At 42.5% G+C, this 57,671-nt stretch carries 62 protein-coding genes and 2 pseudogenes (1 of these 64 cut by a window edge); 62 read left to right on the top strand and 2 right to left on the bottom strand.

Translation table 11 applies throughout. From position 1 onward, the window contains the following. Positions 1 to 87 precede the first annotated feature (87 nt). From FYJ53_RS21150 to FYJ53_RS11005, 53 genes and pseudogenes are all read left to right on the top strand, one after another. Positions 88 to 237 (top strand): hypothetical protein, encoded by a 150-nt coding sequence (locus tag FYJ53_RS21150; protein WP_165475739.1) that lies wholly within the window; start codon positions 88 to 90, stop codon positions 235 to 237. Positions 238 to 406: 169 nt separating this feature from the next. Further along, complete coding sequence (locus FYJ53_RS11255) at positions 407 to 901, top strand: RNA polymerase sigma factor (RefSeq protein ID WP_033860819.1); 495 nt, start codon at positions 407 to 409, stop codon at positions 899 to 901. Between the two features lie 117 nt (positions 902 to 1,018). Further along, positions 1,019 to 1,228, top strand: coding sequence for a hypothetical protein (locus tag FYJ53_RS11250; RefSeq protein WP_032507254.1), 210 nt, complete (start codon positions 1,019 to 1,021; stop codon positions 1,226 to 1,228). Continuing rightward, positions 1,221 to 1,538 carry a hypothetical protein gene (locus tag FYJ53_RS11245; RefSeq protein WP_058085658.1) on the top strand — a complete coding sequence of 106 codons (318 nt, stop codon included), beginning with the start codon at positions 1,221 to 1,223 and terminating at the stop codon, positions 1,536 to 1,538. Before FYJ53_RS11250 ends, FYJ53_RS11245 begins: the two co-directional genes overlap by 8 nt. Further along, positions 1,535 to 2,662 carry a DUF2800 domain-containing protein gene (locus FYJ53_RS11240; RefSeq protein ID WP_154557343.1) on the top strand — a complete coding sequence of 376 codons (1,128 nt, stop codon included), beginning with the start codon at positions 1,535 to 1,537 and terminating at the stop codon, positions 2,660 to 2,662. The genes FYJ53_RS11245 and FYJ53_RS11240 overlap by 4 nt, the downstream gene beginning before the upstream one ends. Positions 2,663 to 2,666: 4 nt before the next feature. After that, on the top strand, positions 2,667 to 3,227 hold the full coding sequence (locus FYJ53_RS11235) for a DUF2815 family protein (RefSeq protein ID WP_154557342.1): 561 nt from the start codon (positions 2,667 to 2,669) through the stop codon (positions 3,225 to 3,227). Further along, positions 3,224 to 5,158, top strand: coding sequence for a DNA polymerase (locus FYJ53_RS11230; protein WP_154557341.1), 1,935 nt, complete (start codon positions 3,224 to 3,226; stop codon positions 5,156 to 5,158). The genes FYJ53_RS11235 and FYJ53_RS11230 overlap by 4 nt, the downstream gene beginning before the upstream one ends. An 86-nt stretch (positions 5,159 to 5,244) precedes the next feature. Beyond that, positions 5,245 to 6,036: a phage antirepressor gene (locus FYJ53_RS11225; protein WP_009052905.1), complete on the top strand. Its 792-nt coding sequence runs from the start codon at positions 5,245 to 5,247 to the stop codon at positions 6,034 to 6,036. A gap of 3 nt (positions 6,037 to 6,039) precedes the next feature. Beyond that, positions 6,040 to 6,459 carry a DUF4406 domain-containing protein gene (locus tag FYJ53_RS11220; RefSeq protein ID WP_009052904.1) on the top strand — a complete coding sequence of 140 codons (420 nt, stop codon included), beginning with the start codon at positions 6,040 to 6,042 and terminating at the stop codon, positions 6,457 to 6,459. Further along, positions 6,456 to 8,801 carry a virulence-associated E family protein gene (locus tag FYJ53_RS11215; RefSeq protein ID WP_154557340.1) on the top strand — a complete coding sequence of 782 codons (2,346 nt, stop codon included), beginning with the start codon at positions 6,456 to 6,458 and terminating at the stop codon, positions 8,799 to 8,801. The genes FYJ53_RS11220 and FYJ53_RS11215 overlap by 4 nt, the downstream gene beginning before the upstream one ends. Before the next feature lie 257 nt (positions 8,802 to 9,058). After that, on the top strand, positions 9,059 to 9,340 hold the full coding sequence (locus FYJ53_RS11210) for a VRR-NUC domain-containing protein (protein ID WP_058085652.1): 282 nt from the start codon (positions 9,059 to 9,061) through the stop codon (positions 9,338 to 9,340). Beyond that, positions 9,321 to 10,670, top strand: coding sequence for a DEAD/DEAH box helicase (locus FYJ53_RS11205; RefSeq protein WP_058085651.1), 1,350 nt, complete (start codon positions 9,321 to 9,323; stop codon positions 10,668 to 10,670). The genes FYJ53_RS11210 and FYJ53_RS11205 overlap by 20 nt, the downstream gene beginning before the upstream one ends. 4 nt (positions 10,671 to 10,674) lie before the next feature. After that, on the top strand, positions 10,675 to 11,133 hold the full coding sequence (locus FYJ53_RS11200) for a hypothetical protein (RefSeq protein WP_058085650.1): 459 nt from the start codon (positions 10,675 to 10,677) through the stop codon (positions 11,131 to 11,133). 120 nt (positions 11,134 to 11,253) lie between these two features. Then, positions 11,254 to 11,613 (top strand): annotated as a pseudogene (locus tag FYJ53_RS11195) (HNH endonuclease). A 110-nt stretch (positions 11,614 to 11,723) separates the two neighbouring features. Next, positions 11,724 to 12,275: a P27 family phage terminase small subunit gene (locus FYJ53_RS11190; protein WP_046058023.1), complete on the top strand. Its 552-nt coding sequence runs from the start codon at positions 11,724 to 11,726 to the stop codon at positions 12,273 to 12,275. A 17-nt stretch (positions 12,276 to 12,292) separates the two neighbouring features. Beyond that, positions 12,293 to 13,468 carry a methionine adenosyltransferase gene (gene metK, locus FYJ53_RS11185; protein ID WP_074097860.1) on the top strand — a complete coding sequence of 392 codons (1,176 nt, stop codon included), beginning with the start codon at positions 12,293 to 12,295 and terminating at the stop codon, positions 13,466 to 13,468. Then, positions 13,449 to 14,690 (top strand): site-specific DNA-methyltransferase, encoded by a 1,242-nt coding sequence (locus FYJ53_RS11180; protein WP_046058025.1) that lies wholly within the window; start codon positions 13,449 to 13,451, stop codon positions 14,688 to 14,690. Before metK ends, FYJ53_RS11180 begins: the two co-directional genes overlap by 20 nt. Next, positions 14,683 to 16,842: a DNA cytosine methyltransferase gene (locus FYJ53_RS11175; RefSeq protein ID WP_046058026.1), complete on the top strand. Its 2,160-nt coding sequence runs from the start codon at positions 14,683 to 14,685 to the stop codon at positions 16,840 to 16,842. Before FYJ53_RS11180 ends, FYJ53_RS11175 begins: the two co-directional genes overlap by 8 nt. Positions 16,843 to 16,943: 101 nt before the next feature. Then, positions 16,944 to 17,729, top strand: coding sequence for a virulence protein (locus FYJ53_RS11170; RefSeq protein ID WP_074097859.1), 786 nt, complete (start codon positions 16,944 to 16,946; stop codon positions 17,727 to 17,729). Continuing rightward, positions 17,729 to 17,956: a DUF4314 domain-containing protein gene (locus tag FYJ53_RS11165; protein ID WP_046058028.1), complete on the top strand. Its 228-nt coding sequence runs from the start codon at positions 17,729 to 17,731 to the stop codon at positions 17,954 to 17,956. Before FYJ53_RS11170 ends, FYJ53_RS11165 begins: the two co-directional genes overlap by 1 nt. 135 nt (positions 17,957 to 18,091) lie before the next feature. Next, entirely contained in the window at positions 18,092 to 18,991 is a 900-nt protein-coding gene (locus FYJ53_RS11160) for an amidoligase family protein (protein WP_046058029.1), read from the top strand. A gap of 38 nt (positions 18,992 to 19,029) precedes the next feature. Next, positions 19,030 to 19,488 (top strand): gamma-glutamylcyclotransferase family protein, encoded by a 459-nt coding sequence (locus FYJ53_RS11155; protein WP_046058030.1) that lies wholly within the window; start codon positions 19,030 to 19,032, stop codon positions 19,486 to 19,488. Beyond that, positions 19,481 to 19,666 carry a DUF5049 domain-containing protein gene (locus tag FYJ53_RS11150; RefSeq protein ID WP_046058031.1) on the top strand — a complete coding sequence of 62 codons (186 nt, stop codon included), beginning with the start codon at positions 19,481 to 19,483 and terminating at the stop codon, positions 19,664 to 19,666. Before FYJ53_RS11155 ends, FYJ53_RS11150 begins: the two co-directional genes overlap by 8 nt. Before the next feature lie 65 nt (positions 19,667 to 19,731). Beyond that, a complete protein-coding gene (locus FYJ53_RS11145) occupies positions 19,732 to 21,330 on the top strand; it encodes a terminase large subunit (protein ID WP_046058050.1) in 1,599 nt (532 codons plus the stop codon). Positions 21,331 to 21,348: 18 nt separating this feature from the next. Beyond that, the gene (locus FYJ53_RS11140; protein WP_046058032.1) at positions 21,349 to 22,605 is read left to right on the top strand and encodes a phage portal protein; all 1,257 of its coding nucleotides are present in this window, start codon (positions 21,349 to 21,351) and stop codon (positions 22,603 to 22,605) included. After that, positions 22,602 to 23,282, top strand: coding sequence for a head maturation protease, ClpP-related (locus FYJ53_RS11135; RefSeq protein ID WP_046058033.1), 681 nt, complete (start codon positions 22,602 to 22,604; stop codon positions 23,280 to 23,282). Before FYJ53_RS11140 ends, FYJ53_RS11135 begins: the two co-directional genes overlap by 4 nt. Positions 23,283 to 23,294: 12 nt before the next feature. Beyond that, on the top strand, positions 23,295 to 24,494 hold the full coding sequence (locus tag FYJ53_RS11130; RefSeq protein WP_046058034.1) for a phage major capsid protein: 1,200 nt from the start codon (positions 23,295 to 23,297) through the stop codon (positions 24,492 to 24,494). A 15-nt stretch (positions 24,495 to 24,509) separates the two neighbouring features. Then, on the top strand, positions 24,510 to 24,728 hold the full coding sequence (locus FYJ53_RS11125; RefSeq protein WP_024400894.1) for a Head fiber protein: 219 nt from the start codon (positions 24,510 to 24,512) through the stop codon (positions 24,726 to 24,728). Between the two features lie 17 nt (positions 24,729 to 24,745). Further along, positions 24,746 to 25,054, top strand: a complete 309-nt coding sequence (locus FYJ53_RS11120; RefSeq protein WP_154557337.1) for a head-tail connector protein — start codon at positions 24,746 to 24,748, stop codon at positions 25,052 to 25,054. Between the two features lie 3 nt (positions 25,055 to 25,057). Further along, complete coding sequence (locus FYJ53_RS11115; protein WP_046058035.1) at positions 25,058 to 25,393, top strand: head-tail adaptor protein; 336 nt, start codon at positions 25,058 to 25,060, stop codon at positions 25,391 to 25,393. Beyond that, complete coding sequence (locus FYJ53_RS11110; RefSeq protein WP_046058036.1) at positions 25,386 to 25,817, top strand: HK97-gp10 family putative phage morphogenesis protein; 432 nt, start codon at positions 25,386 to 25,388, stop codon at positions 25,815 to 25,817. The genes FYJ53_RS11115 and FYJ53_RS11110 overlap by 8 nt, the downstream gene beginning before the upstream one ends. Next, positions 25,814 to 26,167 (top strand): hypothetical protein, encoded by a 354-nt coding sequence (locus tag FYJ53_RS11105; RefSeq protein WP_024400890.1) that lies wholly within the window; start codon positions 25,814 to 25,816, stop codon positions 26,165 to 26,167. Before FYJ53_RS11110 ends, FYJ53_RS11105 begins: the two co-directional genes overlap by 4 nt. 3 nt (positions 26,168 to 26,170) lie before the next feature. Further along, positions 26,171 to 26,773 (top strand): major tail protein, encoded by a 603-nt coding sequence (locus tag FYJ53_RS11100; protein WP_024400889.1) that lies wholly within the window; start codon positions 26,171 to 26,173, stop codon positions 26,771 to 26,773. 12 nt (positions 26,774 to 26,785) lie between these two features. Then, entirely contained in the window at positions 26,786 to 27,160 is a 375-nt protein-coding gene (locus FYJ53_RS11095; RefSeq protein ID WP_029749750.1) for a hypothetical protein, read from the top strand. A gap of 5 nt (positions 27,161 to 27,165) precedes the next feature. Continuing rightward, positions 27,166 to 27,357, top strand: a pseudogene (locus tag FYJ53_RS21855) (hypothetical protein); the annotation flags it as partial. Between the two features lie 27 nt (positions 27,358 to 27,384). Then, positions 27,385 to 29,943 (top strand): tape measure protein, encoded by a 2,559-nt coding sequence (locus FYJ53_RS11090; protein WP_154557335.1) that lies wholly within the window; start codon positions 27,385 to 27,387, stop codon positions 29,941 to 29,943. A 13-nt stretch (positions 29,944 to 29,956) separates the two neighbouring features. After that, positions 29,957 to 30,730: a distal tail protein Dit gene (locus FYJ53_RS11085; protein WP_021401045.1), complete on the top strand. Its 774-nt coding sequence runs from the start codon at positions 29,957 to 29,959 to the stop codon at positions 30,728 to 30,730. 4 nt (positions 30,731 to 30,734) lie between these two features. Next, the gene (locus FYJ53_RS11080) at positions 30,735 to 33,257 is read left to right on the top strand and encodes a phage tail spike protein (RefSeq protein ID WP_033860803.1); all 2,523 of its coding nucleotides are present in this window, start codon (positions 30,735 to 30,737) and stop codon (positions 33,255 to 33,257) included. A gap of 15 nt (positions 33,258 to 33,272) precedes the next feature. After that, positions 33,273 to 33,467 carry a hypothetical protein gene (locus FYJ53_RS11075; RefSeq protein ID WP_021401116.1) on the top strand — a complete coding sequence of 65 codons (195 nt, stop codon included), beginning with the start codon at positions 33,273 to 33,275 and terminating at the stop codon, positions 33,465 to 33,467. A gap of 9 nt (positions 33,468 to 33,476) precedes the next feature. Then, positions 33,477 to 34,058, top strand: coding sequence for a hypothetical protein (locus FYJ53_RS11070; RefSeq protein WP_033860800.1), 582 nt, complete (start codon positions 33,477 to 33,479; stop codon positions 34,056 to 34,058). Beyond that, on the top strand, positions 34,055 to 36,526 hold the full coding sequence (locus FYJ53_RS11065) for a glycosyl hydrolase family 18 protein (protein WP_046058040.1): 2,472 nt from the start codon (positions 34,055 to 34,057) through the stop codon (positions 36,524 to 36,526). Before FYJ53_RS11070 ends, FYJ53_RS11065 begins: the two co-directional genes overlap by 4 nt. Positions 36,527 to 36,604: 78 nt before the next feature. Beyond that, complete coding sequence (locus FYJ53_RS11060) at positions 36,605 to 37,012, top strand: holin family protein (protein WP_033860798.1); 408 nt, start codon at positions 36,605 to 36,607, stop codon at positions 37,010 to 37,012. Further along, positions 37,012 to 37,713, top strand: coding sequence for an N-acetylmuramoyl-L-alanine amidase (locus FYJ53_RS11055; protein ID WP_033860797.1), 702 nt, complete (start codon positions 37,012 to 37,014; stop codon positions 37,711 to 37,713). Before FYJ53_RS11060 ends, FYJ53_RS11055 begins: the two co-directional genes overlap by 1 nt. Positions 37,714 to 37,848: 135 nt before the next feature. Beyond that, positions 37,849 to 38,079 (top strand): SHOCT domain-containing protein, encoded by a 231-nt coding sequence (locus FYJ53_RS11050; RefSeq protein ID WP_024400884.1) that lies wholly within the window; start codon positions 37,849 to 37,851, stop codon positions 38,077 to 38,079. Between the two features lie 52 nt (positions 38,080 to 38,131). Continuing rightward, positions 38,132 to 39,697 carry a recombinase family protein gene (locus FYJ53_RS11045; protein WP_024400883.1) on the top strand — a complete coding sequence of 522 codons (1,566 nt, stop codon included), beginning with the start codon at positions 38,132 to 38,134 and terminating at the stop codon, positions 39,695 to 39,697. Beyond that, a complete protein-coding gene (locus FYJ53_RS11040; protein WP_000510187.1) occupies positions 39,698 to 40,111 on the top strand; it encodes a recombinase family protein in 414 nt (137 codons plus the stop codon). A 3-nt stretch (positions 40,112 to 40,114) separates the two neighbouring features. Next, entirely contained in the window at positions 40,115 to 41,686 is a 1,572-nt protein-coding gene (locus FYJ53_RS11035; RefSeq protein WP_003417792.1) for a recombinase family protein, read from the top strand. Positions 41,687 to 41,829: 143 nt separating this feature from the next. Next, positions 41,830 to 42,075: a single-stranded DNA-binding protein gene (locus FYJ53_RS11030; RefSeq protein ID WP_000567889.1), complete on the top strand. Its 246-nt coding sequence runs from the start codon at positions 41,830 to 41,832 to the stop codon at positions 42,073 to 42,075. A gap of 102 nt (positions 42,076 to 42,177) precedes the next feature. Then, a complete protein-coding gene (locus FYJ53_RS11025; protein ID WP_000228166.1) occupies positions 42,178 to 43,047 on the top strand; it encodes a nucleotidyltransferase domain-containing protein in 870 nt (289 codons plus the stop codon). Further along, entirely contained in the window at positions 43,028 to 43,762 is a 735-nt protein-coding gene (locus tag FYJ53_RS11020; RefSeq protein ID WP_000662263.1) for a bifunctional 2-polyprenyl-6-hydroxyphenol methylase/3-demethylubiquinol 3-O-methyltransferase UbiG, read from the top strand. The genes FYJ53_RS11025 and FYJ53_RS11020 overlap by 20 nt, the downstream gene beginning before the upstream one ends. A 32-nt stretch (positions 43,763 to 43,794) precedes the next feature. Continuing rightward, on the top strand, positions 43,795 to 44,658 hold the full coding sequence (locus FYJ53_RS11015; protein WP_002294505.1) for an aminoglycoside nucleotidyltransferase ANT(6)-Ia: 864 nt from the start codon (positions 43,795 to 43,797) through the stop codon (positions 44,656 to 44,658). 43 nt (positions 44,659 to 44,701) lie between these two features. After that, positions 44,702 to 45,229, top strand: coding sequence for a phosphoribosyltransferase family protein (locus FYJ53_RS11010; protein WP_002294507.1), 528 nt, complete (start codon positions 44,702 to 44,704; stop codon positions 45,227 to 45,229). A 131-nt stretch (positions 45,230 to 45,360) separates the two neighbouring features. Beyond that, a complete protein-coding gene (locus tag FYJ53_RS11005; RefSeq protein ID WP_002294509.1) occupies positions 45,361 to 46,170 on the top strand; it encodes an ANT(9) family aminoglycoside nucleotidyltransferase Spw in 810 nt (269 codons plus the stop codon). Positions 46,171 to 46,651: 481 nt separating this feature from the next. Here the strand turns inward: FYJ53_RS11005 and FYJ53_RS11000 are convergent, their stop codons facing one another. Then, positions 46,652 to 47,044, bottom strand: coding sequence for a helix-turn-helix domain-containing protein (locus tag FYJ53_RS11000; RefSeq protein ID WP_013382754.1), 393 nt, complete (start codon positions 47,042 to 47,044; stop codon positions 46,652 to 46,654). A 261-nt stretch (positions 47,045 to 47,305) separates the two neighbouring features. Here FYJ53_RS11000 and FYJ53_RS10995 point away from each other — a divergent pair, with 261 nt between their 5' ends. From FYJ53_RS10995 to FYJ53_RS10965, 7 genes are all read left to right on the top strand, one after another. Continuing rightward, complete coding sequence (locus FYJ53_RS10995) at positions 47,306 to 47,608, top strand: helix-turn-helix domain-containing protein (protein WP_013382753.1); 303 nt, start codon at positions 47,306 to 47,308, stop codon at positions 47,606 to 47,608. A gap of 170 nt (positions 47,609 to 47,778) precedes the next feature. Continuing rightward, positions 47,779 to 51,504 (top strand): hypothetical protein, encoded by a 3,726-nt coding sequence (locus FYJ53_RS10990; RefSeq protein WP_154557333.1) that lies wholly within the window; start codon positions 47,779 to 47,781, stop codon positions 51,502 to 51,504. Between the two features lie 14 nt (positions 51,505 to 51,518). Continuing rightward, a complete protein-coding gene (locus tag FYJ53_RS10985; RefSeq protein ID WP_148428285.1) occupies positions 51,519 to 51,803 on the top strand; it encodes a hypothetical protein in 285 nt (94 codons plus the stop codon). Continuing rightward, the gene (locus tag FYJ53_RS10980) at positions 51,800 to 52,345 is read left to right on the top strand and encodes a hypothetical protein (RefSeq protein WP_148428283.1); all 546 of its coding nucleotides are present in this window, start codon (positions 51,800 to 51,802) and stop codon (positions 52,343 to 52,345) included. The genes FYJ53_RS10985 and FYJ53_RS10980 overlap by 4 nt, the downstream gene beginning before the upstream one ends. A 336-nt stretch (positions 52,346 to 52,681) precedes the next feature. Further along, positions 52,682 to 53,197, top strand: a complete 516-nt coding sequence (locus tag FYJ53_RS10975; protein WP_148428281.1) for a hypothetical protein — start codon at positions 52,682 to 52,684, stop codon at positions 53,195 to 53,197. Positions 53,198 to 53,213: 16 nt separating this feature from the next. Continuing rightward, the gene (locus tag FYJ53_RS10970) at positions 53,214 to 53,987 is read left to right on the top strand and encodes a hypothetical protein (protein ID WP_148428279.1); all 774 of its coding nucleotides are present in this window, start codon (positions 53,214 to 53,216) and stop codon (positions 53,985 to 53,987) included. A gap of 67 nt (positions 53,988 to 54,054) precedes the next feature. Beyond that, positions 54,055 to 54,534 carry a hypothetical protein gene (locus FYJ53_RS10965; protein ID WP_148428277.1) on the top strand — a complete coding sequence of 160 codons (480 nt, stop codon included), beginning with the start codon at positions 54,055 to 54,057 and terminating at the stop codon, positions 54,532 to 54,534. A 56-nt stretch (positions 54,535 to 54,590) separates the two neighbouring features. Here the strand turns inward: FYJ53_RS10965 and FYJ53_RS10960 are convergent, their stop codons facing one another. Next, positions 54,591 to 55,532 (bottom strand): sugar-binding transcriptional regulator, encoded by a 942-nt coding sequence (locus FYJ53_RS10960; RefSeq protein ID WP_013382743.1) that lies wholly within the window; start codon positions 55,530 to 55,532, stop codon positions 54,591 to 54,593. A gap of 257 nt (positions 55,533 to 55,789) precedes the next feature. Here FYJ53_RS10960 and FYJ53_RS10955 point away from each other — a divergent pair, with 257 nt between their 5' ends. Next, a complete protein-coding gene (locus FYJ53_RS10955) occupies positions 55,790 to 57,331 on the top strand; it encodes a ribulokinase (protein WP_090411849.1) in 1,542 nt (513 codons plus the stop codon). 27 nt (positions 57,332 to 57,358) lie between these two features. Then, positions 57,359 to 57,671 carry the 5' portion of a ribulose-phosphate 3-epimerase gene (locus tag FYJ53_RS10950; RefSeq protein WP_013382741.1) on the top strand. Its footprint extends 335 nt past the window's final position, so the window shows 313 of its 648 coding nt (coding positions 1-313); its start codon is at positions 57,359 to 57,361; its stop codon lies beyond the right edge, outside the window.

Below are 57,671 nucleotides of genomic sequence, written 5' to 3'. Positions count from 1 at the left end.
AAATTTCAATTTTATATTTGCGAACGCATCAATATACTGCGCGAATAAAAACAAATTATCTTTATTAAGTGAAACGGAGGTGAGGGCATGGAAGTGATTAAGAATGGTAATGGTAAGACAGTTTGTCGAGCAGATGCTTCAAATAAAATAGTTGAAATTGTTCAGAGAGGGTTTAAGACAGTTATTCAGTTCATGGAAGATGGCACCATGAAAGTTATTAACTCTGAGGCAATTTAAGAATTGTGATCAAGCAATTATACGAAATAATCCGCAGAGCCGCTAGACGGACAGGATGAACACTTTGAAAGTGTTTCCTGCCCGTCTTTTTTTCTGCTCTGCGGATAAAAGAAAACCGGCTCCTGCGGATTTTTCAAAGCCAAATTTTGAAAACCAAAGGAGTCAAATTATGAAAAGAGCGTACAAAACAAGTAAAAAGAAGAGAACTAACTACATTTATTACACTGCTGAAGGAACAAAGATTGTGATTACCCCAGGTGAAGATGGAGTCACCGAAGCTGATATCGAGCTTTTACATACTATGGATGATGACGAAGTGGACGAGCAGCGCCGGTACGATTATCGAGTGACAACACATCTGGATGCTTATCATGATGGCGAAGAGGAAGCGGCAAATGACCGCAATAAGTATCTTGCAGATGATACTGCGAATCCAGAACAGCTAATTATACAAGCAGAAGATGAGGCTGAACATCAAGATATGCTGGACAAGTTAACCAAGGCAATGGAGTGTCTTTTACCACAACAAAAAGAACTCTTCAAAAAAGTATACCTTGAAAAACGATCCAACACTGATATTGCAACAGAAGAAGGTGTTACAGAAGCGGCTATTCGTGGTCGCCTTAAGAAGCTTCAAGAAAGACTTAGAAAAATTCTATCCTAATTGGGTTCGCAAGAACCCTTTATAAAAAAATCTTTTCTGAAAAGGGGGTTCGAAAGAACTCTCTTTTTCGCTTATCGGTGAGGGGCAGATAAATCGCCCCCAGAAAGGAGATGGAATATGAACCTTAAACACAAAGTCACAATCAATGTGGCAAGGCCCGGTGGCGAAAGAAGCTCAGTAATTCAAAGCAGTCGGAAGACAATCCGAGCGAGAATGCTTGATTTCCTATTTGGAAAGAAAGTCAGTCTGCTTGTAATTACTCCCGGTGACTCAGTTGAGACGGTAGAAATAAAGGAAATCAAGGAAGGAGGTGTGGGTCATGAGTAAGATTAAGCTCCTTCTCGATGTGGTGTCAGATCTTAGAGCTCTGGCAGATAGTGTTCAGGCTGTAGCTGATGCAATAGCAAGTAATGGGCCTCATGAGATTACAAAGCCAGAGCAACCAAAGCCTGAAAAACAATCTGAAGAAAAGCAGCTCACCTTAGAAGAAGTAAGGGCGGTACTTGCGGAAAAAAGCCATGACGGATTTACAGCTGAAGTAAGAGCACTTCTAGAAAAGTATGGTGCATCAAAACTCAGCCAGATTGATCCAAGCAAGTATGCTGCACTTCTTGCCGATGCGGAGGGATTGAAATGAGTAAACATGCAATTCTCTCTGCATCTGGAGCCCATAGGTGGTTAAACTGCACACCATCAGCGAGGTTGGAGTTGGAGTTTGACGACAACAGCGGTGAAGCTGCGGCTGAAGGCACAGCTGCCCATGCGTTAAGTGAGCACAAGCTCCGCAAAGCGCTTAAGATGAGATCAAAAAAGCCGGTTTCTCCATATGACTCAGATGAGATGGACAATTATACTGATGGTTACGTGGAGTTTGTGCTTGAAGTGATTGAGCAAGCCAAGCAGGCCTGTAGTGATCCCCTGATCTTGATAGAACAGCGGCTTGATTTTTCAAAGTATGTGCCTGATGGCTTTGGGACCGGGGATTGTGTAATTATAGCTGATGGAACTCTTCATATTATTGATTTTAAGTATGGTCAGGGTGTCTTAGTCAGCGCAGAGGACAATCCTCAAATGAAACTATATGCCCTTGGTGCACTGGATCTCTTTGATGGTATTTATGACATCGAGATGGTTTCAATGACAATCTATCAGCCCCGTCGAGAAAATGCCAGCACGTCCATAGTCTCAAAAGAAAGCTTGTATCAGTGGGCTGAAGAAGTTTTGAAGCCTAAAGCTGAACTGGCCTTCGCTGGTGACGGAAACTACTGCCCTGGAGAATGGTGTCAATTTTGTCGAGCAGCAGTGAAATGTAGAGCAAGAGCAGAAGCAAAAATGAAACTGGCTACATTTGAGTTTGCACTACCGCCACTTTTATCAGATGAAGAAATTGCTGACATTCTATCTTCTATCGGTGATCTCACCAGCTGGGCAAATGAGATTATAGCCTATGCCACAGATGCAGCAGTTAATCATGGAAAGAAGTGGCCCGGCTTTAAAGTAGTCGAAGGCCGTTCCAACCGTAAATATAAAGATGAAGAAGCGGTCGCAGAAGCAGCAAAAAATGCAGGTTATCGCGACATATACAAGCAAAGTCTCATCACTATTACTGAAATGGAGAAATTGATGGGCAAGACAAAATTTAATGAAGTCCTTGGTGGACTAATTATGAAGCCACCAGGCAAACCGACGCTAGTACCAGTTTCCGACAAGCGTCCTGAAATGAACACATCATCAGCAAAAAATGATTTTATGGAGGTATAAAACTATGTCAAAAACAGCAAAAAGAACAAATCCAACGAAAGTAATCACAGGAGTGGTACGACTCTCTTATGCCAATGTCTGGGAACCTAAATCCATCAATGGCGGTGCTGAAAAATACAGTGTGAGCCTGATTATCCCTAAGAGCGATACTAAAACCTTAAGTGCTATCAACGAAGCAGTTAATGCTGCTATTGAGGAAGGCAAAGGTAAATTTGGTGGCAAGCTTCCCAATCAAGCAGTTCTCAAGCTCCCTCTGCGTGATGGCGACATTGATCGTCCGGATGATGAGGCTTATGCCAACAGCTATTTTATAAATGCAAACAGCAATACTGCTCCACAAATTGTAGACAGAAACGTCAATCCAATCCTTGATCGTTCAGAAGTGTACTCCGGTGTCTATGCAAGAGTGAGTATCAACTTCTACGCCTTTAACTCCAATGGAAATAAGGGTATAGCGTGTGGTCTTGGAAACATTCAAAAAATCCGCGATGGTGAGCCTCTGGGCGGTAGAACCAATGCAGCTGATGACTTTTCCACTGACGTGGATGACGACTTTTTATCATGAGAACCCTCAGCATAGATATAGAAACATATAGTAGCGTAGACCTCGCCAAAAGCGGGGTCTATCGTTACGCTGAAGCACCGGATTTTGAAATCCTACTTTTTGGCTACAGTGTGGATGGTGGTCCTGTACAGGTAGTTGATTTGGCATGTGGTGAAAAGATCCCACAAGAAATCCAGAATGCAGTTCTAGATAGCCAGATTATAAAGTGGGCATTTAATGCTCAATTTGAACGAATCTGCTTGTCTCGTTATTTCGGTGTCTGGCTTGAGCCTGCTTCATGGCGTTGTACGATGGTATGGTCTGCTTACCTAGGACTTCCTCTATCTCTGGAAGGGGCAGCAATCGTAACAGGAGCAGATAAGAAAAAGCTGACTGAGGGTAAGGAGCTCATCCGATATTTCTCTGTTCCATGCAAAGCGACTCAGTCTAATGGAGGTCGAACTCGCAATCTACCGGAGCATTCTTTTGAAAAATGGGAGAGTTTCAAAGCATATAATCTACGAGACGTTGAAGTTGAACTTTCTATACAGGAAAAGCTTCAGAAATTTCCTATGCCTGAAGAGGAATGGAATAACTATATTCTAGATCAGCAAATCAATGATCGAGGTATTCAGTTGGATTTGGAATTGGTAAAAAAAGCGATTCAATGTGATGAAAAAGTAAGAGAAGAGCTAACAAGCAGACTAAAAGACCTAACTGATCTTGATAATCCTAATTCAGTTGTTCAAATGAAATCCTGGCTATCAGAAAATGGTCTGGAAACGGATAGTCTTGATAAGGCGGCGGTTAAGGCACTATTAAAGGAAGCTCCAGATCACCTGAGTGAAGTGCTGGAACTGAGGCAACTGCTAGCAAAGTCCAGTGTAAAGAAATACACCGCTATGGAAAATGCTGTATGCACTGACGGAAGAGCTCGGGGACTACTACAATTCTACGGTGCTAATCGAACCGGTAGATTTGCAGGAAGGCTTATACAAGTTCAAAATCTCCCTCAGAACCATTTGTCGGATCTGGAACAGGCACGTCGCTTGGTTAGAGGTGGGCATTTTGATGCCTTGGAAATATTGTATGACTCTATTCCGGGAGTTTTGTCTGAATTAATTCGAACCGCTTTTGTGCCAAAGAAAGGATATAAGTTTATCGTTGCTGACTTTAGTGCAATAGAGGCTAGAGTTATTGCTTGGATTGCAAGCGAGACATGGAGAAATGAAGTGTTTGCTACTCATGGCAAGATTTACGAAGCATCCGCTTCCCAGATGTTTAGGGTCCCCTTGGAAGAAGTCACAAAAGGTAGTCTACTCAGACAAAAAGGAAAAATTGCGGAGTTGGCCTTGGGTTATGGTGGATCAGTTGGTGCGTTAAAAGCAATGGGAGCACTTGATATGGGTCTTACCGAAGAAGAATTAAAACCTTTGGTCTATGCATGGCGAAATGCGAATCCAAACATTGTTAGGCTTTGGTGGGATGTCGATAGAGCAGTTAAAAAAGCTGTAAAAGAAAGATGTAGAACAGAAACTCATCGTATCCGTTTTGAATATCGCAGTGGAATGCTGTTGATATGGTTACCATCCGGGAGACAGCTTACCTATGTCAAACCAAGGATGGGGATTAACAGATTCGGCAGTGAAGCAGTGACGTATGAAGGCGTTGGTACCACAAAGAAGTGGGAGCGCATTGAAAGTTATGGTCCGAAGTTTGTTGAGAACATCGTGCAGGCCATTTCAAGAGATCTTCTTTGCCATTCCATGCGAAATCTGGATGAATCAGGACTAAATATTGTCATGCATGTCCATGACGAGGTAGTTTTAGAGGTTCCTTTAGAAATATGCGTACAAGACGTCTGTGTTCTTATGGGTCAGGTACCGCCTTGGGCGCATGGGCTTCTACTTCGTGCGGATGGATTTGAATGCGATTTTTATAAAAAAGATTAATCTGAGGGGGTTCGAAGCCTCCTCTTTTTTTGCTTATAGCTGAGGGCATGTTTTATCGCTCTACAACTATATGCTGGAGGTTCGATATGAACAAAATAACTTTATTCAACTATGAAGGCAACACAGTAAGAACAGTAATGAAGGATGGAAATCCTTGGTGGGTTCTAAAAGATGTATGTTCGGTACTAGACATTGGAAACAGTCGTGATGTTATGGCTCGTTTGGACAGTGATGAAAAGGGAGTCGATATTATCGACACCCCTGGAGGAAAACAGGAAGTATCTATTATCAATGAAAGTGGTCTTTATAGCGTGATATTGGTTTCTCGAAAGCCAGAAGCTAAAAAGTTTAAGCGCTGGGTAACCCATGAGGTGCTTCCTTCAATCAGAAGGCATGGCCTTTATGCTACAGATGAGTTACTTGCTAATCCAGACTTTTTGATTCAGGCACTACAGGAGCTTAAAGCGGAAAGAGCTAAAAATGCTGAGTTAACTACTACCATTAGCATTCAAGAACAGCAAATTGCAGAAATGAAACCTAAAGCAAGTTATTACGATGTGGTACTTAACTGTAAGGATGCGGTGTCTATCACAACAATAGCCAAGGACTATGGAAAGTCAGGGCGCTGGTTTAATGAGTATCTGCATAATTTAGGTGTTCAATTCCGTCAAGGGAAGATTTGGCTTCTATATCAAAAGTACGCTCAACATGGATATACGACGACAAAAACCCATACTTACCTTGGAAATGATGGGACGATGCATTCAAAGGTTCATACTTACTGGACTCAGAAAGGACGCTTGTTCATTTATGAGCTTCTTAAGGATCATGGCATTTTACCATTGATTGAACAAGAGTCCGAATTCGAGGAGATGTAACTTATGGATAGATATAACGCTGAAGGCTATCCAGATCCAACTGCAGCAGAAGCCTTGGAAAATATCATGCGTGAAGAAAAAGCAAAAAACTATAAACCTTGCGTTTTTATTTGTTCTCCTTTTGCTGGAGACATAGAAAAAAATCTGAATAAAGCTAGAGAATACCTGAAGTTTGCAGTGAAGCAAGGAACCATTCCTTTTGCTCCTCATCTGCTATACCCTCAAGTGCTAGATGATGGCGATCCTGAACAAAGAAAACTAGGACTATACTTTGGCATGGTATGGCTTAGAAAGTGTGATGAGCTGTGGGTATTTGGTCGCTATATCTCAAAAGGGATGCAAGCAGAGATAAATAAAGCATCGAAGCATCGTATACCTATCCGGTATTTTTCTGAAAACTGCGAGGAGGTGCAGAAGCTATGAAGATAGCGGTTGGTAACAGCCGAATGGATAAAAAGTGGAAGAACAAAGATATCACATGGGAGGACTTTATCTCACGAGTTAAATCTACCATACGAACAACAGAAACGGTATCTGAATTTCGGAAAATGAGTCGCGCTCAACAGGACTCAATAAAAGATGTAGGAGGATTTGTGGGAGGAGCCCTTCGTGAAGGAAAACGCAGAAATGGTTATGTCCTCTCCCGTTCCCTTCTGACTTTAGATATGGATTATGCCAAACCAGAGGTTTGGGAGCAAATTGATGCGTTACATGATTTCAAATGCTGCATCTATTCTACCCATAAACATACACCAGATGCACCAAGATTAAGACTTATTATTCCACTTAAAAGAGAAGTAACAGAGGATGAATACCCAGCCCTTGGTCGGATGGTTGCAAAGGAGATTGGGATTGATTTATTCGATGACACCACTTATGAACCTTCAAGACTAATGTATTGGCCTTCTACACCGTCAGATGGAGAGTTTGTATTTAAAGAGAAAGACGGTGAACTATTGGACCCAGATATCTATCTATCAAAATATGTAGACTGGCGGGACACTTCAATGTGGCCAGTCTCAAGTCGACAATCTGAGGTTGTACAAAGGAAAATAACTAAACAAGCAGATCCATTAATTAAAGAAGGGGTTATAGGAGCATTTTGCAGAGCCTATAACATTGAAGAAGCCATCGAAGAATTTCTACCTGATGTATATGAACCTAGTACCATGAATGGACGATTTGATTATATTCCAGCAGATTCTTCAGCAGGCTTGGTAATCTATGATGGTAAATTTGCTTATAGCCATCATGCTACCGATCCAGCATGTGGAATGTTGCTAAACGCATTTGATTTGGTCCGAGTGCATAAGTTTCGGGAACTAGATGAAAAGGTGACAGAAAATACACCGCCAAGTAAACTACCTTCATTTAGAGCCATGACAGATTTGGCATTAGAGGATGAACGGGTAAAAGAGCAGTTTGCTGAAGAACGAAAGGCTCAGGCTGAAAAAGAGTTTATTGATGAAGATTGGGAAAAGCAGCTGGAGATTGATAAGACAGGAACGGTTAAAAATACTCTTAGAAATTTGATTTTGATACTTGAAAATGATCCCAACCTAAAAAGCATAGTGTTTAATCAGCTATCTGATAGTCTCGAAATTAAAGGTGATGTTCCTTGGCCGCATCCATCGAAGTTCTGGAGAGATGCAGATGATGCACAGCTAATCAGCTACATTGACACCCACTACGGAACCTTTTCTGCAAGAAACTATGATGTAGCGGTAGCGAAGGTCGCTGACGATAGATCTTATCATCCGATTCGGGAATTTATTGAGGCTCTTCCTGAGTGGGATAAGGTAGCTAGAGTAGATACCTTGCTAATCGATTATCTAGGTGCATCAGATAATCCATATGTTCGAGCTGTGACAAGAAAAACTTTATGTGCAGCGATTTCTCGTGTACTGACTCCAGGCATCAAGTTTGATTCCATGTTGGTTTTAAATGGGCCACAGGGGGTTGGAAAAAGCACTCTCATTGCTAAGTTAGGTGGAGACTGGTTTTCAGATAGCTTGAACTTGTCGGATACCAAGGACAAGACTGCGGCGGAAAAACTTCAGGGTTACTGGATTTTAGAAATTGGAGAACTAGCCGGACTTAAAAAAGCTGAAGTTGAAACACTTCGAAGTTTCTTGTCTCGCCAAAATGACATTTATCGTGCCAGCTTTGGCAGGAGAGCTACTCCGCACTTAAGACAATGTATCTTTTTCGGAACCACCAATGCTGAGAAAGGCTATTTGCGGGACACCACAGGAAACCGTCGTTTCTGGCCGGTAAAAACTCCAGGAAATGGTACAAAAAAGTCTTGGCAACTAAAGCATGATGAAATTCTGCAGATATGGGCTGAGGCTCTTACCTATGTGAAAGCTGGAGAAAAATTGTACCTTGATACCAGTCTTGAGAAACTTGCAAAAGAAGAACAGCGGGAAGCTATGGAATCAGATGAGCGTGAAGGTTTGGTACGTGAATACCTAGATATGCTCTTACCAGAAGACTGGGACACTATGGATTTATATGAACGTCGAGCCTATATCAACGGGACTGAGTTTGGTGAAAGTCAAAGGGTAGGTGTTTGGAAACGAAAATCGGTTTCTAATATGGAAATCTGGTGTGAGTGCTTTGGAAAAGATCGAGCCAATCTTCGACGAGTGGATGGCAATGAGATATCTGCAATTATGGCAAGTATCGGAGGCTGGACGGGACTAGTGAGAAAAGAACGTATCCCGCTTTATGGACCACAATGGGTTTACGTTCCCAAAGCATAATTTAGTTTGGAACACATGGAACAATTTTTTCTCAGGAACAGATTTCCCCTGTTCCGGTGAAACAAAAACGGTCTTTTGGTACACCTCATTGGAACAGGCGACAGCCCTTTGTAAAGTAGGCTACTTTATAACTTCTGTTCCATTGTTCCAAAAATAATTATTAAAAGTAATCCTAAAGACAAAAAGAGGAAATTACCTGCAGACGCGTATATACGCGCGTATAGAGACTTTTTGGATTTAGGGAACGTGGAGGAACTATGAGAGAGAAATTGATAGAACAAAAACTGATAAAAGCAGTAAAAGATATAGGCGGCATTGCACTAAAAATTGTATCACCAGGTTTTGATGGAATGCCAGATAGATTGATTTTGTTACCTAATAGAAAAGCTGCATTTGTAGAGGTAAAAGCACCAGGTAAAACTTTACGGCCTCTACAGGAAAAGCGAAAAAGACAGTTAGAAGCACTTGGTTTTTTGGTGTTCTGCCTGGATCACATAGAACAGATTGGAGGGATACTTCGTGAAATACAAGCCTCATGAATATCAGATATATGCCACTGAGTATATTCTTACCCATCCCATAGCAGCAGTGCTGTTAGATATGGGATTAGGCAAGAGCGTTATTACCTTATCTGCTATCTTTGATCTAACACTGGATAGTTTTCTTGTTCGTAAGGTTCTGGTTATTGCACCCCTTCGAGTTGCCAGAGATACATGGCCTGCAGAGATTGAAAAGTGGGATCATCTAAAAGGCCTTAACTACACCGTAGCAGTTGGTACTGTGGCTCAGAGAAAACGAGCGCTAATGAAAAGAGCTCAGGTATACATCATCAATCGAGAAAATATCGAATGGTTAATTTCAAGAAGTGGAATCTCCTTTGATTTTGACATGGTGGTAATTGATGAGCTGTCATCCTTCAAATCCCATCAAGCAAAACGATTTAAAAGCCTGCTTAAAGTCAGGCCACAGGTAAAAAGGATCGTAGGGCTCACTGGAACACCATCCTCCAATGGATTGATGGATTTGTGGGCAGAGTATCGACTCTTGGATATGGGTCAAAGGCTTGGGCGCTTTATTGGAAGATATCGAGAGGACTACTTTGTACCGGATAAACGTAATCAACAAGTAATCTTCTCCTACAAACCAAAACCAGGAGCAGAAGAAGCAATTTATAGGCTCATATCTGACATCACTATCAGCATGAAAGGTTCTGATTACCTTAAGCTGCCGGAGTTGGTTATAAACGAAGTGCCAATGAAGCTTTCTGAAAAAGAAATGAAAACCCTCGATACCATGAAGCGGGATTTAATTACAACGGTTAAAGGTGAGGAAATTACTGCTGCCAATGCAGCAGCTCTTTCAGGAAAGCTCCTGCAGATGGCAAACGGAGCAGTCTATGATGATCAAGGTGTAGTTATTCATATACATGACCGTAAGCTGGATGCACTGGAAGACTTAATCGAAGCCGCTAATGGCAAGCCTGTTCTGATTGCTTATTGGTTTAAGCATGATTTATCTCGAATACAAAAGCGCTTTGAGGTCGAAGTACTGTCCACTAGAGATTCTATTAAGAGATGGAACGATGGAGAGATTCCCATTGCAGTCATCCATCCAGCATCCGCAGGACATGGCCTCAACTTGCAAGCCGGAGGATCAACACTTGTATGGTTTGGCTTGACTTGGAGCTTGGAGCTTTACCAGCAAACCAATGCCCGTCTTTGGCGTCAAGGACAAAATGAAACGGTAGTGATCCATCACTTGATTGCCAAAGGCACCATTGATGAGCGTGTAATGAAAGCCCTAAATGATAAAAACAATACCCAAGCCGCACTGATAGATGCGGTAAAAGCAACACTAAAGGAGGTCTGATACGATGAACATTGTCTGGCAATATTTAGATAAAAGGGCAGCGGCAATCAATGCCTTAAAAGATTACAGCAGCATGAAATACATCATAGAACATACTGATGAGGACATTGCTACCCTCAACGAAGAAATGAGTTCTCCTGTATCTCCAGTTCTAAATGGCATGCCAGCGACCCATGATCCGAAAGCAGGAGAGAAAAGGCTCATTGCCTGCATTAATGAAATTGATGTATTAAAAGAACGCTATCGCCAAGCACTGGAATACATGGACTGGTTTCAACCTGCATGGGATGCCTTAACGGAGGATGAGCAGTATGTGTTAAAGGAGTTCTATTTGGACGATGAACAAAAGCAGATTGATGCAGTGTACAACATCTGTGACCGTTTTAACATTGAACGCTCTTCAGCTTACAACAAGAAGAATCGCGCACTTCAGCATTTAGCACTACTACTCTATGGAAAGTAATGAGTAATATCGTGGACGATTTTATTAGAAATCCATAATACAATGGTATTGTGAAAAAATGTAGAGAGCCTTCGTGGAAAAACCGCGAGGGCTTTCTCTATGCCCAAATGGAGGTGCGAAATGCCAAGGAAACCTAAACGACCATGTTCTTCTCCTGGTTGTCCTGAGCTGACAGATGGACGCTTTTGTCCGGAGCATGCCAAAAAGGAAGCTTCACGATATGAAAAATATCAGTGAGATCCTGAGACGAGGAAGCGTTACGGGCGTGCGTGGAAAAGAATACGTGACCGTTACATTGCAGCTCATCCATTATGTGAAGAGTGCAAAAGAGAGGGAAAGCTGACACCAGCAGCTGAAGTGCATCACATCCTTCCTTTGTCTCGAGGAGGAACACACGATGAAAGCAACTTGATGGCTCTTTGTACTCCTTGTCACTCAGCCATCACAGCAAGAGATGGAGACCGTTGGCCATCCCGGTAGGGGGAGTCGAATCTCTACAGCTTTTAAGCGGACAACGGGCGTGGGGCTTCGTGCAAAAAGTCGCGGTTTCAAACAGGGTAATAACCCCTAACGAGAAAAGAGGTGAGTAAATGGCCAAAGATGGTACAAATCGAGGTGGTGCTCGTATTGGCTCTGGGCAGAAAAAGAAGCCACTTATAGATAAAATTGCGGAGGGTAATCCAGGCAAAAGAAAACTGGAAATTATCGAATTTAAAAATACCGCCGAACTTCAAGGGCAGGAGATGCCACAGCCAAGGGCTATGCTTTCAGCAGTACAAAAGGACGGAAAAACTCTGGTAGCTAGTGAAATCTACAAGATCACATGGAAATGGCTTGAGGAGCGAGGGTGTGCACATCTAATTCTACCACAGCTATTAGAACGCTATGCAATGAGTGCTGCCAGGTGGATTCAATGTGAGGAAGCGATAACTGAGTTTGGTTTTCTTGCTAAGCATCCAACCACCGGCAATGCCATCCAAAGCCCATACGTTTCCATGAGTCATAACTTTATGAGCCAGACCAATAGGCTCTGGATGGAAATATATCAGATTGTTCGTGAAAACTGTGCGACAGAGTATACAGGCACAAACCCACAGGATGATGTGATGGAGCGACTGCTATCTGCCCGTAGAGGCAAATAAGGATAAGGAGATGTGTAATGAGTAAGAGATATTTAACAGCAGAAAGTGTATGTGCAGGGCATCCTGATAAACTGTGCGATATTATTGCTGACAGCATTTTGGAAGCATATCTTAGAAAAGATAAGGCCTCACGCGTAGCTTGTGAGGTTATGGCTACTAAAGGAAAAATTATCGTGGCGGGCGAGATCTCCTGCAGCGAGAAAATCGATATCAGATACATTGTCAGGAATGTATTAAAACAAGTGGGTTATAATCCTTTGAAATTTTTGATTTATGTATATGTACACAATCAAAGTCCTGATATTGCAGCTGGTGTAAATACTGCACTGGAAGCACGAAATGGTGTAAACGAACAATATGGTTCTGTCGGTGCCGGAGATCAAGGGACCATGTATGGGTATGCCACAATAGAAACTAGAGAAATGCTTCCCTTACCTCTTGTACTATCCCATCGAATCGTAAAGAGACTGGATGAGGCTCGAAAAGGTAAGCTCATTAAAGGTATTCTCCCCGACGGAAAAGCTCAGGTGACGATTGAATATGATGATGATACTCCAGTAAGAGTAAAGACCATTGTGGTGTCGGTGCAGCATGAAAAGAATAAGACCCAGGAAGAGCTCAAGCAGGATATTCTAAACAATGTATTGTGGCAGTGTTTTGAGGACTTTCCTTTTGATGATGAAACAGAAATTCTTATCAATCCGTCTGGTCAGTTTATTTTAGGAGGACTCGCTGCAGATACTGGACTAACCGGTAGAAAAATCATGGTAGATACTTATGGCGGTCTTGCATCCCATGGGGGTGGTGCTCTTTGTGGGAAAGATCCCACAAAAGTTGACCGAAGCGGTGCTTATATGGCTCGGTATATTGCGAAACATATCGTTTGGTGTGGGTATGCCAAGAAATGTGAAGTGAGTATTTCCTATGCCATTGGTAAGGCAAATCCTGTAGCCTTTACTATAAATACCCTTGGCACTGGAACTGTTTCTGATGAAATATTAACTCTGGCTGCACAGGAGACTTTCAACTTAAGACCTGCGGCTATCATTGAAAAGCTGCGTCTAAGAAATGTGATTTATTCTGATACAGCGGTTTATGGTCACTTTAATAGCTGTCTGTTCCCATGGGAGGATGTTAATAGATACAGCGAATTAAGGGAGGTGGTGGAAAAGTATGCTAATAGAGAAGATTAAAACGAAGCTACTAATCCCTGCTGATTATAATCCTAGAAAGGACTTAAAGCCAGGAGATCCAGAATATGAGAAACTTAAACGCTCTCTTGAGGAGTTTGGCTATGTAGAACCCGTTATATGGAATAAGACCACAGGCAGAGTTATCGGGGGTCATCAACGCTTGAAAGTTCTACTGAGTATGGGCATGGATGAAATAGAATGCGTAGTAGTTGAAATGGATGAGGAAAAGGAAAAGGCTCTCAATATCGCATTAAATAAAATTAGTGGCGATTGGGATAAAGAAAAACTGGCACTTCTCATCACAGACTTAAACGCCGCAGACTTTGATGTATCTCTCACAGGTTTTGACCCAGAAGAATTAGACGATCTTTTCAAGGATTCCCTTAAGGATAATATAAAAGAAGATGATTTCGATGTAGACAGCGAGCTGAAAAAGCCCGCTGTTTCGCATTTAGGGGATGTTTGGATACTTGGACAGCATCGACTTGTCTGTGGAGATAGCACCAAGCAAGAGACCTTTGATGTCTTGATGGATGGGAAAGCTGCTAATTTGGTCGTTACAGACCCTCCATATAACGTCAACTATGAAGGAACAGCTGGAAAAATCAAAAATGACAATATGGCTAATGAAGCGTTCTATGATTTCCTGCTTGCGGCATTTCAAAATACCGAAGCTGTGATGGCAAAGGACGCTTCTATTTATGTATTTCATGCCGACACGGAGGGACTCAATTTTAGAAGAGCATTCTCCGATGCAGGATTTTATCTTTCTGGTACTTGTATTTGGAAAAAGCAATCTCTTGTACTCGGTCGCTCCCCTTATCAGTGGCAGCATGAGCCAGTTCTCTTTGGGTGGAAAAAGAAAGGCAAGCACAATTGGTATTCCGATAGAAAGCAGACCACTATCTGGGAGTTTGAGAAGCCGAAGAGAAACGGTGACCATCCAACCATGAAACCAGTGGCACTCGTGGCATATCCCATTATGAATTCAAGTCTTAGTAACTGTATTGTGCTTGATCCCTTCGGTGGTTCAGGAAGTACACTGATTGCCTGTGAGCAGACCGATAGAATCTGCTATACCATTGAGTTGGATGAAAAGTACTGTGATGTCATCGTGAAAAGGTATATTGAACAAGTTGGAAACTCGGATGGTGTGTTTCTTTTAAGAAACGGTGTCGAATATAGGTATCTTGACCTGCCGGAGGTGAATGCAGATGAGTAAATTGACACTCGGTTCGCTTTTTGACGGCAGTGGTGGTTTTCCTCTAGGTGCTTTGCTTTGTGGCATTGAGCCGTTATGGGCTTCAGAAATTGAACCGTTTCCTATACGAGTTACGACCAAACGCATCCCACAGATGAAGCATTATGGGGATATCAACAAACTAAACGGTGCGGTGCTTCCGCCTGTAGATATTATAACATTTGGTTCGCCCTGCACCGATATGAGTGTGGCGGGTAAAAGAGCTGGTCTGGACGGAGAACAATCCGTCCTTTTTTATGAAGCAATCCGAATTATCAAGGAAATGAGGTGTAAGACCAATGGACAATATCCAAGGTATGCAGTCTGGGAAAATGTCCCCGGCGCATTCTCGTCAAATAAAGGGGAGGACTTTAGGGCAGTCCTCGAAGCGGTCATCGGTGTCAAAGAGCCGAACACCTCAGTGCCTTTACCTGAAAAAGGACGATGGCCATACGCTGACATCTATATGGGAGACGGATGGAGTGTGGCTTACCGAACTATCGATGCGCAATATTTCGGAGTCCCCCAGCGTCGTCGTAGAATCTACCTTGTCGCAGATTTTGCAGACAGATGTGCCGGAGAAATACTATTTGAGTCCGAAGGCATGCCAAGGAATTTTACGCCGAGCGGCAGCCCGTGGCAAAGAACTGCCGGAAATGCTAAAAACAGCACTGGAAAAACAGGCGATAGCATAACTTGTTTAAATGACCAAGGCGGGAAAGTGATGTCTGTTTCGGAGGATATTACCGCAACACTTCGAGCGGAGGAACACGGACATCAGCCTTGCGTCATGCAGTCAAGCGGATTTTGTACCGAACACAGCGCCAAGAGTCGAAGTGTAGGATATGAGGAAGAACGTTCCCCTACCCTTCGAGCAGGTGTTGTTCCAGGTGCAGTCATGTCCTTTGAACCGGGCGCTGCTTCTCGAGTTGGTGGCCATACTGATGAAAATTTAAGTGGATCCCTTCGTGCAAACATGGGAGATAACCAAACGGCTGTTGTTATTGAAAATCATCCAACTGATAGTCGTGTAAAACTCTCGGAGGATAATAAAGTACAGACGCTAACCTCTCGTATGGGAACTGGCGGTGGGAATGTACCTCTTATTATGAATACACCTAAAACATTAAAAATCCGCTCTGGCTGTGAAGGCGGTGGTAAGGGGGCTTTGATACAGGATGATAAGTCTGCCACTCTTGGATGCAATAATGACCAGACCGTTTTTGTACCTACCGCATATGGCATCTGTTCTGATAAAAGCAACTCCATGCTGTCAAGCAATCCACATAGCGGTATATATGAAGCGGATACTTCTCGAACCATTGATGCCAATGGAGGAAATCCAGGGTGTAATCAAGGTGGTATGGTAGTAGTTGCTCTACAAGGCTCGATGATTGGAAGAGAGGATAAAAATGGTCCCCAAGGAAGCGGCATAGATGAAGAGGTTTCTTTTACGCTGAATACTATTGACCGTCACGCAGTTGCCTATGCCATGACTACCGGATCCTTTACACAGGTTGTAGAAGATAAAGCACCAACGTTAGTGTCTCGAGATTACAAGGATGCCCCTGTAGTAACTCAGCCTTCTTATGGCATTGATCGGGCAGCTTTTAATCAAGGAAAGAACGCTCTATATAAACCTTCTATAGATGAAGAACAGCAACCTACACTCACGGCAAAAGGACCTGGAGCAGTGGCACAACCAGCATCATTTTACCCTCAGTTGAAAGCTGAAAGTCAATGCTATAGGCAGGACGGTACATCAAATGCGATTATCAATGGTACCAATCCAGGCTATCAAAACGGATTGGTTGAACCCAACTTTATCGTCCGAAGGCTTACACCAACGGAATGTGCTAGATTGCAAGGCTTCCCGGATGATTGGTGTGATGACCTTGGTACGGAAAATCCTACAGAAGATGAAATTTCATTTTGGACGGAGGTTTGGGAAACCCATCGCAAAATCATAGGTAAAAGCAGCAAGCCAAAAACAAGAAAGCAAATTATTAAATGGCTTAACAACCCCCATTCCGATTCAGCTGAGTACAAAATGTGGGGTAATGGTGTAGCACTTCCATGCGTCTGTTTTGTGCTGACTGGCATTGTGTTATCTGCAAGGAATGCCGCCGATTAATGGAACAGTATTTTCTACAGATAGATGCCCTAAATGACTTGATATTAACAGCCTTTAGAGTGATATATGTATGTACCGAAAATAGAAAGGCGGTATAAAAAATGCAGATAAACTATAATGTCACAGGAGCAAAAAGAAAAGAGTTAGTCAACGCAATCAGCCAAAAACTGAATGCTCCTGTTAAATACCTTGGAGCACCTACATTTGCATATGAGGTGGCTGACTACAATATTGACAAAAATGGAGTAGTCAGAGGACCAGATAATTCTGAACTGGTTGATGCTCTATTAAGCTTTCATGACTTCAAGGCGGCTAAGGAAGAATATGACACACCACTTTCAAAAGCAGAGCTTGTTCCTGAAAATATTCAAATTCCCTATGAAGAGGCTCTTTGTGGAAGGGTAAGTCCATATAATGATTACGAAGAATCTCCCATATATACCGAGCCAGATGAAATCGAAGATATTAGATTGATTATTCAAATGCCGAGGGAGGGTTTTACCGAAATCGCACTTGATAATCTAAAAGGATTGGTAGAAAGCAAAGAAACCCTTATAAAGAAAGCACTTGATACTGACTCTATTCCCATTATCGTAAATGAGGAATTTGTAACCTTCCCCTGGTTCCAAAGTGAGTGCTCCGCAGAGGAGGTTAAGGCTTATACTTACTTTGTAACAGCACTTTGCGAAATGGCAAAGAAGCAGACACGCGTCAACTCGACCGAGAAATCAGTGGAGAATGAAAAGTACGCTTTCCGTTGTTTCCTTCTAAGACTTGGCTTTATCGGTCCAGAATACAAAACGGAACGAAAAATTCTCCTCTCCAAACTGTCGGGTAGCTCTGCCTTCAAAAGCGGAACTGCCAAGCATAAGGAGGTGAGTGAATAATGAATATCATTCACCCAGAAATGCTAAAACAACTTAGAAGTTATTACACTCCGGGAACTCGTGTCATGTTACTTAAAATGAATGACCCTTATACCAAGCTTCAGCCTGGAGCTAAAGGCACGGTTACAAGCGTTGATGATATGGGAACCATCCACGTCAGTTGGGATTCAGGCAGTTCCCTTGGAGTGGTCTTTGGAGAGGATTTATGCAAGAAAATCGAAGAGTAAACATACACATTTTAAGCCCAAAATGGCAATAGATATGTAGATTTATATTGCAGAATTGTCTTGCTATATAAGCCTTTTAGAGTGATATATGTACATGCTGAAAGGACAAACACACTTTAAAAGGAGCGAGATACGATGTTAAGCACAAAATTCGGAATCGAGATTGAATTTACAGGTATTACAAGGGAATGGGCAGCCAGAGTCGCTGCAGAGTTTTTGCAAGGCACTTATAGTGAAGGCGGAACTTACTACGACACTAAGAAGGTAAAAACTCCAGATGGTAGAGTTTGGAGATTTATGTATGATGGGAGCATTCACTGTCAAAGAAAAGAAGGTAGAAGAAAAGTAGCTGCAGGTAGAGATTATAGCGTTGAGCTAGTTAGCCCAATCCTAACCTACCGAGAGGACATTGAAACTTTACAGGAGCTAGTAAGAAAGCTTCGCAAAGCTGGAGCCTTTACAAATACATCTTGCGGCATTCACATTCATCTAGACGGTGCTGAACATACCCCAAGAAGTATTCGAAACTTTATAAATATCATTGCAAGTAAAAATGACTTATTTTATAAAGCACTTCAGATTGCACCGCAGAGAATGAATTACTGCAAAAAGATGGACAGCATTTTGGTTGAGAAGATGAACCGCAAAAAGCCTAAAACCATGAGACAAATTGAGGACATTTGGTACGAGGGTTACAGCGAGAGTAGAAGCACTCATTACCACAACAGTCGCTACCATTTCCTAAACCTTCACAGCTTTTTCACCGGAAACCATACAGTTGAACTTAGAGGTTTTAACAGCGAGCTTCACGCTGGAAAGATAAGAAGCTACATTGTTCTAGCGCTTGCCATCAACCACCAAGCCTTAACACAAAAGTGTGCATCAGCAAAGAAACCACAGGTGGAGAACGAGAAATTTGCCATGAGAACCTACCTAAACCGGATTGGTTTCATTGGTGATGAATTTGCAAACTGCAGAGAGCATTTGACCGCAGCACTTTCGGGTTCAGCTGCATGGCGGTTTCGGGCGGCCTGAGCTGCCCCTAACCCATAAAGCTAAAAAGGAGGATTACAATGAAGAATAAATTATATCTTGCCTATGGCTCTAACCTTAACCTAAAACAAATGGCCAACAGATGCCCCACAGCGAAGGTGGTAGGAGCAAGTCAAATCAATGACCACCGTTTATTATTTAGAGGGGCACACGCAGGCGCTGTGGCGACCATCGAGCCTTTTAAGGGTAGCAACGTACCCGTTTTAGTGTGGGAAATCACACCTGTCGATGAAGCTGCACTTGACCGTTACGAGGGATGGCCGTTCCTTTATCGCAAGGAAACAATAAAAGTGAAGTTGGGAGGTAAAACCGTTAAGGCGATGGTATACATCGTGAATGATGGAAAGCCGCTTGGACAGCCGAGCTGTTATTATTACAGTACAATTTTAGAAGGCTATAAGAGTGCAGGCTTCGATGTGGAAATCCTGCGTAAAGCCACAACCGATTCAGTAGAATCAGAGGAGGTAGCCAATGAATGAGATAATTATGAAACAAATATTTGCCATTCGAGAAACAGGTGAAACGAATATGTTTGATCTTCCGGTTGTGACTAGTATTGCTTTAAGAGCAGGTTATATGGAGCTAGTAGATTACCTTGAAAGGAACAAAGGAGAATATGTCCATTTCATTTTGACGGGGGAAGAAAAAACAGAATAACTTAAACAAATTTTGAAGGAACTCTGCGGGGTTCCTTTTTTCGTAGCCATAAGGAGGTGGCGGCCATACGTAAACTAAAAAAATATAAGCCGACCATCTTTAAGGCAGATGGTTCGGTATATGATAAGGACGCTGCAGACATTGCGGTGTCTTTTATTAATTGCTTAAAACATACGAAGGGAGAATGGTATGGGCAGCCATTTGAACTTATTGACTGGCAGGAACAGATTATCCGCGATGTGTTTGGGATTATAAAGCCTAATGGTTACCGTCAATTTAATACGGCATATATCGAAATCGCTAAAAAGCAAGGTAAATCTGAGCTAGCAGCAGCGGTTGCGTTACTGCTTACCTGTGGTGATTTTGAGCATGGCGGTGAAGTATACGGATGTGCATCTGACAGACAGCAAGCTTCCATTGTTTTTGATGTAGCAGTGGATATGGTAGAACAATGTCCAGCTCTGAAAGCAAGAATTAAACCGGTACTATCGCAAAAACGACTTGTTTATAAACCGCTAGGTAGTTTCTATCAAGTTTTGTCTGCAGAAGCGTATACCAAGCATGGACTAAATGTGCATGGTGTTGTATTTGATGAACTTCATGCGCAACCCAATAGACAGCTTTTTGATGTCATGACCCATGGCTCAGGTGATGCAAGAAAGCAACCGCTGTATTTTTTAATTACGACTGCCGGAAATGATACTCACTCTATTTGCTACGAGGTGCATCAAAAGGCTAAAGATATTCTAGAAGGACGAAAGGTTGATCCAACATTTTATCCAGTTATTTATGGTGCAGATGAAAATGATGACTGGACCGATCCAGAGGTGTGGGCGAAAGCCAACCCCTCAATGGGCATTACCGTTGATATAGAAAAAATTCATATTGCTTGTGAAAGCGCAAAACAAAATCCAGCCGAAGAGAACCTATTCAGGCAGCTTCGTTTGAATCAATGGGTTAAACAGTCGGTGCGCTGGATGCCTATGGAAAAGTGGGATAAATGTGCTTTTACTGTAAACCCAGAAAGTCTTACAGGGCGTGTGTGTTATGGTGGTTTGGACTTATCCTCTACAACCGATATAACAGCATTTGTTCTTGTATTCCCTCCTGAGTATGAGGGAGATAAATATATCATCCTCCCTTTTTTCTGGATTCCAGAAGATAACATGGACCAAAGGGTAAAGCGTGATCATGTTCCCTATGACGTATGGGAGAAGCAGGGGTTCTTACACACCACTGAAGGAAACGTGGTGCATTATGGTTACATCGAAAACTTTATCGAAGAGCTGGGCTTAAAGTACAACATTCGAGAAATTGCTTTTGACCGGTGGGGAGCTGTACAGATGACACAAAACTTAGAGAACCTTGGGTTTACAGTAGTTCCTTTCGGTCAAGGTTTTAAAGATATGAGTCCGCCAACGAAGGAGCTTATGAAGCTTACCTTGGAAGAGAAACTGGCGCATGGTGGTCATCCGGTGCTTCGATGGATGATGGATAACATCTTTATTCGTACTGATCCTGCTGGAAATATCAAGCCGGATAAAGAAAAATCAACTGAAAGAATAGATGGAGCAGTCGCTACCATTATGGCTCTTGACCGAGCAATCCGCAAAGGTGGAACAGGTAACTCTGTTTATGACGGTCGAGGGCTTCTTATTTTGTAGCAAAGGAGAGTGATGCAGATGGGATTGTTTTCTAATATTTTCAAAGCGCGTGATAAGCCGCAAAATCGAACCACAGGAAGCAATTACAGCTTCTTTTTTGGTGGAACAACCAGCGGTAAGCCTGTAAACGAACATACAGCAATGCAAATGACAGCGGTCTATTCATGCGTAAGAATACTTGCAGAGGCTGTGGCAGGGCTCCCCCTACACCTATATAAATACACTGCAAGCGGTGGTAAGGAAAAGGCTCTTTCTCATCCGCTGTATTTTTTATTACATGATGAACCTAACCCAGAGATGAGTTCCTTCGTTTTTCGAGAGACGTTGATGACTCATCTTTTATTATGGGGCAATGCCTATGCACAGATTATTCGAAATGGAAAAGGTGAAGTCATAGCACTGTATCCGTTAATGCCAAATCGAATGTCGGTGGACCGCGATTCCAGTGGTGCTCTTTATTACACCTATACCAGATATTCCGATGAAGCACCTACGATGAATGGAATGACGGTCACACTAAGGCCAAGCGAAGTGCTTCATATTCCTGGCTTAGGATTTGATGGACTAGTAGGGTATTCTCCGATTGCAATGGCTAAGAATGCCATTGGTATGGCCATAGCCTGTGAGGAATATGGAGCTAAGTTTTTCGCAAATGGAGCAGCTCCGGGAGGTGTACTTGAGCATCCTGGAACGATTAAAGACCCACAAAAGGTGCGAGATAGCTGGAATGCCGCCTATCAAGGAAGCAGCAACTCCCATCGTGTGGCAGTGCTTGAGGAAGGGATGAAGTATCAGCCTATTGGTATCTCACCAGAACAAGCTCAGTTTTTAGAGACAAGAAAGTTTCAGATTAATGAAATCGCTCGGATTTTCCGCGTGCCTCCACATATGGTTGGGGACTTGGAAAAATCGAGCTTTTCTAATATTGAGCAACAGTCACTGGAGTTTGTGAAATACACTTTGGACCCCTGGGTGATTCGTTGGGAACAGGCCATCAGCCGATCACTTTTAAGACCAGATGAAAAGAAGCTCTATTTTGCCAAGTTTAATGTGGATGGACTGCTTCGAGGTGATTATGTCTCTCGAATGAACGGGTATGCAACTGCGAGACAGAATGGTTGGATGAGTGCCAATGATATTAGGGAGCTAGAAAACCTTGATCGAATCCCACCTGAGCTTGGCGGGGACTTATATCTAATCAATGGCAATATGACCAAGCTTGCGGACGCAGGCATATTCGCAAATAAAGAAGGAATGGAGGGAAAAAATGAATGAAGAAATTTTGGAATTGGGTGCGTGATGAAGATACACAGTCACGGACCCTCTATCTAAACGGTGCAATTGCTGAGGAGAGTTGGTTTGATGATGATATTACCCCTGCTGCTTTTAAAGCAGAGTTAATGAGTGGCGAGGGTGACATAGTAGTTTGGATTAATTCACCTGGTGGTGATTGTATCGCAGCATCACAGATTTATAACATGCTGATGGATTATAAAGGCAATGTCACCATAAAGATTGATGGCATTGCAGCATCAGCCGCCTCAGTCATTGCCATGGCAGGTACGGAAGTTTTAATGTCTCCAACATCACTGATGATGATCCATAATCCTTTCACCATAGCCATTGGCGATAGCGAGGAGATGCAAAAGGCAATGCAGATGCTGGATGAAGTTAAGGAAAGCATCATCAATGCTTATGAACTTAAAACCGGTTTGTCTAGAACAAGGTTATCTCACCTGATGGATGCTGAAACTTGGCTAAATGCCAATAAGGCAGTCGAGCTTGGTTTTGCAGATAACATTATGTTCAAACCAGGAGAGAGTGCACTACAAGATAGCTTTGTCTTTAGCAGAAGAGCAGTGACCAATTCACTAATGAATAAGCTTCAAAAACCAGTTGTAAAACAGTCAGTCAAGTCGCTTTATGAGCGGCTTAATTTATTGAAATATTAGGAGGAAATGAAAATGAGTAAAATTCTTGAACTGCGTGAAAAGCGCGCAAAAGCATGGGAAGCAGCAAAGGCATTTCTTGATTCAAAGCGTGGTAGTGATGGACTTGTGTCCGCAGAGGATGCCGCAACCTACGACAAAATGGAAGCAGATATTATTAATTTGGGTAAGGAAATCGCAAGGCTGGAGCGCCAAGAAGCTCTTGAAGCAGAGCTTAATAAGCCTGTAAACACACCTCTTACCGAAAAACCAGCTATTCCGGGGATGGATACAAAGACCGGAAGAGCCAGTGATGAGTACAGAAAGGCATTCTGGAACGTAATGCGTAGCAAAACTCCTCGCCATGATGTGCTAAATGCTTTGTCTGTAGGCACTGATTCAGAGGGAGGATATCTTGTTCCTGATGAATTTGAGCGTACCCTAGTTCAAACCCTTGAGGAAGAGAATGTATTCCGTAAACTGGCAAAAATTATTCAGACTTCAAGCGGTGATCGTAAAATCCCGGTTGTGGTGACAAAGGGTACAGCGGCTTGGCTTGATGAAGGTGAGGAGTTTGATGAGAGTGATTCTGTATTTGGCCAGACATCTATCGGTGCCTATAAGCTGGGTACAATGATTAAAGTTTCTGATGAACTTCTCAATGACAGTGTATTTGATCTGGAGAATTATATCTCCACTGAATTTGCCCGTAGAATCGGTGCTAAGGAAGAAGAAGCTTTTTTAGTTGGAGACGGAGATGGAAAACCTACAGGAATTTTCAACGCTACTGGTGGTGCACAGCTTGGAGTGACAGCCGGGTCTGCAACTGCCATTACTGCAGATGAGATTATCGATCTTGTTTATTCCCTGAAGGCTCCTTACAGAAAGAACGCAGTATTCCTGATGAATGATGCAACAGTAAAAGCAATCCGTAAACTGAAAGACGGTCAAGGTCAATATCTGTGGCAGCCTTCTTTAACAGCAGGTACTCCAGATACGTTGCTGAATCGTCCGGTTTACACTTCTGCTTATGCTCCTATTATTGAAGCTGGAGCAAAGACGATTGCCTTCGGTGATTTCGGATACTATTGGATTGCTGACAGACAGGGGCGTTCTTTCAAACGTTTAAATGAACTTTTTGCAACCACAGGGCAGGTTGGTTTCCTTGCGAGCCAGCGTGTAGATGGAAAGCTCATTTTACCTGAAGCCATCAAAGTTCTTCAGCAGAAAGCTTAATGGGAGGTGCAAATGATGAGCTATAACGCAAAGAACTACACCGAACAAGGTGGAGAAAAAACCGTTATTGGTGGAGAACTTGTCATTGAAGAGGGAGCCAAAGTAACTGGGCTCCCTGTTCTTGAAAATCAACCGGCAAGCACTGCGGATACTGTAGAAGCTCTAGTGACGGACTTTAATGCCTTGCTCAGTAAGCTGAAAACTGCAGGAATCATGAATGGAGATACACCTTAGAAAGGATAGTGATGGTGATGACACTTTTAGAAAAAGTTAAAGCAAATCTAATTCTTGAGCACGATCGCGATGATGAACTTCTTCAGATGTACATCACCACCGCTATCGCATATGCCGAGAGTTACCAGCATGTACCGGAAGGTCATTATAATGAGAACACAATGCCGCCAACTACCGAGCAGGCCGTCATTATGCTGTCATCTCACTTCTATGAAAGTCGAGATGGCAGTACTGGCGGCTTTTTTTCTGATAACGTTCAGGCAGGTCAGCAAGTTTGGAACACTGTAAATTTACTGCTTAGACTTGACCGAGATTGGAAGGTGTAGAGTATGAGTTTTGGAAAAATGAATACCTTTATCGATCTCATTTCTGTTGAAAGAACGAAAGACAGTGAAGGCTTTGGTAAATCTAAGGACACCATCCTCGCTTCCGTTCGTGCTTATAAGGAAGATCGTCATGGAAATGAAAAGTGGACTAACCGAGCGGCATTTTCTGAAGCAACTGCGCTGTTTCGTTTTCGTAGGATACCTGATGTTGAGGTATCTACCAATATGGTGATTGTGTGTAATGATGGCCGCTATGAGATTACAAATGTTGAAGATGTAAAAGGTCGAGGCATGTATATTGAAGCCTTGGCAAAAAAGGTGGTGGGGTCAAGTGGCTAAGGTACAAGTAAAAATACCTGAGGATTTTCTTTTAAAGCTTTCAAAGCTTGGCGATAAGACGGATGAAATCATCCCAAAGGTACTTGAGTCAGGCGGGGAAATCGTTTTGGAAAAGGTTAGATCTAATTTGCAAGCTGTAGTTGGTAGCGGAACAAAAGAAAAAAGTCGGTCTACAGGTGAGCTTATTAGTTCGTTGGGTCTCTCTCCTGCTAAAGTGGACCGAAATGGCAATTTCAACGTGAAGATAGGTTTTAAGGAGCCACGAAGAAGCGGCGAAAGTAACGCTAAGATTGCCAATATCATCGAATACGGAAAATCGGGTCAGCCTCCAAAACCATTTTTAAAGCCTGCAAGAAGGGCTTCAAGAAAAGCATGTATTGACGCTATGAAGAAGAGGTTTGAGCAGGAGGTCGAAAACTTATGAGTATATTAAATGAACTTAATCTCATAGCAGATTTGTGCGGTATCCCGGTAGAAACAGGAAGATTTTCTGGTGTTCCTCCTGATACTTATCTTGTGATTACACCTCTTATTGATTTGTTTGAGGTTCATGCAGATAACACACCGGGATATGAAGTACAGGAAGCCAGACTTTCCTTATTTGTGAAAGGCAGTTATACAGCTATAAAAAATGCCATTGTCCGCACTCTTCTAGGTGCGGATTTTACGATAACGGATCGTCGATACATCGGACATGAGGATGATACCGATTATCACCATTATGCCATAGATGTGGCTAAACCATATGAATTTCAATTGGAAAAGGAGGAATAAAACATGGCTACAATCGGTCTGGATAGACTTTATTATGCAAAAATCACCGAAGATGACAACGGTGATGAAACCTATGATACACCGATGCCGCTAGCAAAAGCAATCAGTGCAGAACTTTCCGTTGAGCTTGCTGAGGCCACTCTTTATGCCGATGATGGTGCCGCTGAAATTGTCAAAGAATTTAAAAGTGGTACCCTTACTCTCGGTATTGATGATATAGGGGTAACAGCTGCAGGAGATTTAACAGGAGCAACCATTGATGACAACCATGTACTCATTTCAACCAGTGAGGATGGCGGGGCTCCTGTTGCAATTGGCTTTAGAGCACAAAAGGCAAACGGTAAATACCGATACTTTTGGCTGTATCGTGTGAAGTTTGGAATTCCTGCAACAAACTTGGCGACCAAAGGTGATAGTATTACTTTCTCAACTCCGACCATTGAAGGAACAGTACTTCGTAGAAATAAGCTGGATGGTCAGGGTAAGCATCCATGGAAAGCAGAAGTAAACGAGGGTGATGAGGGCGTAACCCAGGCAATTATTAATGGTTGGTATAGCGAAGTGTATGAGCCTACATTTGCTGCTTCTGGCGGAAGTGGAGAATAAGGGGGGATTGGAATGGATAACGAAAGAAGTGCAAAGATCAATATTGGCGGGCAGGAGTATGAGCTTATTCTTACCACTAAAGCCACAAAAGAAATTGCTGGGAGATATGGCGGTCTTGAAAATTTGGGTGAGAAATTACTGAAGTCTGAGAACTTCGAAATGGCACTGGATGAAATAGTCTGGCTGATAACTTTAATGGCCAATCAGAGCCTACTCATTCACAACCTTCGAAATCCAGATAACAAAAAGCCGCTGCTTACTCAAGAAGAAGTTGAACTTCTCACATCTCCTTTGGAACTAGCTACTTATAAGAATGCTTTGACAGAAGCAATGTTTAAGGGAACCAAGAGAAATGTAGAATCTGAAGATGACTCAAAAAACGTTTAAACCGGGTAAACGAGAATGAACTCTTTACCCGGCTTTTATATTACGGGACAGTTCATTTAAATCGTACCGAAGAGGAAACATGGCTTACACCTATTGGCTTGCTTATGGATTTATGGGAGTGCCATAAGCAGTTTCTTGGAATGTCCAAACCAAAACGGAAGATTTACATCGATGACATTATTCCTTATGGTATTTGATCTTTCAAAAGAAAGGAGGCGGTAATCTTGGCAGATAATTTTGGTTTAAAAATCGGAGTGGAAGGCGAAAAGGAATTCAAAAATGCACTTCGTGACATTAACCAAGCATTTAAAGTATTAGGTAGTGAGATGGCTCTAGTCAGTTCCCAGTTTAATAAAAACGATAAATCCATCCAAGCCTTAACTGCAAGAAATGAAGTATTAGAAAAATCCATTGATGCACAAAAAGAAAAAATAGAGACACTACGTGCTGCCCTAGATAACGCCTCTACTTCTTTTGGAGAAAACGATCGTAGAACCCAAAACTGGCAGATTCAACTAAATAAAGCATTGGCTGAACTTAATGGCATGGAGCGGGAACTTGAAAATAACCATAAAGCGCTACGAGACCATGCCGACGCCACAGATGACAGTGCTGATAACATGGAAGATGCCGCTGATGCAGCCAATGAACTTGCAGATAATGTTGATGATGTTGGCGATGAAATGGATGATGCTAGCAAGAAAACCTCTGTTTTTGGAGATGTACTTAAAGCAAATTTGTTATCAGAAGCCATAATTGGTGGGGTAAAAGCTTTAGGCTCAGCCATTGCGGGAATTGGAAAAGCCTTTATAGGCGCTATGAAAGATGGCGTTGAGTACAACGCTCAAATGGAAAACTACACAGCTTCCTTTACCACCATGCTTGGTGATGAGGCTAAAGCTCAAAAGCTGGTTAATGATCTGAAAAAAGAAGCAGCAGCTACACCATTTGGAATGCAGGATCTTGCCCAATCAGCTCAAACCCTTATGAGCTTTGGTATGTCTGCAGAAGAAGCTCAAAAACGCATGAAGCAGCTGGGTGATATATCTCAGGGAGATGCCGAGAAGTTCAAAAGCCTGACACTGGCATTTGCACAAATGTCCTCTACTGGTAAGTTAACCGGACAGGACTTGATGCAAATGATTAATGCAGGATTTAACCCACTAGAGGAGATCTCGCGTAAGACAGGAAAATCCATTGGTGAACTTAAGGATGAAATGTCCAAAGGGGCAATATCTGCAGATATGGTCGCAGAAGCGTTTGCCTCAGCTACATCGGAAGGTGGGCGTTTCTATGGGTCAATGGAAGCTCAGTCAAAAACCTTTTCTGGGCAGATGGCAACTCTCGAAGATGGTGTTGCTTCATTGAAGGGCCAACTTGCTGAAGGTTTAACAACTATGCTTTCCGGTACCGTTCTTCCCATGGTTAATGGTTGGATTGATGAATTATCTCAAGCTTTTGAGAAAGACGGTGTCCAAGGCTTAATTGATGCTTTTGGAGGAATCTTAGAGGAAGCAGTTCAGTTTATATCTGAGCAGTTGCCAATTGTAGTAGATATTGCTTCGCAGATTATTATTTCTCTGGTTCAAGGGCTTACCTCTGCACTACCGCAAATAACAGAAGCCGCAGTCATGCTACTGATGACATTAGTCAATGGAATCATTGAAACACTTCCAGCGCTAATTACAGCAGGTATTCAAATGATTGGCACCATAATAAGTGGAATTGCAGAAGCTCTGCCACAGTTAATTCCCGCTGCAGTTTCAGCGGTGGTACAAATCGTACAGGGGCTTTTGGATAACCTTCCTATGGTTTTAGAAGCAGCTCTGCAACTTGTACTTGGATTAACTCAAGGTATTTTAGATGCCCTTCCAGTGCTGATCGCGGCTTTGCCAGCCATTATTACTGGCATAGTAGATTTTGTTATAGGCGCAATACCTCAAATAATCGAGGCTGGTATTCAGCTTCTGACATCTTTAATTGGTGCTTTGCCAGAAATCATTACCGCCATTGTAGAAGCAATTCCTCAGATTGTTGACGGATTAATCACAGCGATTTTGGGCTCAATCCCACAGCTTATTGATGCTGGGGTTCAACTGCTAGTGGCACTGATTCAAAATCTACCACTAATTATTACAACAGTTATTACCGCTATACCAAAGATTGTATCCTCCCTTGTGAATGCTATTATTGGCAGCATACCACAGATCATTCAAGCAGGAATCATGCTGTTGGTTTCGCTGATTAAGAACCTTCCAGCAATTATAGTAGAGGTTGTTAAAGCAGTGCCACAAATTATTGCGGCACTGGTTAAAGGTTTTACAGGATCTATTTGGCAAATTGCCCAGGTTGGGACCAATTTAATCAAAGGTTTGTGGCAGGGTATTTCAGATGCCGGAGCCTGGCTTTGGGATAAAATCTCAGGTTTTTTTGGTGGTGTAGTAGATAAAATAAAAAAATTCTTTGGAATTCGATCGCCATCTACATTGTTTGCTGGAATTGGCGAAAACATGGGAGAGGGTATTGGTGTCGGTTTTGAAAAAGCCATGAATAGTGTTAGCCAGGATATGCAAAACGCTATCCCTACTGATTTTGACATTAACCCTAATCTGAATATGAATGGAGCCGGTTTTAGTAGCGGATATGGAACAATTGGAGGGTCATTAATTACGATACAGCAGATGATTGTTCGAAGTGAAGACGATATTCGGAAGATTTCACAGGAGTTATACAATTTGATGCAGACAGGATCTCGAGCACAAGGAAGATTTATAACTGCGTAAAGGAGGGCGATGTATGGGCTTTATTTATAACGGTATTAACTCAAAGAATATGAAGATAAAAGCAAGGCTCACAAGTTGGCAGGCATCTCCCGCATTAAGAAACGCGTATGAGGTTGTTCCGGGGAAGGCAGGGGTTGCTGACTTTGGTTGTGATATCTCAGAGCGGATCATTACGATTAGCTGTAGCATATATCCTCAAAAGAGCTTTGCAGATTTAGTGAGCGTGTTAGATGATCTTGCAGAGTGGCTCAACCCAATGAACGGACTTAAGCAGCTTATATTAGAGGATATTCCGAATCGATTCTTTTATGCTCGCCTCACTGAACAAGTAGACTGCGAGAGATTACTTAGAACTGCAGGTGCCTTTGAGTTGAAGTTTATCTGCCCTGATCCTCACGCTTATGCGCTGACAGATGAACAATTCACGATTTCAAGTGTTGGAACTCATGAGCTCCAAAGAATAACCGGGAATACAGATTCAGAACCGATATATCAACTTAAGGGCACAATCAGTGGATCTACATCCACATATATTTCTATTACCACGAATGGAGAGGAACTTCGAGTGGTTGGAGCTTTGACGGCAGATGAAGTGCTTGTAATTGATAGCGGATTAGTGACAGCAAAAATAACCGATGCCAACGGAAATACACTTCGAAATGGGCTTCCAGTCCTGGATGAGTTAAACTTCCCTGTACTTCACAAAGGTGAAAATGAAATAACAGTATCAGCTGTGGGAGCAACATTTTCGGAGCTGAAGATTCTGGCCAAAAGCAGATGGAGGTGATCTGGTGGCAATTAAATCAATCTTAACATCACAGACGGATTTTACGGGTGAGTTTCCTGTAAGCGAGAAGACAGTTGCTCTGTGGCGATTTAATGAAGCCGCACCAGATAGCAACAACATGCTTACAGATGACTCCGGTCATAACAGAAACTTCTTTGTATCCGGATGGTCAGGCACATCCGCCAACTTGTTATCCGGTAGATTAGGAAGATATTTCAGGCAGAATATCATTAATCCAACAAGTGAAAAGACTCATTTAGTGGCTACCAATGACGGTAGCTTTTTTAGTGATTTAGGTGAAAAGATTGTTGTTGGCGGATGGATAAATCCAACTACTTATTCTGTAGGGCAGACATATATCCCGATTTTTAATACTAGACAAGGGCCTGGTCAGCCAATTTTTTATGTTTCTTTATTTCAGGGAAGGTTGCGATTAATGCTGTATAATGCCTCAGGCTCCTTGATATATGATCAGACCGAAACGCCTACTATTACCCTAAAGAATAACGGGTGGTACTTTATCGCTTCTGTTATCGAGGTAAACAACAAAAGGGTGCAGAACTTACTTTGTGACCGAAGTGATGGCGCTGTTTGGCAATCTCCAGTTCGAACATTCACTGGAGACTTAAATCAATCTTGTGTTGCGGATATAGTGATGGGGATGCATGCAAATACCTATTATTACGCAGGAGGATTTGATGACTGGTTTTATGAAAAAGATTCTTTACTTACCATGGAGGATCTTATTTCCTATTTCAAATTTTCAATTTTGGCAAACGGTGGTGACAGTGCTGCTGATGTAGATGCTCTTGCGGATCCTGGCTCTGTCATGTTGAAAGCAACAAGCGGAGTCTATGCACAAAGTGGTCAGCTTTTTACGATAGCAGCTGCCTGTAGTCTTGCAGGAACGGGCAGGGTATCAGTTACAAGTGAATACACCGCAGGTATAACAGCCATAAGCCTAGTGGAAACTTCTACATCAGACGATCTGTCTAGCTGGACTGAATGGCAGGCCGTTGGAGCAAGCGGGGAACTGCAGTCGCCTAACAGAGAATATATCCGCTATCGAATTACATTATCTACTCAAGACACCAGTAGAACTCCTAAACTTCTTGAAATACAACTACATGATATACCAAAACCACCTTATGAGAGACTTGGATTTGCCAGACCAGTTGTGTTGGATACTAACGGTGCTTGGGAAGCAGTGCTAGAGAATGCCTTTGATATCATAGTGACAAGTGAAGTGAATGGCGCTGATATTCTGGAGTTTAAACTGCCATTTCATGATTCCAAGCGAGTGACATTAGACAATGAAAAACAGGTGCAGATCGTCAATGATGTTTATCGTATTCGAACTATAACAGATGAGAAAAGTTCAGATGGTAGAGTTGTAACTCAAGTATATGCGGAAGCTGCCTTTTATGATCTTTCCTTTAGCGCTGAAAAAGAACCCATGGAATTTGTCGCAGAGACACCGGAAGTTCCTATGCGCTATGCCTTACTTGGTACTGGCTGGTCATTAGGAAATGTCACTGTCAGTACAAAACGAACATGGCAATCAACAGAAAAGAATGCATTAGCTATACTACGAACAATACAGAATATTCATGGTGGTGACTTGATTTTCGATAGTGCCAATCGTTTGGTACACCTTTTGACATTTGGCGGTACGGATAGCGGGGCCTTATTCTGCTATAGAAAGAACATGAAAAGTATACAGCGCGTGGTGGATACAAGAAGTCTAATTACCAGGCTTTATGCTTATGGTAAAGATGGCATGACGTTTGCCTCCATCAATGGTAATAAGGAGTATGTTGAGGATTATAGCTATTCATCAGAAGTCAGAGTAGGAACGCTGGATGCTTCATCAATTAGTAACCCTTATCAGCTGCTTGAGTTTGCCAATATGCGCTTAGCTCAGTATGCGAAGCCACGAATCTCATATGTTCTCTCTGCAATGGACTTATCAGTGCTAACAGGATATGAGCATGAGGCATGGAAACTAGGTGACATAGTAACTGTAGATGATAAAGATTTGAAGTTATCTGTCAAAACTCGTGTAGTTCGCAGACAATATAATCTACAAGAACCATGGAAAACAGTGCTGGAGCTATCAACAACTTTAAGAGAATTAGGAGATTCCTCTGCTGGGTGGGATAAAGCAGCCGATATTTTATCTTCCACTGATGTTCTTGACCGTCAGGAATTAAAAGACTTGGTGCCTTTTAATCATCTACGAAATTCACGAGCTGATGATGGTCTAACCTATTGGTTAAGTTCAGGTTTTACAGTTGACCCTAATAATGGTGTATCAGGAACAGCTTCCTTTAAAGCTGAGGGCGTTTTAGGGATGACGAAAAGTCTATCCCAGACCGTTTATCCTGCCAGTAGGAAGAGTTACACTTTCTCAGCGCAGATTGCATCGGAAAACCTTCAGAAAGGGCCAAACGGGCAAGTTGGGATTGAAGTTGTCATTGAATATGAGGATGGGTCGACAGAAACCAGGTTTATCGATCTCTTTTAGGAAGGAGGCAGTGCTATGGCTTATTTTTCACAGACAGCACATGCTATTACACCGAGAGGTATTGGAAAGATAAAGTCGCTTACCATCCGTCTTTTCATTACTGATTGTTCTGGTGAGGTGTTCTTTACAGATATGCTTTTGCAAGGTGGTTCTGTTGCTACGGGCTGGATTGGTCATGTATCAGAAATTAAGTGGACGTTGGATGGGTAGGTGGTGCAGATGCCAGTTACATTTACCAGGTTTGCTGAGACGATTCATTGTAAAGAGGATAAACGAGTAGTAAGCGTAACAGTGAAACTACTTCTTGGAGATTGCACAGGTACTGTTTATTTCACTGATATTCAGGCTCAGGAAGGTGATCGTCTAACCGGTTATACAATTAATACAGAAACGATGCTTCAAAAATTCCGGGAGGGCGGTGTTATTGTTCCCGCTCGTTTTTATAACGGAGTGGTTCGTAGCGGAGAGACGGTTATTCTCTTCAATCTGGGTTCAACTTCCACAGGTCTTGACTGTCATATCTATCCTATACAGAATATGGCTGCGGGTAGTATCCAATTGTCTCAAGGGGCAGGGGCGCATAGGGTAAAGTTTAAAGAGGTCGCTAGCCCAGGCGATACCTTTTCACTACTAGCATCAACCAGACAGTGTTTAAAGAATGGAAATCCAACTGATAAGGAAGGATTTTTTCAATATACAGCATCCGGTGATAGCAAACATGTGGTGAAGCTAGAGGACAGAAAATCAGCTCGGTTATTGTTCGAATTTCAAGAAATGCAGGAAGGAAGTGAGCGCCCTTGATTGATTACCTAAAAGGTAAGCGGTGCATGGTTTGGAGTTTCATGGGAAATGCCCGCATGTATCAGGCGCTACGAGACTATGGCGATCGAATTGATACGGTGGGTATTTTTACTTTTGAAGTGGATATCACCGGGACCATAACAGAAACAGGAACAAGCATATCCAGTATGCTTACTTACATTAACCGCTGGCCTCATATCAAATGGCTACTTACAATCATGAATCATGGTACGGCTTCTATTTTTACAGCCCTTAGAAATAACACCAATGGTGCAAAGGATAAATTTCTTACTGAGATTATTCGCATCATGAATAAGTATCCTTGGTGTGCTGGAGTGGATATAGACTTGGAACGTGGAGGTGGCTATGAAAACAAGGATGCTGCTAATGATCTATTTCGAGACATATATAACACTGTCAAAGCCTATGATTCTTCGAAACTCGTAAATATTTGTCTACCGGGCATGACTGGAGTACAAGGCTCGGTTGGTGGCGAAAACTGGTGTGTTTATGAAGACTTGAATCCCTATTGTGATACAGCAACGATTATGAGTTATGGCATGGCATGGGCAGGATCTGCACCGGGTCCGGTATCTCCCAGGGATTGGTTGGAAGGCATTTATGATTATGCAGTCCGGGTTATGACTCCTGAAAAAATTTTTTTAGGACTGCCTGCATATGGTTGGAACTGGAGAATCCACGATACACCAGAAAATCTGGGCATCACTTATCGTGGGATTTCAAACACATATTATGCGGCACAGCTTTGGATGACAGGGGGATATAACTTTACAGATGATGGACCACCACAGCCCATGATTCCTATCATAGCGTATTGGGATGATTATGATAAGGTGCCTTGGGCCTTGCCACATGTGTATGACTACATGGAAGGCTGGGATGCAGTTTCAAGAACCTATCCTTTACTGGGTGAAACTTATAACCGTCGCAGGTATTTGACTGCCTACAGCAAGCAGCAAAAAACTGAATTTGGCACGATATATGTAGATCGTAGTGGCGGAACCCCTGATAGCTATACTGATAATGTATCGGTTTCTTCTCAAATGATAACACTTGGTGAAGAAGGTGAAGCCGAATACGAATTTGAAATTTCATCTGCTGGTATTTATGATGTAGCCATTCGCATCTCATTTCCCTTCTGGGATAAGAATAGTATTCATGTTTCACTTGACGGGACAAGTAAGGTATTTAGCGAGAATAGGCTGTGGTGGCCATACTGGCGAACAACTTGTTGGCTTTCTTTGGTTTCTGGTGTATTTCTTTCAGCTGGTATCCATACTGTCAGCGTTAGTAGCTCAGTACCAGGTGTGCAGTTCTATGGATTTCGAGTATGTTCGAGTTTTTCTGAAGAACCTTCTGCTGGAGAGGCAGAGTTTATGCTATCCCCTCGCAAATTTAAAGATGTGAACGGTTTAATGGCTGAACCCGATAAAGGTTTTATATTGACCACTGAGGTGCTACGCAGAAAGCCTGATTCAGCACTAATTTGGTATGAAGACTTCAGAGATGACAATCCACTTCCCTCCAGCTACTGGACAGCACTTAGCGGCGAGTGGCAGGTATGGCAAAATCAAAATGATCCCGCCAGTCGTCCCTATTCGCAGCTTGACGGGTATGGCCAAGTGGCGTGGAAGTATAGCGGGTTTTCAGATGTTCATTTGCGGGCAAGGTTGGCCTTTACTCCAGAGGGAAGTGGTCGTGCAGGCATTTTTTGTGGTAATGTCTTTTGCTGTTTAAACTTTAATACACAGCGTATTGAACTATATAATGGTTCTTCTCTAATCGGCAGTTATGCCACTGAAATCGTTAAAACGGCATCAGCAGATCTTCGCTCAAATCCAAGAATGTACACCATTGAAATGAGGATACGAGGTAACTCTGTGAGGGTTTATTCTGGAGCAAGCAATGTTTTGCGCTTTACAGCGACGCTTAGTGGTTTTTCAGGAGGGTATGCCGGGGTTCGGTCTGATGGACGTATTCTATGCGAATTACTTAGACTGGGAGATGCCTGGACTTATGAACCTTATGAAAGGTTTGATGTAACCTTCCCGGATGGAACCACAACTGAGTATGGGCGGCTGGCAAGAACCGGTGTAACATGGGATAGTGAGTTTCAGGTTTTCACAGTTAACAATGATGTGGAGGAAGCTTCTACACGAAACCAGGACATCTCTATGGATTATGATTTCTTCCATTCAGGGCTTTTGCCGCTGGCCTGTGGAAATGATTATTCAGTAAAAATCGTGCCCAAGGACATCAATGTCTGGATTTCACGTTTGTTTCTTGGAGATGCTGACGGTTTTTCTATTCTTTATTATCAGGATGTAGACAGCCTTGTTTATTGGGCAAACGAGGCAGCGTATCGATGGAAGCTTAGAGGAATTGCCATATGGTCTTTAGGACAGGAGGATATGAGACTTTGGGAGGCACTGCCTAAACAAATATAATTAACGATTCAGGAGTGTTTGCGAAAAATTGCAGGCACTCTTTTTATATATTCACCAATCATGAAGGAGGTAAAAATCATGAAGGAAATATGGAATTGGGTACAAGCTGCACTTACAGCATTTGGTGGATTCTTGGGCTGGTTTTTAGGAGGTTTTGATGGTTTTTTATATGCATTAGTGGCATTGATGGTAGCTGATTATATCACTGGTGTCATGTGTGCCATTGTTGATAAGAAGCTATCTAGTGAGATCGGATTTAGGGGCATCTTTAAGAAGGTGCTTATTTTTGTTTTGGTCGGAATTGGACATATGATTGATACGAACCTTATCGGAGAGGGTAGCGTGCTCCGGACAGCCATTATCTTTTTCTATTGCTCCAATGAAGGAATATCTATGCTAGAAAATGCTGGTCGACTAGGACTGCCAATACCAGAACAGTTAAAAGACATTCTTGTACAGTTGCATAACAAAGGAGGAAATGAGTAATGAATCTGAGGAAACTTATTCTAACTGAAAATGCGTGTTATAAGGCAGGCAGAAAGATTACACCGAAGGGCATTATGGTTCATAGCACTGGTGCAAATAATCCGTATCTTCGTAGATACGTTGGACCGGACGATGGCCTGTTGGGTGTAAACGAGTACAACAATCACTGGAATCAGGATAAACCAGGTGGGAGGCAAGTATGTGTTCATGCATTCATTGGAAAGCTTAAGGATGGTTCAATTGCCACTTATCAAACCCTGCCATGGAACCATCGTGGATGGCATGCAGGTGGAAAGGCAAACGATACTCATATTGGTTTTGAAATCTGCGAGGACGGTTTGACCGATGCCGCGTATTTTAATGCGGTTTATAAGGAAGCGGTAGAACTGTGTGTGTATCTCTGCAAGCTCTATAACTTGACCGAAAAAGATGTTATTGGTCACTGTGAAGGATATCAAAAAGGCATAGCAAGTAATCATGGCGATCCGAAAAACTGGTTTCCAAAGCATGGAAAAGGCATGGATACCTTCAGAGCGGATGTGAAAAAGCTATTAAGTGAAGGAGAGAAGCCTGCAGAACAGGAGAAAAAGAAATATTATCGTGTGCAAATCGGTGCCTATTCTGTAAAAGCCAATGCGGAAGCGCAACTTGCCAAAGCTAAGAAAGCTGGTTTTACCGATGCCTTTATTAAGTACGATTAACGAACAGCTAATTTTTATGACCCGAGGAGTATAACAGCTCTTTGGGTCATTTTTTTTGCCTTTTAGGGGTTCGAATCATCAAGGATTTTTGCATATAGGTGCAGGGTTTTCCCTGTAGAAATGGAGGTTGCCTATATGCAGATAACTAAAATTACAGATAAACAAGATTTACTATTAAATCCAAAAAAGAAATATTTAAGTGCTGAGGTGCTTCAAAGAGAATTTGATTATTATAGAGCAGAAAAATTGCTTAGAAAGATGCTCGAAAAAGGCTTAATAACGGAAGTGGAATTCAACAAAATAGACGCACTAAATCGCCAAACTTTCTCTCCATTTTTGAAGGAGATAATGCCCTCAAATCGTTGATATATAAGGGTTTCAGAGGTAATATGTGACCTACCAAGAAGGAGGTGAGAGGATGAAAAAGATAACGAAAATAGAAGGAAATACGGCCAACTCTTTTATTAAGCCAAAAACACGAGTAGTTGCCTACTGTCGAGTTTCTACAGGCAGTGATGAACAACTTGTCAGCTTGCAAGCACAAAAGGCCCATTATGAGAGCTATATAAAGGCTAATCCAGAATGGGAATACGCAGGCTTATATTATGACGAGGGTATCAGCGGCACGAAAAAGGAAAACCGCTCTGACCTACTTAGAATGTTATCAGACTGTGAAACTGGGAGAATTGACTTAATTATTACAAAGTCAATTAGCCGATTTGCCAGAAATACTACAGATTGCTTGGAGATGGTTCGAAAACTGATCGACCTTGGGGTTCATATCTATTTTGAGAAGGAAAACATCAATACGAGTTCAATGGAGAGCGAATTGATGCTCTCCATTTTAAGTGGGCTTGCAGAAAGTGAGTCAATTTCCATTTCCGAAAATACGAAGTGGGCCATTCAAAGACGATTCCAAAACGGAACCTTTAAAATTTCCTACCCACCATATGGGTATCAAAACATTGACGGTCAGATGATAATAAACCCCAAGCAAGCTGAAATTGTGAAGTACATTTTTGCAGAGGTATTATCGGGCAAAGGCACACAGAAAGTTGCAAATGATCTTAATCAAAAGGGTATCCCTTCAAAAAGAGGTGGTCGTTGGACAGCTACTACGATTAGAGGGATTCTGACCAATGAAAAATATACTGGCGATGTTATTTTGCAAAAGACTTATACTGATAGCCATTTTAACAGGCACACCAATTATGGTGAAAAAAATATGTATCTAGTAGAAAACCACCATGAGGCAATTATCAGCCCTGAAGATTTTGAAGCTGTAGATGCCATTCTCAATCAGAGAGCCAAGGAAAAAGGAATCGAAAAACGCAACAGTAAATATCTAAACCGATATTCCTTTTCTAGCAAAATTATCTGCTCGGAATGTGGCAGTACCTTTAAAAGACGGATTCATTCATCTGGTACAAGAAAATACATTGCTTGGTGCTGCAGTAAGCATATCAGCAATATAACGGAATGTTCCATGCAGTTCATTCGAGATGAAGATATAAAGACTGCATTTGTTACGATGATGAATAAACTCATATTCGGTCAGAAGTTTATATTAAGACCACTTTTTCATGGGTTACGTAACCAAAACAATGCAGCGAGTTTTCGTAGAATTGAAGAGTTGGAAACTAAAATTGAAAACAACATGGAGCAGAGCCAAGTACTGACAGGTTTAATGGCCAAAGGGTATCTGGAACCTGCTCTGTTTAATAAAGAAAAGAATGCACTGGAGGCAGAAAGAGAAAGGCTTCTTGCCGAAAAGGATCAACTTACTCGTTCCGTCAATGGCAATTTTGCTAAAGTAGATGAAGTTGACCGTCTGCTTAAGTTTGCCACTAAGTCCAAAATGCTCACAGCTTATGAGGATGAGTTGTTTGAAGATTACGTAGAGAGGATTATTGTCTTTTCACGGGAGGAAGTAGGTTTTGAATTAAAATGTGGAATCACATTGAAGGAAAGGTTGGTGAATTAGATGGGTCACACACCCTATGGATATAGAATTGAAGATGGAAAAGCTGTTGTGGATGAAAAGACTTCTGAGCAGGTAAAAGAATTATTTTCCGGATACTTGGCAGGCCTTTCTTTGAAGGAAGCTGCTAAAAAAGCTGGGATAGATTGTTATCATGCCACAGCAGGTAAGATGTTGCAGAACAAGCACTACCTAGGCGATGAATTTTACCCTCCCATTATTGATGAGGAGACATTTGAAAAAGCCAGAGAAGAAAAACGAAAACGAGCAGAAAAGCTCGGGAGGATAAGGGAACCTAAAGATGAACCGAAAACGGATTACCCTGTAAAGTTCAAAGCAAAACCTCTGGTGCAAAAATATGAAGACCCATACAAGCAGGCGGAATATGCCTACAGTTTGATAGAAAGTGAGGTGTAACAAGTGGCAGTGAGTAGAAATGTCACAGTGATTCCGGCAATTAAACGAGTCGGAAATAATAAAACTAGTGAGAGCAAACCCAAAATACGAGTGGCTGCTTACTGTCGTGTTTCAACGGATAGTGAGGAGCAGGCTTCAAGTTATGAAATTCAGATTGAACATTATACAAACTATATTAAGAAAAACAAGGAATGGGAATTGGCAGGGATTTTTGCGGATGATGGTATCACAGGTACAAATACCAAAAAGCGTGAAGAGTTCAACCGCATGATTGAGGAATGTATGGCAGGAAAAATAGACATGATCATTACAAAATCCATCAGCCGATTTGCCAGAAACACGTTAGACTGCCTTAAATACATCCGTCAGTTAAAAGATAAAAACATCGCTGTATTCTTTGAAAAAGAAAATATCAACACCATGGATTCCAAGGGTGAAATTATGCTGACTATTATGGCTTCCCTTGCCCAACAGGAAAGCCAATCCTTAAGTCAGAACGTTAAGCTGGGCATTCAGTATCGATATCAACAAGGTGAAGTCCAGGTCAACCATAAGCGTTTCCTTGGATACACCAAGGATGAAAACAAGCAACTAGTCATCGACCCCGAGGGTGCAGAGGTTGTTAAACGGATTTATAGAGAGTACCTTGAAGGAGCTAGTCTTTTACAAATATCAAGAGGACTAGAAGCAGACGGTATTCTTACAGCGGCAGGCAAAGCCAAATGGAGACCAGAAACACTAAAAAAGATATTGCAGAATGAAAAGTACATCGGTGATGCCCTTCTACAAAAGACATATACGGTTGATTTCCTTTCTAAAAAGCGGGTCAAGAATAACGGCATCGTTCCCCAGTATTATGTAGAAAACAGCCATGAGCCGATTATTCCAAGGGAGCTTTTTATGCAAGTTCAAGAAGAGATGGTTCGAAGAGCAAATCTTCGTGGCCGCAAAGGCGGTAAAAAGCGAGTCTATAGCAGCAAGTATGCTTTATCGAGTATTGTTTACTGCGGACACTGCGGCGATATTTACCGACGGGTACATTGGAATAACAGAGGCTACAAGTCTATTGTTTGGAGATGTGTTAGCCGATTGGAGGAAAAAGGGTCTGAATGCACTGCTCCTACCATAAACGAGGAAACATTGCAGACAGCAGTGGTCAAGGCTATTAACGAGCTTTTGGCTAACAAAGAACCCTTCCTCTCAACCTTGCAGAAAAACATAGCTACTGTATTTAATGAAGAAAATGATAATGCCACCGATGATATTGAAGGCAAATTGGAAGAATTACAACAACAGCTTCTTATACAAGCAAAGTCCAAGAATGACTATGAAGATGTGGCTGATGAAATTTACCGCCTTCGAGAATTGAAGCAAAATGCACTTGCAGAGAATGCAGAGCGTGAAGGAAAAAGGCAACGAATCGCTGAAATGACTGATTTCTTAAATGAACAATCCTGCGAGTTGGAGGAATATGATGAGCAATTAGTAAGGCGGCTTATTGAAAAAGTTACGGTATTTGATGATAAGCTCACTGTTGAATTTAAATCAGGTGTTGAAATAGATATTGAGATATAGGATATCAGAAATGGCGACCAATTGAGAGGTGTTACTTCCTTGATTGGTGGCTTTTCTTATTTACGGATTGACTTTGACTGTGAATATACGTATAATAATATCAACAATGTTGTTGATATTATTATTAATAAGGAGTGGACAACATGATTGATGTAAATGAGCTATTGGAAGAAGCTATTAGAGAAACTGAAAATCTAAATGATGGCGAAGTTTTTCTTGTTAAAGATTTATTCAAGGGATATGTGTGGAATAGGATACCCAGAAAGGATCGACTTCTGCTTGGAACGTTATTTTTAAACCATGTTAGCAAAATGAATGGTAATTTAAAGGCTATTGAAAAGACTTCATCTAATCAGCAGAGGTATAAAAAGACAATTGATAAGTTTTAACTATCTTTTGTGAAATTAAAAAAATTATAAATATGTTGAGTAGAAGCAAAAGATTTGGCTTGGAATTTTTACAGCAGTGAATCGATAAAAGGAGCATGCTTGATGGTAGATAATATTATTAAATCAGTAGCAGAGAAATTATCCTCTCTGTCTTATATAGAAGGTATTGTTTTAGGTGGTTCACGTGCAAGGGGCACCCATACAGAGGATTCGGATATAGATATCGGCATCTATTACAATTCAGAATCATTTGACATAAATACTATTAATCAATTCGCTACAAAGCTGGATGATGAGCATAGAAATAACCTTGTTGTACCTCCCGGAGCATGGGGTGATTGGATTAATGGCGGCGGATGGTTAGTCATAAACGGGTATCATGTGGATTTAATTTTACGTGATATTAAACGTGTGGAACAAATAATGAAAGATACAGAGCACGGAATTGTTACTGCCAATTATCAGACTGGGCATCCCCATGGTTATATTAGTGCAATGTATCGAGGAGAATTAGCGATTAGCAAAATACTATATGCTAAGAATGAAAGCTTATGCGAATTAAAAAAACAGGCAGAAACTTATCCCAATGCTTTGCAGAAAAGTTTAGTTAACTTTTTTATGTTTGAAGCAGGGTTCTCTTTAATGTTTGTAAAAGCAAATTCGGGAACAGACGATAAATATTATATTGCGGGTCATGTTTTTCGTATAGTTTCATGTTTAAATCAAGTGTTATTTGCATGTAATAATGCTTATTGTATCAACGAAAAGAAAGCTATAAAACTGCTTGAAACTTTTGAACATAAACCTGAAAAATATACCGAGAAGGTAAATCATATTTTTGAAGTACTCGGTATCTCACTTTTTGAATGCTACGACATGACCGAGAAGCTTTATAATGAAGTGAATGAAATTGTATCGGAGATAAATAACTTTTTAAACGAGGAGAGTTCAGATGAAAGAAAACAAATATGATGATAATATATTTTTTCAAAAATACAGTCAAATGAGTCGCTCGCAGAAAGGACTGGCTGGTGCGGGAGAATGGGAGACTTTGAAAAAGATGCTACCTGATTTTAAGGGTAAGCGTGTGCTTGATTTAGGATGCGGCTATGGATGGCACTGTATATATGCGATGGAAAACGGTGCTTCCTCTGTAGTAGGTGTTGATATTTCTCATAAAATGCTCGAAGTAGCAAAAGGAAAAACCCATTTTCCACAGATTGAATATGAATGCTGTGCCATAGAAGATGTGGATTTCCCAGAGGAGAGCTTTGATGTAATACTAAGTTCGCTTGCGTTTCATTATGTAGCAGACTATGAGAATTTAATAAAAAAGATATATAGGATGCTGAAGGCTGGTGGCAATTTAGTTTTTACAGTTGAACATCCTGTTTTTACTGCTCATGGAACACAAGACTGGTATTATAACGAAAAAGGAGAAATACTGCATTTCCCGGTGGACAATTATTATTATGAGGGCAAACGGACAGCTATGTTTTTGGAAGAAAAGGTTACAAAATATCATAGAACACTGACCACATATCTAAATACACTGCTTTCAAATAGTTTTATAATAAATCAGATTGTGGAGCCACAGCCGCCAGAGAACATGATGGATATTCCGGGGATGGCGGATGAAATGCGACGCCCAATGATGCTGATTGTATCGGCAAAAAAGAAGATGTAATAATATAGAAAAAATAAACGAGGAGTATGTAAATGAGATCAGAAAAAGAAATGATGGATTTAGTACTTTCTTTAGCAGAACAGGATGAACGTATTCGAATTGTGACCCTTGAGGGGTCACGCGCAAATATTAATATACCTAAAGATGAATTTCAGGATTATGATATTACATATTTTGTAAGTGATATAGAACCGTTTATATCTAATGATGACTGGCTTAATCAATTTGGGAATATAATAATGATGCAAAAGCCGGAGGATATGGAATTATTCCCACCTGAAGAAAAGGGATTTTCCTATCTTATGCTATTTGATGATTACAATAAAATTGATCTTACCTTATTGCCCTTGGAAGAGTTAGATAATTACCTAAAGGGCGATAAATTAATAAAGGTTCTAATTGATAAAGATTGTAGAATTAAAAGGGACATAGTTCCGACTGATATAGATTATCATGTAAGAAAGCCAAGCGCAAGGGAGTATGATGATTGCTGCAATGAATTTTGGAATGTAACACCTTATGTTATTAAAGGATTGTGCCGCAAAGAGATACTGTTTGCAATCGATCATCTGAACCAGATTCTACGGTTTGAACTACTTAGGATGATGTCGTGGAAGGTTGGGATAAAGACAGAATTTTCATTAAGTGTTGGGAAAAATTATAAGTATATTAACAAATACATTGATGAAGATCTATGGAATAGATTATTATCTACATATCGCATGGATTCCTATGAAAATATTTGGAAGTCATTATTTATATGCCACCAATTGTTCAGGGAAGTGTCCAAAGAGGTAGCAGAACTACTGGGGTTTGATTATCCAGAGTATGGTAAGAACATAACAAGATATACCGAGGACATGTATAAAAAATATGTTGAAAATGACTATTTTTAAAGATTAGCAAAGATTATTAACCATAAGCAAGGGGTGTAAATGTATGGAAAGTACTGATGTTATAAATGAAATTAGAGGTATATTACCTCGTAACTCAATTGGAAAATATGATTTACTAACTATTTTTACACATAAAACCGTTTTTGATAAAATTGTAAAAGTACTATCATTGGATTTTCAAAATAAAGTAGATTATGTGGCTGCCCCAGAAGCAATTGGATGGATACTAGGCACTGCCATAGCCAAAGAACTTGGAGTGGGGTTTATTGGAGTAAGAAAAGGTGATAAGCTGCCATACGCAAAAGAAGAGATTATTTCGACACATTTTACCGACTATTCAGGTCAAGATAAAAGCTTTGAAATATCTAAGAGTTCTATTGTGAGGAACAAAAGAGTTTTGATTGTAGATGATTGGATAGAGACAGGTTCTCAAATGAAGGCTTTAATAGCTTTGTTAGAGAAATTGGATTGCAGCATTATTGGGTTGGCTACTATTGGGATTGATATAAATGAGGTTACTCAAAAATGGATAGACAGCAGTTTTGTAGCTTATATTGGCTCAAACATATAATAAACCGAAAGAAAATCTTGAATCAAAATTTTGGATGGCGTTAATTTACAATACAACGAAAGATGTTTACTCTTTTTTTATAAATTTTAAGAGGCGTTAAAAAACAGTTTTCAGACGAAAGGAGATCGAAGTTGAGTATAGATTTAAGTAACAAAAAAATTCCGAAAGAAGCAATTCAAGCATTAAAAACTATAGCGGAACTACTTGATAATATGTTAATTGGGGTGTATTTGTATGGTTCGGCAGTAATGGGTGGTTTACGTATGAATAGCGATGTAGATATTTTGGTAATAACAAATCAAAGTTTATCTGAAAAAACTCGAAGGAATCTTACAAATAGGTTAATGCTTATATCTGGGAAAATAGGAAACATAAAAGATATGAGGCCTCTTGAAGTTACGGTCATAAATCAAAAGGATATTGTCCCTTGGCATTTCCCCCCCAAATATGAATTTATGTATGGCGAGTGGCTAAGAGAGCAGTTTGAAAAGGGAGAAATTCCTGAGTCGACTTATGATCCGGATTTAGCAATACTTTTAGCACAACTAAGAAAAAATAGTATTAACCTTTTGGGACCAAAGGCAACAGAAGTAATTGAGCCTGTGCCAATGACAGATATTCGAAAAGCAATTAAAGAATCGTTGCCCGGGTTGATAGCTAGCATTAACGGTGACGAACGCAATGTGATTTTAACTTTAGCCAGAATGTGGCTGACAGCATCTACTGGTGAAATTCGCTCAAAAGATCTGGCAGCTGAATGGGCGATACCTCAATTACCCGATGAGCATGCTACTTTACTCAACAAAGCGAGAGAGGCTTATTTAGGAGAGTGTGTTGACAAGTGGGAAGGAATGGAATCTGAGGTGGCTGAACTCGTTAATCATATGAAAAAGTCTATAGAGTCTTCCCTTAATATCCAATTACCTTTTCGAATAGTTTAAATATAACAAAGACTAGTTGTTAATGTGCATTATTGATTGCTTCGATATGTTCCCCCATATATCAGTTTCTTAAAAAATAATCAAAATACCGTTGATACGTTCCCGCGAACGAAAGGGTTAAAAATCAGCTTAAGACATCAATGCCATCAACTCGAGCCATGTGGAGACAGTGGTCAAGCTTTCCAGGTGAATCGTGTTTTAGCGTTGTAGATTAATAAAAAACAGGCCTGAGCCCCGCCATTTTGTCCACCCCAATTTAACGGGTGGACAGACGGCGGGCTCAGGCCCACAGCGCAGTAAATTCTTTTTTCTCCGAATTTATTAAGCACAGCAAACACGCCTTATCCAAATAGGAAAGGGTTTTGCCTGCTGATAACCAGCCACAGATTTCAACAACGGATAATCCATATAAATCACGCCAGCCCCAATTTTGAGTTTTTTACAAGCCTCTCGGCAGCTTCTTTCTGGCGGCGTATGACCATTACCTGCGTTTTTTAGGGATGTAATTTTTATTTAAAGCCTTTACGATTCTTTCCTGTTGTTCTATGTCCTGAAGCAGCAGCTCTATTGTCGCGGGGTTCATGGCTTCGCCATCAAACACCCAGTCTGTTTCGTTCGCAAGCTGCTTTTTCATTTTATCCATTATTTTTGCTATGTCTTTTTCATCTTCTTCGTTTAATGAATGATCCCTGCCTAACAAATAATCAATAGAAACGTTAAAATAATCGGCAACTTTAACCAAATTTTCCGTGTTGGGTGCGCTTTTGTTCCACTTATAAATGGTGCCGCGTCCAATGCCCAGCTTTTCTTCTAAAAAACCAACGCTTATCCCCTTTTCTTTGCCCAGTTTTTGAATTCTCTCTAATACATTCACAATCTCAATCTCCTTTTTGAATTAAATCTAAAAATCTGAAAAAAATCAAAAAGAATATGTTGACAATTAGAGTTAAATCGAATATAATGAAAATAAAGCTGAGGTAAATCAAATAATCTTTTTGATTAAGAGCTATTTTTAGATAATACTCTAATTATTTGTGTGTTTTAGTTGAGTCTATAATAGATTATTTTCAGCGATCTGTCAAGGGAATGTTTAGATTTGTTTCGAAAATAGTAAATTGAGAGGTAAAATATTCTGTTGATTTATAAAAAAATAAACGAGCTGTCTGTCCAAAAAGGAATTTCGGTAAAAGCGCTGGAGAAAGAGCTGAATTTTGGCAATGGTACGATTTCCCGGTGGAAAACCGCAGAACCCGGGGCAGACAAGCTAAGAAAAGTGGCAAATTACCTGGGTGTGAGCGTGGACTACTTATTATCGAACAATCCAACAGAGTTATCACCAAAAGCTTATCTCGTCGCAAAACACTACGACCAGCTGGATGAGAAACAGAAAGAAATCGTCAATGTTGTTTTGAACGGATTTGAAGGTCATTCGGAATAAAATGAAGACGGATGTGTAGATGGAAAATAGAGAATAAAAAGGATGATATTTAAAATTTTGCTGGTTTTTTATAAAAACTCAGCACCTTTTTTATATTATTTGGGATAAATGCAGTATTTACCTCTTTCGTTTTAGTTCTCTAACTGCCGTTGTTATTGGATTCATACCAGATGTCTCCTTTAGATATTGCATTAATTGCAGCAGGATTTGGGAGGCAGAAGGGCGATTCTTTAGAGAGCGAGGCGAAAATATTGCAGAATAAGCAGAAAAACTATAAAATGATCTCTTTGTGTGTCGTGTTTGTAATGCTGTCCCTTACAGTGTTCACTGTGATTTCACCGACATCGATTATAGCGGCAAATACAAAGAACAGCGGATACGAATTTAATGTAGAGAAGAGCGAAGACGGTACAGAGGCGGACATTGTAGGACAGGCGTCAAAGGGCGCTGCCCCAGGGGAGGTAGAAGAAATTATCGGCCCGGATGGGGAAACATTTAATCCGGATAAGGTGTCCTATCATGTAACGGAAAACGGTGTGTATGATTTCAAAGTGAATTACGCATCCGAAACCGGAAAAAAGCAAGAGAAAATTTCAGTAAGCGTAGACAACCTGCTGCCGCCGCAAAACCAGATAATGGTCAGGGATCTGAAGGCAATGCAGGGCAGAGCGGCAAAACCGATTAATATTCCCATGTATATTGATGGGGAAGTAAATCCAAGGGATACGTACTCCTTTGGGGGTGGAGATATTACGGGAATCCCGGATCAGACATGGAATAATCTCCCCTATAGGTTTGACCACGCGGAAATCCGGATTACGGATGGCGCGGCAGTGGAAACCTATCCCATCAGCTATTACGATGAAATTGGCGGAATATTTTATTACGCGGTAGCGAAAGACAAAGAGCCGGCCCAGGATTTTGATGTGGCCTACGAGGCGCCAAAGGATTCCCAGGCGGTCTTTGTGTTTACCCTGAACACGAAGGAATACCCTGTAACCATTGAGAACGGTAAAGCGACCGAAGGCTTTAGTGTGGATGTGATCAGCGGTATGAAAAAAGGCAAGGATGGAAATTATTACGCTAACTCAACAGCGCCGGTAAAAGTACAGCTGACCTACCCTGTGGGGTACTACGTAAAGAATCCGCCGGAAGGCAAGGCCGCGGTTGGCATCAGCTTTGATTTTAATGATCCGGCGCTGGAACCAGAGGTGACAAGTGACCCCAAGGAGCGCACCGTCACCTACGCTTTCAACTATCCGGACCAGCCAGTGACCATGACCGTTGTGGGAGACAAGGACACCGGCAGCCTGACTTATGGTCTCTATGACGGAAGCTCCAGCTTACAGAGATATGACGATGTAGGTAAAACCACGTGGGCAGTAACGGATGCAGCAGGAGATTATACAGCAGGAGACGCCCGCTACGGGGCATATAATAACAACGTCGATGGATTTATGTTGGATATGCAGGTTCTTGACGGTACTTCAACGCCAGTCGCCATAAAAGCAGGTGCCTCGAAAGATATAGCCACTGGTACGTTTAACAGTGGCCAGGCATTAGATTTTGAATACGTGAGCGGCCGTTATAAGATAAATCAGGGGGCTTACTTTATGTGGCCTGCGCCGACGTTGAATCTCTGCTATTTTCCAAATGGCGAAGATTATTCTACCGGCACCCCGATTGTCGAAGCAATTCAACTTTGGGATCCGGGCTGGACAGTGGACCCGGATAATCCGAGCGCCTATCCACCCATGACACTAAAACCGTATACGGCAGCCAATGGCGCTAAGATCACAATAACCGTTAAGGAATCTGTAGTTACTACTAAGCCTCTAAAGGTGGGATTTAATCCAACAACTTCATATCCTAGTTATAAAGTACATGTGAAGATCGAAAATATGAAAAACAGCTTTTACCTGAAAACCCAATCATCGAGCAGTGTGCAGGGGCCGCATTACTTCCGTAACCTCGAAAATATTTCGCTTGATTCAGTAAATGGACTGTATGATTCTTACTATGTGGACTCTGATACACAGAACAACAATGGAGATGGCGGGGAGGACGGTAAAATAAGCCCAAAGAGCATTGAAGCTGGCGGTATATTTTTAGATAAGCTGGCAGTGTTTAACAAAAATATGCCGGATGGCAACAAGGTGCCGTGGGAAGCTGATACGAAGGCGTTTTTTAAATTTGAAATTGCCCCAAAATGGGGGTATACAAACCCCAGAATAGAAAGTTATGGAGCGGATCCGACGCCGATTATGACAAATGTACCAATTGAAATTCAAAATAAGAGCGACAAGCATAATGCCAGTATTCCATTGGGAAGTTATTCGTGGTTTAATCCAAATCAGAATCGAAAAGATGTCAGCTCATTCCAATACACAATGTTCATGCCGGTTGACAGTTTGACAGACCGCCATGAGCTGCGGGCCATTGATGTGAAGACAGATAAGATCACCGTGGATATAACAAATAACGGAGCAGCACCCAATAATATTGTAGAGCCAGGAAGTAATGGAACAACCTTTGACCTGCTGGAGAATGATAAAATCATATTCAACAAGGATTACCAGGCGCCGAAACAGGCCAACAAAACCTTTGTCGGGTTTACCGGAGAGATCACAGCGCCGGATAATGAATTGTTACCTTCGGACTACAAACTGGTTTTGGCGAAATCGCTTGATAACACGGTATATTTCAGACCAGGCGATGTCATCAGTCTTTCGGATTATTTCCGCCGGGACGCGGGCGTCTTACTGGATTCCTGGAATAACAACAAGACATTAAGCCCGGAAGAAGAGGATCGCTTAAATCTGCTGATGTATTCTGGAAACCTCAAGGTAAAATTCAACCTGATCTATAAGGATGGAACAAGCAGCGAGGGAGAGATGTTAACCGGCAAAGTGAACAAATACCTGCAGGATGTGAGCGCCGCCGATAATACCGCTGCACAGTATAACACAACCGCCTTTGACAGGAAAGCAGTAGAGGTTATTACGGGTTCCCATATCACCTTTACTAACTTCGCGGAAACCTATGACAATCCGGCGGATGGTTATACGTACTACCATAATGCTGCGACATCGGTCATCAAGCATGAAATCACCCAGCCGGATGAGGAACTGGCATCGGTAAAGTATGACCGGGGGCTGGAGGTCCTTTACCAAAAGGACAAAAATGTGCCGTTTGATGGTATCAGCGATACAAGGGTCTACCGGACCTATGACGGCAGCAATCAGGCAGTCATAAAATTCCCGACCGTGGACCAGTATCCGCCGGGTAAGGCCTTTGACCACTGGACTGTGGAGGAGCTTGATGACAGCGGTCAATGGAACCAGAAGCCGGGTCTGGAGCTTTCAGAAGAACAAACCCCAACAGTGTATTCGTTCTCCTCTGGCCCAGACGCCAATAATAAAAGTATCCGCTTAACCGCGGTATGGAAGGATATTGCGCCGGAATACTTTGTTTCCATTCCCATGAATATTGTCCTGACAGAAAACAACTCAAACCTGAACGACCCGGATCAGAAACATGCTGGCTCAGGCGTGACGGTTTCGTACCAGCAGGTTTATGGCAATGATAAAGCCATAAATGTGGATGTGTTAAAATCCTTTGACCTGACGTCTGTGAATGACCCCGGTAAGACAGTTGAGGTTACAGCGTGTGACAAAAATGGAAATCCTCTGCAGAACAGCACCACGGCGGACAGCCGGTATGTGAGCGTGGCTCTGCTTGGTTCGTCAACCGCTCCTGGCGCTGTCCAGACTGAAAAGCTTTGGTTTAATACGGTATCACAGAGTGGAAATGAGATTTACAAGGGAACCTTTAACGCAGGCTCCAGTTTGGCGTCTGGGGAGACGCCGCTCTTCTATATCTCCCCAGGGTCATAAGGAGGTGCGGAAAAGTGAAAAAAATATTTTATATTTTCTTGCTAGTGTTGCTTATGGCGTGCTTTTGCAGTCCCGTTTTCGCGGAAGAGGATGTCCATCAGGGCAATATGGTAATTCATTATACGGCGGAAAAGGAAACGCCGGCGCAGGAAGTCTCAAAAGGAGATGGAAACCGGGTAACCGCGCCTGCTACAGGCAATACCGGTTTGTCAAACCTGCTCACGATATTGGTAATTGCATCAGCAGGAGACACACTGATGTTGATTATATTAAAAATAAAAAGGAGGAAAGCACAATGAAGTGTACAATGAAAAAGATTGCGGGTGTTATCGCTTTAACCGCAATGCTCAGCACCGTGGCGTTACCAGTTTTCGCCGCAGAAAGCGCAACCGGAGGAATCAACGTTACGTATAAAGCTAATTCGGCAACGACGGATAAGGCTGACTGGCTGGTTTCCTATCCGAAAACAGTTACGGTATCCGACTATAATGACACCATTGCAAATGGTGTATCACTGGATTTTAAGTTGTTGAATAAAAATTCCGGTGATACTGGTGAGAATCCTTATACAGGAGCAAGGACAGTTGCCGTGACCATTGACACCTACGACAGCACGACCGGTATCCCTATGACTCCGGGCACCGGAGCAACCGGAAACGCGGCTCTGGGTATGGCTGTTGGCAGCACTGAATTAACCACCGTGAACAAGAAAATTGCGGATTTAAAACAAGGCGGTACTACAGGCACAGCGACGGCATTCTTAAAGACTAGCGATAAGGCAGAAGGTACGTTCAATGCTAATGTGGGCTTCACTTTCACAGACGACAGCGCAGGCATCTAATTAAACACTTAGAACACCATGGAGTCAGTCCTTTCATACGGCTGGCTCTCTTTTCAAGTTAGGGTAAGGGAGGAATGACTTATCAGGTATCAAGCGTGTTCCGGCTCTGCCGCAGGGCGTGAGTATAAGGATAAAAGCGGCGCTGTATGGCCCTATATCAGTGAGAAGGAGCTGCAGGCGCTGTTCCCCAATGGGGGCTTTAAGATTTTTTCTGATCTGGATCAAGAAAATGGCCGGACAGCAGGAGACCTGCTGGAGGCCCAAGGGAGCCGGGCTTGTCTGAGTCCGTATAAAACAAGGCGCTCCTGGTTTAAAACCGTGGTCGGATATGTGCCCGTGGTAGATGAGGCTGGGGAAGAGGGCTTTGTCCGCATCATCGGCCGGGCGTGGTACAAACTGTTATTTATTGTGTTAGCGGTGCTTGTCTGTATTACAGTCTTTGTGGCAGGCATCTGGTTCGCCAGACAGGATGAAGTGCCGGGATTGGACAAGACGGCAGTTTCCTATCATATTGATGGTGTAAAAAATACCGACAGCGAGTCCATCCTGCTGCCGGGGCTGGATGCGCTGAAGGCTCAAGCGGGAGATCCCCATGTGAAGGAGGCGCTTATCAATCCAGATGGGAATGAATGTTACTTTACCTACAGCATTAAGCTGGCGGATACGGGTGAGGAACTCTACCGCTCTGGCCTGATCCCCCCGGGAAAGGCGGTTATGGAGTTTGATTTAAACCGTGCCCTGAGTGCCGGGGAGTATCCCGTTGAGGTCATTGTCAGAACGCGGGACCTAAAGGATGTGAATATTGAGTATAATGCCGGGAATATTGACACGCGTTTAGAAGTAGCGGAGTAGGAAAAAGGAGAGGTCTATGGAATATGAGTATAAAAAAATAAAAGGTATGTCCAGTACGCTGAAATCCCAGGACGGCGGCATCTGGAATTATCTGCCACATAAAGTATTCCTTGAGAAAGGGATGGAGAAGAAGCGTGTCATTTTTGGTGACGTCACAGGAAAAAGCGGCAGTGAGGCCACGGAGCGGATATGTATGCAGCAGAAGGGCAGCACAAAAACCATGCGGATGTATCCTTATAGCGGGCGTTTGTCTTTTTTTGATAAAGTTCTCGGCTACATGGCAGCCGCTTCGCCAACGGGCAAAGTGGGATTTGTGAGGATTCGAAAAAAGAACCCCCTGAAGCTGGCTCTTGTCATCGGGCTTTTGCTTGTGCTGCTGGTTGGGGGAATTACCTTCGCGTTCTGGAACAGGGGGCCGTCTCTGGATAAAAACGCCATTGCGTATCAATTGCCAGGCCAGGTAAAAAATACAGACCCTGACTCGATTCTGCTGCCGGGGTATGATGTGCTGGAAATGAACGAGGCAACCCAAACTGTGGATGCGGCGCTTTTAAACCCTGATGGAAATGAGTGTTACTTTAAATATATCATTACACTCAAGGAGAATGGGGAGGAGCTTTACAGGACAGGGCTTATCAAACCCGGCACGGCTGTGGTGGGCTTTAAGTCTGTGAAGAAACTGGAAAAAGGGTCATATCCTATTGTTATCAAGATAGAGGCTGCGGATTTAAAGGATACGGAGCACTTATATAACGGAGGCGCCATTGAAGCTGATTTAGAGGTGAAATAAAGCGATGAAAAAATTATTGTGTTTGTGTTTGTTCTTGCTCGTACTCATGCTGGTGGGAGGCTGTGGTATGAAAGTGACAGCGGATCATGAATCAAAGGCAGGGTCGGGCATGAAACTGCAGATGAACGCAATTACCTTTACGGCGGATGAAGCTGAGAAGCTTAAGGAGGTAAAGCCCGCGAACCCGAATGGATACTATAACTATTATGAGGAACAGGAAGGGTATACGTACTTTGTGGTGACGGGAAAGGCTGAAAACGAGGGCTCAATGGCGTTCGATACAGATAATATCCTTGTGCGCGGCACGCGTGGTAATATAGAATATAAAGGAAAGCTTTTATTCTCAAATACAGAAGAGAGTGATCTGGTCAATAAAATGGAAAAAGATGCGGAGCAGACATTTTATTTTATTCTGCTGGTAAAGGATGGACAGGAGCCGCCGGATACGATAGAAGTTTTTTATAATGATAACTTTGGAAAGTCACAAAAGGCAGAGCATTATGATTATTCTGTACGCTGGCCAGTGGACAGTCTGGATTTAGAATAATATTTAAAAAAGCAGGCGTTTCCCAGAGAAACGCCTGCTTTTTTAAATATCCTTTTTCATATTCCCAACAGCGCCAGCGCAGTCTCCTCATCGGTAAACAGCGCGTTCACCAGCTTTAATGAGAGCACGGCGTGGATAATATCCTTTTTATAAACGCCCTCGGCAATGCCAATGCTGGTCCGCGCGTTGGCGCTGGCCTTGAAAATATTTGCCCGGATCAGCCTTCTAGTGAAATCTGTATCAATGGGGTTTCCGTTGACATCGAGGTATTGAAGGGCAATATCGCCCATGACCTGTCTGGCCTTCAGCTCAGCGATGTCGCCGGGTTTAAAAATTCCGAACTGCGGCTGGGAAGAAATTTCAAAGGTACCCATGCCCAGAAGCAGGATATCGGCGTGCTCTCCCATGTACAGGAGCTTTTGCGTCTGGCCGTTGTTCATCAGGGCTTCGTATTCCTCCTGCGAGCTGCACACAGCTGGAGCGTGGATAACTTCAGCGACGCCGTTGATGGTCTTGGCCAGGCGGATGCTGCTCAGGTTGGGGAAAAGGTCCATGGTATTGCCAAAGCTGCCGGCCAGAGGAACAACCTTTACCTTTGGAAAACACAGGGATTCGGTGGCGGAGATGAGCCTTGAGACGCTGGTGCCCCAGCCGACGCCAACGACGTCTTCTGGCCGCAGCTCTGAAATAAAATAGTTGGCGGCGGCGAGGGCCAGGTCGTCTCTGGTGGCATTCTCGCTTTTGATGACGCCGACATGCTTGATGTAATACTTGTGCATGAGCGCGCTTTCCAGGGCTGCGTTTTCGGTAAAGGGCGTCATGACTTCAATTTTTACAATACCGCTTTCCTCTGCGCGGGCCAGGAGTTTTGAAACCCACGGTCTTGAAATATTCAGCTTTTTTGCAATTTCCTGCTGTGACAGTTTTTCTTTATAGTACAGATTTGCGATGAGGATCATTTTATTAAACATGGAATCCGATGATTCGATTTTATTCATTTTTGTCTTCCTTTTCTCAGTGGCTTAGGGCTCTATCATAACAGAAGCACATTTGTTACTAAATCTACTTTGATTATACGTTAAGCATTGTTAAAAAGTCAAGAAATATAAAGGTTTCGGCTAAAAAAACAAAAAAATATTGACACACATATGTTATTGTTGTATGATGTTGATATCAAAAGTTACAATCGGGAACGAATGTATCTCATGGGGGAGAATACAATCCTGGCTGTACAAAAATTTAAGGGGGTAATACAATGAAACAGTTGGATTGCGTATTAGGGATTGATATGGGCACCGGTGGTGCGCGTGTAGGTATCTTTGATTTAAAGGGGACGCCAATCGTATTCTGTGAGGAGCCTTATCCGCTGTATACGCCGGCATCCGGGCGTGCGGAGCAGAACCCGGATGAATGGTGGGCGGCAATCTGTAAGGCGTCACGCAGGGCCATCGAGGAAAGTGGCATTGATCCATCCTGTATCAAGGGGATGAGCGTGGACACCACCTGCTGTACGGTGCTGCTGTCTGGAGATGATATGGTGCCCTTAAGGCCTGCGATTATGTGGATGGATATCCGTGCTTCAGAGCAGGCGAAGCGCATGTACGAAACCGGTCATGATGCGCTGAAATACAATGGATACGGCATGGTTTCAGCGGAGTGTCTGCCGGCAAAAGCCCTCTGGCTGAAGGAAAATGAGCCGGAGCTGTACCACAAGGCCACACGCTTCTATGAATGTACAGACTGGCTCACCTACCGTTTAACAGGCGAGTATACTGCCAGTATCAACTGTGCTTCCAGCCGTTGGTATTACAATTCGGAGGAGGGCGGCTATCCGGTTGATTTTTATAACACGATTGGACTGGAGGATCTGGTTGAAAAGCTGCCGCCGCGTGTTCTCGCAATGGGTGATCTGGTCGGCGGGCTGACTGCCGCCGCAGCTGAGGAGCTTGGCCTGGTGGCCGGCATTCCGGTGGGTGAAGGCGGTGCGGATGCCTTCGTCGGCGTCATCGGCCTCAATGCGGTTCAGCCTGGAAAGCTTACGCTCATCACAGGCTCGTCGCACCTGCATATTGCCCAGGTGAAGGAAGCCATCCACAGCAAGGGTGTCTGGGGCTCCTATCCGGATGCCATCGTCAAGGGGCTGCAGATGGTCGAAGGGGGACAGACCTCGACCGGTTCCATTGTCAACTGGCTTAAGGAGCAGCTCTGCGGCAATCTGAAGGTACAGGCGGCTGAGGAAGGGTGCAGCGTCTATGATATTCTGAACCGTGAGGCGGAAGCCCTGCCCATCGGCGCGGATGGTATCATCGCGTTGGATTTCTTCCAGGGGAACCGCACACCACATGTTGATCCGGATGTCCGCGGCATGTTTTACGGACTCTCTCTGGGGCACACGCCAGCGCATATGTACCGCGCGGTCATTGAGAGCATCTGCTATGGTACGGAAACCATCATTGATTCTTTCCGTCAGGCAGGCTTTTCGCCGGACGGCATTGTGGTTTCCGGCGGCGCGGTCAAGAGCCGGTTCTGGCTCCAGACCCACGCGGATGTCTGCAATGTGCCGATTATTGTTACAAAGGTAACAGAAGGCCCATGCCTTGGCTCAGCGATTCTCGGCGCTGTTGCCGGCGGCGTTTATCCGGATATCCAGACGGCTGCCGAGTCCATGACGACGGTTGATTATACCGTAGAGCCAGATCAGCAGCGCCATGACGCTTATATGTTTTACTATGAAAAATATAAGGAATTTTACGCACTGGCCAAAGACTGGATGCACTCAGTCACCACACACAAATAAGATAATTGACAGAAAAAGGAGGATACTATGGCATTAGTATCAGCTTCAATCCTGGCCTGTGACCAGACAAGAATTGGAGAACAGATCATCAAGGCTGAGGCGGCTGGCATTGACTATATACACGTCGACATTATGGACGGCGTGTATGTGGAGAATATGACCTATGGCCCCCAGCTGGTCAGGGATTTAAAAAAGATCAGCGGGCTGCCTGTATCTGTGCATTTTGAGGTCTGCCATCCGGAAACTTTTTTTCCAATTTTCGCGGACTGCGGAGCAGATATCGTGACCTTTCAGCTGGATGCCTGCGCTAACCCGCTGCATCTGATCCAGGAGATCAGGA

Origin of the sequence: Eubacterium sp. BL-380-WT-2B (assembly GCF_009696115.1) — a bacterium.
Taxonomy (GTDB): Bacteria; Bacillota; Clostridia; order Eubacteriales; family Eubacteriaceae; genus Eubacterium; species Eubacterium callanderi.
This window is presented reverse-complemented; position numbering and strand designations above follow the sequence as displayed.

Excerpts from the sequence above, each read along its gene's own strand:
- FYJ53_RS11160 (WP_046058029.1), top strand. The coding sequence starts at position 18,092 with ATGTTAAGCACAAAATTCGGAATCGAGATTGAATTTACAGGTATTACA.
- FYJ53_RS11030 (WP_000567889.1), top strand. The coding sequence starts at position 41,830 with ATGATTGATGTAAATGAGCTATTGGAAGAAGCTATTAGAGAAACTGAA.
- FYJ53_RS11155 (WP_046058030.1), top strand. The coding sequence starts at position 19,030 with ATGAAGAATAAATTATATCTTGCCTATGGCTCTAACCTTAACCTAAAA.
- FYJ53_RS11120 (WP_154557337.1), top strand. The coding sequence starts at position 24,746 with ATGACACTTTTAGAAAAAGTTAAAGCAAATCTAATTCTTGAGCACGAT.
- FYJ53_RS11050 (WP_024400884.1), top strand. The coding sequence starts at position 37,849 with ATGCAGATAACTAAAATTACAGATAAACAAGATTTACTATTAAATCCA.
- FYJ53_RS11240 (WP_154557343.1), top strand. The coding sequence starts at position 1,535 with ATGAGTAAACATGCAATTCTCTCTGCATCTGGAGCCCATAGGTGGTTA.
- FYJ53_RS11075 (WP_021401116.1), top strand. The coding sequence starts at position 33,273 with ATGGCTTATTTTTCACAGACAGCACATGCTATTACACCGAGAGGTATT.
- FYJ53_RS11115 (WP_046058035.1), top strand. The coding sequence starts at position 25,058 with ATGAGTTTTGGAAAAATGAATACCTTTATCGATCTCATTTCTGTTGAA.
- FYJ53_RS11060 (WP_033860798.1), top strand. The coding sequence starts at position 36,605 with ATGAAGGAAATATGGAATTGGGTACAAGCTGCACTTACAGCATTTGGT.
- FYJ53_RS11020 (WP_000662263.1), top strand. The coding sequence starts at position 43,028 with ATGAAAGAAAACAAATATGATGATAATATATTTTTTCAAAAATACAGT.
- FYJ53_RS11175 (WP_046058026.1), top strand. The coding sequence starts at position 14,683 with ATGAGTAAATTGACACTCGGTTCGCTTTTTGACGGCAGTGGTGGTTTT.
- FYJ53_RS11025 (WP_000228166.1), top strand. The coding sequence starts at position 42,178 with ATGGTAGATAATATTATTAAATCAGTAGCAGAGAAATTATCCTCTCTG.
- FYJ53_RS10970 (WP_148428279.1), top strand. The coding sequence starts at position 53,214 with ATGGAATATGAGTATAAAAAAATAAAAGGTATGTCCAGTACGCTGAAA.
- FYJ53_RS11230 (WP_154557341.1), top strand. The coding sequence starts at position 3,224 with ATGAGAACCCTCAGCATAGATATAGAAACATATAGTAGCGTAGACCTC.
- FYJ53_RS10980 (WP_148428283.1), top strand. The coding sequence starts at position 51,800 with ATGAAGTGTACAATGAAAAAGATTGCGGGTGTTATCGCTTTAACCGCA.
- FYJ53_RS21150 (WP_165475739.1), top strand. The coding sequence starts at position 88 with ATGGAAGTGATTAAGAATGGTAATGGTAAGACAGTTTGTCGAGCAGAT.
- FYJ53_RS11040 (WP_000510187.1), top strand. The coding sequence starts at position 39,698 with ATGGGTCACACACCCTATGGATATAGAATTGAAGATGGAAAAGCTGTT.
- FYJ53_RS11010 (WP_002294507.1), top strand. The coding sequence starts at position 44,702 with ATGGAAAGTACTGATGTTATAAATGAAATTAGAGGTATATTACCTCGT.
- FYJ53_RS11220 (WP_009052904.1), top strand. The coding sequence starts at position 6,040 with ATGGATAGATATAACGCTGAAGGCTATCCAGATCCAACTGCAGCAGAA.
- FYJ53_RS10955 (WP_090411849.1), top strand. The coding sequence starts at position 55,790 with ATGAAACAGTTGGATTGCGTATTAGGGATTGATATGGGCACCGGTGGT.
- FYJ53_RS11095 (WP_029749750.1), top strand. The coding sequence starts at position 26,786 with ATGGATAACGAAAGAAGTGCAAAGATCAATATTGGCGGGCAGGAGTAT.
- FYJ53_RS11150 (WP_046058031.1), top strand. The coding sequence starts at position 19,481 with ATGAATGAGATAATTATGAAACAAATATTTGCCATTCGAGAAACAGGT.
- FYJ53_RS11140 (WP_046058032.1), top strand. The coding sequence starts at position 21,349 with ATGGGATTGTTTTCTAATATTTTCAAAGCGCGTGATAAGCCGCAAAAT.
- FYJ53_RS11055 (WP_033860797.1), top strand. The coding sequence starts at position 37,012 with ATGAATCTGAGGAAACTTATTCTAACTGAAAATGCGTGTTATAAGGCA.
- FYJ53_RS11085 (WP_021401045.1), top strand. The coding sequence starts at position 29,957 with ATGGGCTTTATTTATAACGGTATTAACTCAAAGAATATGAAGATAAAA.
- FYJ53_RS11215 (WP_154557340.1), top strand. The coding sequence starts at position 6,456 with ATGAAGATAGCGGTTGGTAACAGCCGAATGGATAAAAAGTGGAAGAAC.
- FYJ53_RS11015 (WP_002294505.1), top strand. The coding sequence starts at position 43,795 with ATGAGATCAGAAAAAGAAATGATGGATTTAGTACTTTCTTTAGCAGAA.
- FYJ53_RS11125 (WP_024400894.1), top strand. The coding sequence starts at position 24,510 with ATGAGCTATAACGCAAAGAACTACACCGAACAAGGTGGAGAAAAAACC.
- FYJ53_RS11100 (WP_024400889.1), top strand. The coding sequence starts at position 26,171 with ATGGCTACAATCGGTCTGGATAGACTTTATTATGCAAAAATCACCGAA.
- FYJ53_RS11070 (WP_033860800.1), top strand. The coding sequence starts at position 33,477 with ATGCCAGTTACATTTACCAGGTTTGCTGAGACGATTCATTGTAAAGAG.
- FYJ53_RS11130 (WP_046058034.1), top strand. The coding sequence starts at position 23,295 with ATGAGTAAAATTCTTGAACTGCGTGAAAAGCGCGCAAAAGCATGGGAA.
- FYJ53_RS11165 (WP_046058028.1), top strand. The coding sequence starts at position 17,729 with ATGAATATCATTCACCCAGAAATGCTAAAACAACTTAGAAGTTATTAC.
- FYJ53_RS11135 (WP_046058033.1), top strand. The coding sequence starts at position 22,602 with ATGAAGAAATTTTGGAATTGGGTGCGTGATGAAGATACACAGTCACGG.
- FYJ53_RS11180 (WP_046058025.1), top strand. The coding sequence starts at position 13,449 with ATGCTAATAGAGAAGATTAAAACGAAGCTACTAATCCCTGCTGATTAT.
- FYJ53_RS11255 (WP_033860819.1), top strand. The coding sequence starts at position 407 with ATGAAAAGAGCGTACAAAACAAGTAAAAAGAAGAGAACTAACTACATT.
- FYJ53_RS11105 (WP_024400890.1), top strand. The coding sequence starts at position 25,814 with ATGAGTATATTAAATGAACTTAATCTCATAGCAGATTTGTGCGGTATC.
- FYJ53_RS10965 (WP_148428277.1), top strand. The coding sequence starts at position 54,055 with ATGAAAGTGACAGCGGATCATGAATCAAAGGCAGGGTCGGGCATGAAA.
- FYJ53_RS11245 (WP_058085658.1), top strand. The coding sequence starts at position 1,221 with ATGAGTAAGATTAAGCTCCTTCTCGATGTGGTGTCAGATCTTAGAGCT.
- metK (WP_074097860.1), top strand. The coding sequence starts at position 12,293 with ATGAGTAAGAGATATTTAACAGCAGAAAGTGTATGTGCAGGGCATCCT.
- FYJ53_RS11225 (WP_009052905.1), top strand. The coding sequence starts at position 5,245 with ATGAACAAAATAACTTTATTCAACTATGAAGGCAACACAGTAAGAACA.
- FYJ53_RS11170 (WP_074097859.1), top strand. The coding sequence starts at position 16,944 with ATGCAGATAAACTATAATGTCACAGGAGCAAAAAGAAAAGAGTTAGTC.
- FYJ53_RS10960 (WP_013382743.1), bottom strand. The coding sequence starts at position 55,532 with ATGAATAAAATCGAATCATCGGATTCCATGTTTAATAAAATGATCCTC.
- FYJ53_RS11210 (WP_058085652.1), top strand. The coding sequence starts at position 9,059 with ATGAGAGAGAAATTGATAGAACAAAAACTGATAAAAGCAGTAAAAGAT.
- FYJ53_RS10990 (WP_154557333.1), top strand. The coding sequence starts at position 47,779 with ATGTCTCCTTTAGATATTGCATTAATTGCAGCAGGATTTGGGAGGCAG.
- FYJ53_RS11250 (WP_032507254.1), top strand. The coding sequence starts at position 1,019 with ATGAACCTTAAACACAAAGTCACAATCAATGTGGCAAGGCCCGGTGGC.
- FYJ53_RS11045 (WP_024400883.1), top strand. The coding sequence starts at position 38,132 with ATGAAAAAGATAACGAAAATAGAAGGAAATACGGCCAACTCTTTTATT.
- FYJ53_RS11190 (WP_046058023.1), top strand. The coding sequence starts at position 11,724 with ATGGCCAAAGATGGTACAAATCGAGGTGGTGCTCGTATTGGCTCTGGG.
- FYJ53_RS11235 (WP_154557342.1), top strand. The coding sequence starts at position 2,667 with ATGTCAAAAACAGCAAAAAGAACAAATCCAACGAAAGTAATCACAGGA.
- FYJ53_RS11200 (WP_058085650.1), top strand. The coding sequence starts at position 10,675 with ATGAACATTGTCTGGCAATATTTAGATAAAAGGGCAGCGGCAATCAAT.